Below are 57671 nucleotides of genomic sequence, written 5' to 3'. Positions count from 1 at the left end.
GGGGTGGCTGAAACGCGGCGCACAAAGGTGCGCCGGGTTCGGCCGCTCCCTTTGTGCATCACGAGCAAAACAGGAAAGGGAAATCGATACACATGGCATTGGAACGCATTCAGAAAGTCATGGCCGAACAGGGCCTTTGCAGCCGGCGCGCTGCCGAGCAGATCATTCTGGAAGGCCGGGTCAAGATCAACGGCCACCCGGCCCGCTTGGGCGACAAGATGGACGTGAACCGCGACACGATGATGATCGACGGCGAGCGCATCCGTCTGGTCAAAAAGCAGGAGTATCACTACCTGATGCTCCACAAGCCCCGGGGCTTCGTCACCACCACCAGCGATGAGCGGGGCCGCAAAACGGTGATGGACCTGCTGGCGGACTATCCCGTGCGGGTGTTCCCGGTGGGCCGCCTGGATAAGGACAGCGAGGGCCTCTTGCTGCTCACCAACGACGGGGCCTTTGCCAACCTGATGATGCACCCCTCCCATGGGGTGAGCAAGCTCTACCGGGTCACGGTGCACCCCCGCGCGGACGAGGGCCAGGTGGTGGCCCTGAGCAAGGGCGTCACCCTGGACGACGGCACCACCACCCAGCCCGCCGTGGTGAACGTGGTGGTGGACGAGCCGGGCCGCACCGTGCTGGAAATGACCATCAAGGAGGGCAAGAACCGCCAGATCCGCCGCATGTGCGAGGCGGTGGGCCTGGAAGTGGTGCGCCTGCGCCGCAGCGCCATGGGCGCGGTGAAGCTGGGCATGCTCCAGCCCGGCCAGTACCGGAAGCTGACCAAGAGCGAGGTGGCCGCCCTGCGGGCCGCCGCCCAGAAGGGCAAGGCCCGGGCCCGCACCCAGGCCAGCCAGGAGGCCGCCGCCCGCCGCGCGGCCCGCGCCGAAGGCCCCCTCAAAGCATCTGCGGGCCGGCGCCGTCTGGCAAAGAGCGAGTGAGTTTGTCTCATTTGCCAATTTTGTTGTACTATGCTGGCGGCGGGCGAAAAGATGTTGTTATCCTTTTGTCAAAGTAGTATAATAAATCCAAATTTGTGAATAAAAAGCGAAGGCGGCAACCGCGTTTTCGTTGCAATGAAACAGGAGGGTCAATTATGGCGAAAGAAAAGCTGGGCACAGGCGAGATCTTATCGGCGTTCTTCGACGACGGCGTCTACACCCCGCTGCTGGCATCCGGCACGGTGGAGGTGGCCCACGGCTGCGCCGGCGGGCAGCCGGTGTACGCGGTGTGCCAGAACGGCGGCGCGCTCACCGTGAAGGATGTGGAAAAGCAGATCAAGGCCCTTGAGATGGCCTGCCTCACCGGCAACCCGGTGGTCACCTTCTACGACGCTGCGGGCGCGAAGCTGGACGAAGGCCTGGACGTGCTCACCGCCGCCTCCCGGCTGAACGCCGCCATCGCCAAGGCCTCCGGCGTGGTGCCTCAGGTGGCCGTTGTGGTGGGCGTCTGCGGCGCCACCGCAGCCCTGGCCGCCGCCAGCGCCGACGTGTGCATCATGGCCGAAGGGGCCGAGCTGTTCTTCACCGCCCCCTTCACCAGCGCCGCCCACGGCGACAAGCTGCCCGGCGCGGGCAGCGCTGAGTTCGCCGCCAAGGCGGGCGTTGCGGCCCTCACCGCGAAGGATGCCGCCGAGGCTGCCGCCCTGGCCGCCCGGGTAGTCACCCTGCTGCCCGGCAACAATCTGGCCGGCCCCTCCGTGTTCGAGTTCGAGGCGCCTTCCGCCGCGCCCGACTTCGCCAAATACGACGCCGAAAAGGCCGTGGCCGCCCTTGTGGACGAGGGCAGCGCCATCGAGCTGTTCAGCGCCTTCGGCAAAAACGTATACACCGCTCTCGCCACCGTGAACGGCAACGCCGTGGGCGTGGTGGCCACCAAGCCCGAGGGCCTGTGCCGCGTCTGCGTGGACAAGGCCGCCCGTCTGGTGCGCCTGTGCGACGCCTTCAGCATCCCCGTGGTGACCGTGGTCAACAGTGAGGGCTTCGTGCCCAGCGCCAGCGAGGACGAAGCCGGCGGCATCCGCGCCGCGGCCCGTCTGGCCGGTACTTACGCCGACGCCACCACCGCCAAGGTGGCCCTGCTGGCGGGCAAGGCCGTGGGCCCTGTCTACACCGCCCTGGCCAATGCCGACCTGCGGCTGGCCGTCACCGGCTGCACCGTGTCCGCTCTGGACCCGATGGCCGCCGCCCGCGTGCTGTATAAAGAGGAACTGGAGGCCAGCGACAATCTGGCCGCCGCCACCGCCGCCAAGGCCGCCCAGTACGCCGCCAATGAGTGCAGCGCCCAGGCCGCCGTGGCCGCCGGTGCCGCGGACCTCGCGGTGGACGCCGCCGGCGCCCGCGCCGCGCTGGTGAACGCGCTGGACATCCTGGCCAGCAAGCGGGCCCAGCGCCTGCCCAAGAAGCACGGCAACATGGCCCTGTGATGCAAAGAACGACACGTCATATCGACTGATATAGGAGGAACACGGACTATGAAACACTACACCATCACCGTCAACGGCACCCCGTACAATGTGACCGTGGAGGAGACCGCCGCCGGCGCTGCTCCCGCCCCTGTGGCCGCCCCCGCGCCCAAGGCTGCTCCCGCCCCCGCGCCCAAGGCCGCCGCTCCGGCTGCCGCTGGCTCCGTGGCTGTGAACGCCCCCATGCCCGGCACCATCCTGGACGTGAAAGTGGCCCCCGGCGTCGCTGTGAAGGCGGGCGACGTGCTGGTCATCCTGGAGGCCATGAAGATGGAGAACGAGATCGTGGCCCCGCAGGACGGCACCGTGGCCGCGGTGAACGTGAAGAAGGGCGACAGCGTGAACTCCGGCGACGTGCTGGCTTCGCTGAACTGAGAAACGGGAGGGGAACGAGATGGCAAAACCCGTAAAGATCACAGAAGTGGTCCTGCGCGACGCCCACCAGTCGCTGCTGGCCACCCGCATGACCATGGATGAGATGCGTCCCATCCTGCCCGCCATGGACGAAGTGGGCTACTACTCGGTGGAATGCTGGGGCGGCGCCACCTTCGACGCCTGCATCCGTTTCCTGGACGAGGACCCCTGGGACCGCCTGCGCATCCTGCGCAAGGAGATGCCCAACACCAAGCTGCAGATGCTGTTCCGCGGCCAGAACATGCTGGGCTACCGCCACTACGCCGACGACGCGGTGGAGTACTTCGTGCAGAAGTCCGTTGCCAACGGCATCGACATCCTGCGCATCTTTGACGCGCTGAACGACCCCCGCAACCTGGAGACCGCCATCAAGGCGGCCATCAAGGAAAAGGCCCATGTGCAGGGCTGCATCAGCTACACCCTCAGCCCCGTGCACAACAACGAGTACTTCGCGAACTACGCCAAGACTCTGGAAGAGATGGGCGCCCACAGCATCTGCATCAAGGACATGGCCGGCCTCTTGACCCCCACCGCCACCTATGAGCTGGTGAAGGCCCTGAAAGAGACCATCTCCATCCCTGTGGACATCCACAGCCACTACACCTCCGGCCTTGCCTCCATGTCCATCCTGAAGGGCATCGAGGCCGGCGCGGACATCGTGGACACCGCCATGAGCCCCCTGGCCCTGGGCACCAGCCACATGCCCACCGAGAGCCTTGTGGCCGCTTTGAAGGGCACCGAGTACGACACCGGCCTGGACCTCAAGAAGCTGAACGTGGTGCGCGCCCACTTCGCCAAACTCCGCGAGAAGTACATCGCCAACGGCCAGATCAGCCCCAAGATGCTGGGCGTGGACGCCAACACCCTGCTGTATCAGGTGCCCGGCGGCATGCTCTCCAACCTGCTCAAGCAGCTGAAGGATGCCGGCAAGGAGGACCAGCTGGACGCCGTTCTGCAGGAGATCCCCCGCGTGCGCGAGGACTCCGGCTATCCGCCGCTGGTCACTCCCACCAGCCAGATCGTGGGCACCCAGGCGGTGTTCAACGTCATCATGGGCGAGCGCTACAAGATGGTCACCAAGGAGTTCAAGGGCTTGGTCCACGGCGACTACGGCCGCACTCCCGCGCCCATCAGCCCCGAGTTCACCAAGAAAATCCTGGGTGACGAGGCGCCCATCACCTGCCGCCCGGCCGACCTGCTGGAGCCGGAGGTGGAGAAGATGAAGGCCGAGGCCGCCAAGTACGCCATCCAGGAGGAGGACGTGCTCACCTACGCCATGTTCCCCCAGGTGGCCCCGGGGTTCTTCGAGAAGCGCGCCGAGAAGGCCGCCGGCGTGGACGGCGACCATGTGGACTACGCTTCCAAGAGCCATCCCGTATGATTTTTTGATGCGCATATCCCCCTGTTCCGCCGGAACGGGGGGATATTTTTGTGCCGCCCTGCCCATGCTGAAAAGCGGGGGAGCGGCCGCGTGCGGGCCAGAAAATGGAAGCAAAACCTTGAAAAAGCGAGCCAAAGAGAGTAAGATAGCAATATGTATATTTTAAGATTGGGGCACTGGGCCCTCGCGGAAAAAATATACACCGAAACGCAAGACGAAATGTGAAAGAGGTTGGTTTGAATGGCCCTGAGCATGACCGGCTACGGCCGGGCCGAGGCGCTGGTGAACGGCCGTGACATCACGGTGGAGATCAAAAGCGTCAATTCCCGCTATTTCGAGTATTCCTCCCGCATCCCCCGCAGCTGCGCCTATATGGACGACAAGCTGAAAAAGCTGCTCAGCGCGGCGGTCAGCCGGGGCAAGGTTGAGCTGAGCCTGCAGATGCAGACGGTCAGCGCCCCGGACGTGACGGTGCAGGTGAACATGCCCCTGGCCAAAAGCTACGCCGCGGCGCTGGAAGCCATCCGCACCGAGACGGGCGCGGCGGGAGACGTGACCGCCGGTCTGCTGGCCCGCTTCCCCGACGTGCTGGCCGTGCGCCACGCCGACGTGGACGAGGACGCCCTCTGGCAGGACGTGGCCGGCGTGTGCGAGGCCGCGCTCAAGAACTTCATCGCCATGCGTGCGGTGGAGGGCGAGAAGCTGAAGGCCGACGTGATGGACCGCCTTGCCACCATCGAGGAGACGGTGGGCAAAATCGAAGAGGGCAGCGCCCAGCGGGTGGAAAACTACACCCAGAAGCTCTACGCCCGCCTCGAGACCATTTTGCAGGACCAGAACATCGACCAGGCGCGCATCCTCACCGAGGCCGCCATCTTTGCGGACAAGACCGCCGTGGACGAGGAGACCGTGCGCCTGCGCAGCCACATCGCCCAGTATCGGGAGATCTTGAGCACCGACGGCCCCGTGGGCCGCAAGCTGGACTTTTTGACCCAGGAGCTGAACCGGGAGACCAACACCATCGGCTCCAAGTGCCAGGACCTGGCCATCACCCGCATGGTGGTGGACACCAAGGCCGAAATCGAAAAGATCCGCGAGCAGATCCAGAACATCGAGTAAGGGGGAGAGGAAGGTATGAAACTCATCAACATCGGCTTCGGCAACATGGTCAGCGCCAGCCGGCTCATCGCCATCGTCAGCCCCGAGAGCGCCCCCATCAAGCGCATCGTGCAGGAGGCGCGGGACAAGGGCGCCCTTATCGACGCCACCTACGGCCGCCGCACCCGCGCGGTCATTATCATGGATTCCGACCACGTCATCCTCAGCGCCGTGCAGCCTGAGACGGTGGCCAACCGCCTGGCGGTGGACGATGTGGAAGACGACGAGGAGATGGACAATGAATAACGAACAGTATCTTGTGGTGGTCTCCGGGCCCTCCGGCTCCGGCAAGGACACGGTGGTCTCCCGCCTGATGGCGCAGCACCCGGAAATCGAAATTTCCGTCTCCGCCACCACCCGCGACAAGCGCCCCGGCGAACAGGAGGGCGTCAACTACTACTACCTCACCGTGCCCGCCTTTGAGCAGAAAATCGCCGACGGCGAGATTCTGGAGTACACCCAGTACTGCGGCAACTACTACGGCACCCCCAAGTCCGAGGTGGACAGGCGCATCGCCGCCCACACCACCGTCATCCTGGTCATCGAGGTGGTGGGCGCCACCAACATCAAGCGCCTGTACCCCGGGGCCACCACCATCTTCATCCAGCCCCCCAGCTACGCCGAACTGGAAGAGCGTCTGCGGGGCCGCGGCACCGAGAGCGAGCAGGCCATCCAGAGCCGCCTCGCCCGGGCGGCGGAGGAGATGAGCTACGCCACCGACTACGACGAAGTGGTGGTCAACGACGACGTGGACCGCTGCGCCGATGAAATTTACCGCCTCATCCGGGAGCATCAGCATACATAAATAAAGAAAAGGAGGAACGTGGCTTTGTTGCAGACCGTTCAAGTGGCAGTCAGCGGGGCCACCTTCCACTTTGACAAGCTCTATACCTACCTGCTGCCGCCCCGGCTGGAAGGGGCGGTGTTCGTGGGCAGCATGGTGCTGGTGCCCTTCGGGCGGGGCAACAAGCCCCGCACCGGCGTGGTGCTGGCCCTGGGCCAGCAGGAGGAAGCGGGCCGCTGCAAGGAGCTGTTCGACGCCGCCCCCGAGGAAGCCCGCCTCACCGACGAACTGCTGGGCCTTGTGCACTTTTTGAAGGAGCGCACCTTCTGCACCTGGTACGAGGCGGTGCGGGCTATCATCCCCTACGGGGCGCAGTACCGCCCGGCGAGCACCGAGAACGGCCCCCGGCTGCAAAAGCAGCTGCAGCGCCACACCGAGCCCTTGTATGAGCTGGCCGGCCCGCTGCCCGAAAAGCCCAAGCCCACCGAAAAGCAGAAAGCCGCCGCCGCCGCGCTGGCAAACGGCCCGCTGCCTGCCTCGGCCCTCGCGGAGATGGGCCTTTCCCGCGCCGTGCTGGATAACCTCTGCGAAAAGGGCGTGTTGCGCAAAGGGCAGGTGGACAAGACCGTGGACCTCTACGCGGGCATCCCCCGCTCGGAGGAGCCGGTGGTCTTAAGCGACGACCAGCAGCGTGTGTTCGAGGGCCTTGCCGCCCAAATGGCCCAGCAAAAGCCTGCGGCGGCGCTGCTCCACGGCGTCACCGCCAGCGGCAAAACGCTGGTGTTCCTGAAGCTCATCCAGCGCTGCCTGGAACTGGGGCGCACCGCTCTTGTTCTGGTGCCGGAGATAAGCCTCACCCCCCAGATGATACGCCGCCTCAAAGCCAGCTTCGGCGAGCGGGTGGCGGTGCAGCACTCCGCCCTCAGCCACACCGAGCGCCTTTTGCAGTGGCGGATGATACAGACCGGCGGGGCGGACATCGTGGTGGGCACCCGCAGCGCGGTGTTCGCGCCATTGGCGAACATCGGCCTCATCGTGGTGGACGAGGAACAGGAGCACACCTATCAGTCGGAGAACGCACCCCGCTTTGACGCGCGGCAGGTGGCCAAGCGCCGCGCCGCCGACCATAACGCGCTGGTGCTCTTCGCCAGCGCCACCCCCAGCGTGGAGAGCTATCAGGCCGCGTTGGACGGGCGCTACACCCTTTACAAACTCACCAAACGCTACGCCAGCCAGCCGCTTCCCACCGTGGAACTGGTGGACATGCGGGCGGAGCTGGCGGCGGGCAACCCCGCCAGCATCAGCGCCCCGCTGGCCGAGCACATCCGCCAGACGCTTGCGGCAAAGCGGCAGACCATCCTGCTGCTCAACCGCCGGGGCTACCGCACCGTGGGCATGTGCACCGAGTGCGGCAAGGCGGTGAAATGCGGCAGCTGCAGCGTGCCCATGGTCTACCACAAGGCCGAGCAGAAGCTGCTCTGCCACTACTGCGGCCACACCATCTCGCCGGTGCCCACCAGATGCCCCGAGTGCGGCGGCAAGCTGCGCTACACAGGATTTGGCACCCAGCGGGTGGAGGAGGAGCTGGCCGAGCTGTTCCCGGACGCCCGCGTCCTGCGCATGGACCAGGACTCCACCGGCCAGAAGAACGCCCACGACCGCATGCTGGCCCGCTTCGCCGCCGGCGACTACGACATCATGCTGGGCACCCAGATGGTGGCCAAGGGCCTGGACTTTGAAAAGGTCACCCTGGTGGGGGTGCTTGGGGTGGACAGCCTGCTCTTCTCCCAGGGCTTTCGGGCCTATGAGAACGTGTTCAGTCTGGTCACCCAGGTCATCGGCCGGGGCGGCCGGGCCAGCGAGCCGGGCCACGCGGTCATCCAGACGGTGGACCCGCAGAACCCGGTGCTGAATCTGGCGGCATCCCAAAACTACGAGGCCTTCTTTGCCCAGGAGATAGCCTTCCGCAAGCTGTGCCTCTATCCGCCCTTCTGCTCGGTGTGCATCGCCGCCTTCAGCGGCGAAAAGGACGGCGAGACCCTTGCCGCCGCGGCCCGCTTCGGCGCGCTGCTCACCGCCCGGGCAAAGCAGCAGCCGAACATGCCGCTGCGCCTTTTGGGCCCTGCGCCCATGAACGTGGTCCTCATCAAGGACCGCTACCGCTACAAACTCACCATCAAATGCCGCAACGACAAAGCCTTCCGGGCGATGCTGGCGGACGTGATGCAGGACTATTCCGCCGAAGGGCTGCCCGGCAAGGCCGCCGTGACGCTGGATTTCAATTCCGACGGGGACTGAAACGCCCCGCCACTACAGATAAAGGAGCAACGAATTATGGCACTTCGCACCATCGTGCAGGACGGCGACCCCATTCTGAAGAAGGTCTGCCGCCCGGTCACCAATTTTGACGACCGTCTGGCCACCCTGCTGGACGACATGAAAGAGACTCTGCTGGACGCCGGCGGCCTCGGCCTTGCCGGGCCCCAGGTGGGCGTGATGCGCCGCCTGTTCATCGCGCTGGACGAGCGGGACCTGCCGGAGGACGGCACCGTGCCCGAGGGGTACGAGCCCAAGTTCATCGAGTGCGTCAACCCCGAAATTCTGGAAGAATCCGAGGACACCGTCACCCTTTATGAGGGGTGCCTTTCCTTCCCGGGCCACAACGGTGCCATCGAGCGCCCCCGCAAGGTGAAGATCCGTGCCCAGGACCGCCACGGCGAGACCTTCGAGATGGAGGCCGAGGAGATGCTGGCCCGGTGCTTCTGCCACGAGACCAACCATCTGGACGGCATCACCATCATGGACCTGGCCGACCATTTCTATGAGGACGACTACCCCGACGAGGCGGAGGAAGACTGATGCGCATTCTTTTCATGGGCACGCCGGACATCGCGGCGGCCAGCCTTGCGGCCATCCTGGAGGCAGGGCACGAGGTCTGCGGCGTGTTCACCCGGCAGGATAAGCCGGTGGGCCGCAAGCAGGTGCTCACCGCGCCCCCGGTGAAGGTGCTGGCCGAGAGCAAGGGCATTCCCGTCTACCAGCCCCGCACCCTGCGGGACGAGGCGGTGCAGGCGGACATCCGCGCTTTGGCCCCCGAGCTGATCGTGGTGGTGGCCTACGGGCGCATCCTGCCCCCCGAGGTGCTGGAAGTGCCGCCTCTCGGGTGCATCAACCTGCATGTGTCGCTGCTGCCCAAGTATCGGGGCGCGGCGCCGGTGCAGTGGTCGGTCATCAACGGCGACACCGAGACCGGCGTTTCCATCATGTTCCTGGACGAGGGCCTGGACACCGGCGATATCCTGAACGTGGCCCCGGTGACCATCGGCCCCGAGGAGACCAGCGGCGAACTGTTCGAGCGCATCACCGACCAGGGGGCAAAGACCCTGGTGGAGACCATCGCCGCCATCGGCAGGGGCGAGGTGACCCGCACGCCTCAGGACCACAGCAAAGCCACCCTCGCGCCGCCTCTCACCAAGGAGATGGCACGCTTTGACTTCACCCGCCCTGCAAAGGAACTGCATGATCTCGTGCGGGGCATGAACCCCTGGCCGGTGGCCTACTTTGAAGAGAGCGGCAAGAAGATGAAGGTCCTCAAAAGCCGCGTCGCCGCCGGCAGCGGCGCGCCGGGCCAGGTGCTGGCCCTCTCGCCTTTGACCGTCGCCTGCGGCGAGGGCGCGCTGGAACTGACCGAAGTGGTGCCGGAGGGCAAAAAGCCCATGGCGGGCACCGCCTGGGCGGCGGGCCGCCGCCTCAAGCCCGGCGACACTCTCTAAACTCACCAAAGGAGCATTGACCATGACGAACGCCCGCCGCACGGCGGCCCTGGCTCTTGTGAAGCAGGAGCAGAACGGCTATTCCAATCTGGTGCTGGCCGCCGCGCTGGAGCGGGAGGCACTTTCGCCCAAGGACAAAGCCTTCGTCAGCGCCCTGTTCTACGGCGTCACCGAGCGGCTGCTCACCCTGGACTGGGCGCTGAGCCGGTGCCTTTCAAAGCCGCTGCAAAAGCTGGACGCCCCGGTGCGGGCGGTGCTGCGCTGCGGCCTCTATGAGGCGAAATATATGAACACCCCGGTGCCGGCGGCGGTGAACGAGGCGGTGGGCCTCTGCCGCCAGCTGAAAAAGAGCAGCGCGGCGGGCCTTGTGAACGCGGTGCTGCGCAAAGCCGTGGGGCTGGACCCTGCCTCCGCTCATTTCAAAAACCGTGCGGAAGAACTCTCGGTGCGGTATTCGGTGGGCCTGCCCGTCGTGGAGCTGCTGCTTGCGCAGTACCCGGACAAGGCCGAGCGGATGCTGGCCTCCTTCTTCGAAAAGCCGCCGGTCACCCTGCGCTGCAACACTCTGCGCTGCACACCGCAGCAGCTCTGCGCAAAGCTGGCGGAAGAGGGCGTGAAAGCCCGCCCGCTGGATGTGCCCGGCGCGGTGGAAGCGGGATTTTCCGGCAGCCCCGCCGCCACAAAAGCCTTCCGGGAGGGCCTTTATCACGTCCAGGGCCTTGCCAGCCAGACGGCGGCCCTCTGCCTGGAAGCGCAGCCCGGCGAAACGGTGCTGGACCTCTGCGCCGCCCCCGGCGGCAAGACCCTGCTGCTGGCCCAGCAGATGGGGGATAAAGGACGGCTTTTGAGCTTCGACGCGGCACAAAACCGCCTGCCCCTCATCGAAACGGCGGCGCGCCGCTGCGGCCTTTCCTGCGTCACGGTGGGGCAGGGGGACGCCTCGGTCTATGACCCGGCGCTGGCCGGGGCGGACCGGGTGCTGTGCGATGTGCCCTGTTCCGGCCTTGGCGTCATCGCCAAAAAGCCGGACATCCGCTATAAGTCCCTGGAGGGTAGCGAAGAACTGCATGCCCTCCAGTTGAAAATTCTCACCAACGCCGCCCGTTATGTAAAGGAAGGCGGCCGCCTTGTCTACTCCACCTGCACGGTGGATGTGCGGGAGAACGGGCAGGTGGTCCGCGCCTTTTTGGAAAAAACGCCGGGCTTTCGCCTCCTGCCGCCGCCGGTGGTGCTGGAGGGCGCGCTCATCGAGGACAATATGCAGACCATGCTGCCCGGCTTTGCCGGGCCGGACGGATTTTTCGCGGCAGTGCTGGAACGGGTGTGAACGCCCGGGTATGGAAACGAACGAGGGTTTGTGATACAATGAGCAAGAACTGTATATCCTCCTATACGCTCGAAGGGCTGACCGCTCTGATGAAGGAGCTGGGCCAGCCCGCCTTCCGGGCCAAACAGATATTCCACTGGCTGCATCAGAAGCTGGTCACGGAGTTTTCCGCCATGACCGACCAGCCCAAGGCCCTTCTGGCAAAGCTGGAAGAGGGATATTACATCGCCGCCCCCGCCATCGTGCGGCGGCAGCAGTCCAAGGACGGCACGGTGAAGTACCTCTTCGCCCTTGCCGACGGCAACTGCATCGAGACGGTCATCATGCGCTACCACTACGGCGTCACCGCATGCGTGTCCAGCCAGGTGGGCTGCCGCATGGGCTGCCGCTTCTGCGCCTCCACCCAGGCGGGCCGGGTGCGCAACCTGGAAGCAGGGGAGATAGCAGGGCAAATTTACGCCGCCCAGAAGGACATCGGCGAGCGCATCAGCCACATCGTGCTCATGGGCATCGGCGAGCCGCTGGACAACTTCGACAACGTGATGGATTTCCTCTCCATCATTTCAAGCCCCGACGGGGTGAACATCGGCATGCGCAACATCAGCCTGTCCACCTGTGGCATCGTGCCCATGATCGACAAGCTGGCGGAGAAAAAGCTGCAGCTCACCCTCTCCATCTCGCTGCACGCGCCAAACGACGCGATGCGCAGCGGGATGATGCCGGTGAACGACGCCTACCCGGTGGCCCAGCTCATCGCGGCCTGCCGCCGCTACCAGCAGACCACCGGCCGCCGCGTGAGCTTTGAGTACTCCATGGTGCGGGGCGTCAACGACAGCCCCGCCACCGCAAAGGAACTGGCGGCGCTCATCCGGGGCATGGGGGCCCATGTGAACCTCATCCCCATCAACCCGGTGGACGGCAGCCCCTATTCCGCCACCGACGCCGAAAACGTCAAGCGCTTTCAAACGCTGCTCACAGACTTAGGGGTGAACGCCACCGTGCGCCGCCGCCTGGGCAGCGACATCAGCGCCGCCTGCGGCCAGCTGCGCCGCGAAGAGGCGGCAAGGGAGGGAAGGAAATGAAACTGGCGGGCAAGACCGACAAGGGCGGTTACCGCTCCGAAAATCAGGATAACTACCGCGCCGCGCGCCTTCCCGACGACACGGTCTGGGCCGTCGTGTGCGACGGCATGGGCGGCGCCGCCGCCGGGCAGCTTGCCAGCCAGGTGGCCACCGACGCCCTGGAGGACTGCTTTGCCGAGGGCCTGAAAAACCTGCCCGAGGGCGGCGAACAGGCCCTGCTGGCCCGGTGCATCGCCCAGGCCAACCGTGCGGTCTGGGCCGAGTCGCTGAAAGACCCCGCCCACCGGGGCATGGGCACCACCGCGGTGTGCGTGCTGGTGCGCCGGGGCACGGTGCACGTGGCCCACGTGGGCGACTCCCGGGCGTATTTGTGCCGTCCGGGCGAGCTTGTGCAGCTCACGGTGGACCACACCATGGTGCAGCAGATGGTCGAGAGCGGGCAGATCACCCGCCAGCAGGCCGCCTGCCACCCCCACAAGAATCTCATCACCAAGGCCCTGGGCGTGGAGCCCGAGGTGGAAGGGGACTACACCAGCGCCCCGGTCAAAACCGGCGACGTGCTGCTGCTCTGCTCCGACGGCCTTTCCGGCGCGGTGCCCGCAGAGCAATTGCAGGACATTCTGGAGCACACCCCCTTCTTCATCACACCCCGCAAGCTGGTGGAGCGGGCCCTGGCTGCCGGCAGCCAGGACAATGTGACCGCTGTGCTGGTAGGGGTGGAACCCACGGAGGATTGAAATGGACGAACTGATCGGCAAAAAACTGGAAGGCCGCTACCTGCTGGAAAGTCTGGTGGGCGTGGGCGGCATGGCCAACGTCTACAAAGGACGTGACCTCAAGACCGACGCCGTTGTGGCGGTGAAGATCTTGCGGGAGGAGTTCAGCCAGAACACCGAACTGGTGCGGCGCTTCAAGAACGAATCCAAGGCCATCTCCATTCTGGACCACCCCAACATCGTCAAGGTCTACGACGTCTCGGTCACCGACCGGCTCCAGTTCATCGTGATGGAGTACATCGACGGCATCACCCTGAAGGAATACATGAACCGCCGGGGCGGCCCCCTCACCTGGAAAGAGGTGGTCCACTTCTGCCAGCAGGTGCTGGACGCGCTGGACCATGCCCACCAGAAGGGCGTCGTCCACCGGGACATCAAGCCCCAGAACATCATGCTTCTGGCGGACGGCCGGGTCAAGATCATGGACTTCGGCATCGCCCGCTTCTCCCGCGCGGAGTATCAGGACACCAGCGAAAAGGCCATCGGCTCGGTGCACTACATCAGCCCCGAGCAGGCCAAGGGCGACGTCACCGACGCCAAGGCGGACATCTACTCCATGGGCGTGATGATGTACGAGATGCTCTCGGGCAAGCTGCCCTTCGAGTCGGACAGCGCCGTGTCCGTTGCCATCAAGCAGATCGCCGACACCGCCGCGCCCTTGAGCGAGGTGGCGCCGGATGTGCCCAAAGCATTGCAGGACATCACCGCCCGGGCCATGGCGAAGGACCCGGCGCGGCGCTATCCCAGCGCGCGGGCCATGCTCAACGACCTGGAGGAGTTCAAAAAGAACCCCAGCATCCGGTTCGAGTACGAATATATGACCGAAGATTCGCCAGCGAGGTATATCGACAAGGTGGTTAAACAGTCAAGCGGCGGCCCCTCGGGCCGCAAGGGCCCCTCTTCCCAGGGCAGCCGCAAGGCGCCGGCCCCTTCTTCCGGCAGCAAAAACACCCAGCACCAGCGCAAATCCCGCCGCAAGGTGGGCGTTCTGCCCATCCTGGCGGGCATGGCCGCGGCCTTCGCCCTGGGCAGCGCCATTCTGTGCTATCTCATCTTTGCCAACTCCACCAACCCCCTGTTCAGCAACAAGGCGGACGTGGAACTGCCCGATTTCACCGGCATGCAGTGGGAGACGGTGAAGGAGCAGTACTCCGGCCAGCTGACCCTGGTGGCCGAGCAGGAATACAACGCCCAGTATGAAGAGGGCGTCATCTACTACCAGTCGCCCCGCGGGCCCCGAACCGTCAAGGAGGGCCAGAAGGTCACCGTCAAGGTGAGCCTTGGCACCCTGTATGTGAACGTGCCCGACGTGACCCAGTGGAAGATCGCCGACGCCGAAGAGGAGCTGAAGGACTTGGGCCTGCAGGTGCGCCGCATGATCGTGGAGGACGACTCCCTCGCCGAGGGCACCGTCATCCGCACCGAGCCGGCGGCGGGCGAGAGCATCGCCAGCGGCGAGACCATCTCGGTCTACGTCAGCCAGAAGAAGATCGAGACCGAGACCACCGTTCCCCCGGTGAAGGGCATCTCTCTGGAGGACGCCCAGAAGGCCCTGACCAACAACAATCTGGTCACCGGCGTCGTCACCGAGGCTTACAGCAGCGAGTACGCGGCGGGCGTGGTCATCGATTCCACCCCCACCGAAGGCTCCACCGTCAAAATTTACTCCCAGGTGGGTCTGGTGGTTTCCAAGGGGCCGGAGCCCACTCCCGAACCCACCCCGGAACCCACGCCCAAGCCCACCCCCAGCCCCACTCCCGCGCCCTCTGCCACTCCGGCTCCCACCCCGGCGCCTACCCCGGTCCCCACGCCGGTAACGCCGACCGAGGTGCCTGACACGGGCGACCAGGGCACCACCTGAGGGAGCGCACAGCAAGAGGAACTTTATGCCAGAGGGATATATCACAAAGGGCATCGGCGGCTTTTATTACGTAAAAGCCGGTGACCGCATGCTGGAATGCAAAGCCAAGGGCATCTTCCGCAAACGGAACATCACCCCCGTGGCGGGGGACAAGGTGGTCGTGGAGGAAGAGGCGGGCAGCTGGGTCATTGCCGAGATACTGCCCCGCAAAAACGTCTTTGTGCGCCCGCCCATCGCCAACCTGGATGTGCTGTTCATCGTGGCCAGCACCACCCAGCCCACCCCCAGCACCCTGGTTCTGGACAAACTCTCCGCCATCGCGGCGGACAAGGGCGTCCAGCCGGTGCTCATCATCACCAAATCCGATCTGGCCGGGGCCGAAAAGCTGAAAAACGCCTACGCCCTGTCGCCCTTGCCGGTCATCGTGGCGGACCACGTCTCCGGCGAGGGCCTGGACGACATCCGCGGCTGGATCGAGGGCCGGCTGTGCGCCTTCTGCGGCAACTCCGGCGTGGGCAAGAGCACCCTGCTCAACGCCCTGCTGCCCGACCTCTCCCGCGAGACCGGCTCCATCAGCCAGAAGCTGGGCCGCGGCCGGCACACCACCCGGGAGGTGGAGATATTCGAGGCCTTCGGGGGCCTTGTGGCCGACACGCCCGGCTTTGCCAGCCTGGACACCGGCCGCGCCTGCTACATCCCCAAGGAAAACCTGCAGTATGCCTTCCCGGAGTTCGAGGACTACATCCCCCGGTGCCGCTTCACCGGCTGCTCCCATCGCAGCGAGGCGGGCTGCGCCGTGCGCGAAGCAGTGGAGGCGGGCGAGATAAGCCCCACCCGCTACGAAAGCTACCTTGCCATGTACGACGAGGTGAAGGACATCAAGGACTGGGAAGTGCGCTGAACGACGCACCCAAAAGGCCGGGGCTTGAACCCCGGCCTTTTTAAAGAAAAAGGAGGAAGCGCCCATGCCGCGCTGTGTCATCATTGGAGCCGGGCCGGTGGACCCGGAGCAGAAGGAACTGCTTTTGCCCGGCGACTATGTCATCGCCTGCGACGCGGGCTACCGCAACGCCGCGGCGCTGGGCGTGACCCCGGACCTCATCGTGGGCGACTTTGACTCCGCGCCCCGCCCCGAGGCGGAAAATCTGGTGGTGCTGCCTGCCGAAAAGGACGACACCGACACCCATTACGCCGCCCGCCTCGCCGTGGAGAAGGGCTTTGACGAGGCGCTCATCCTGGGCGTGCTGGGCGGCGCGCGGCTGGACCACAGCCTTGCCGCCATCGCCGCCGGGCTCTGGCTGGCAAAACAGGGGCCGAAAGTCACCATTGCGGGCCGGGGCGCGGTGCTGCGCTATGTGCTGCCCGGCCGCCCGGCGCGGGTGCCCCACGACCCGGAAGCCTATTTCTCCCTCTTTCCGCTGGAAGGCGCGGCGGGGGGCGTGTGCATCACAGGGGCCAAGTACCCGCTGCAAAACGCCCGCCTTGTGCCGGACGCCACCCTGGGCGCCAGCAACGAGACCCGGCCCGGCGGGGCCGAAGTGCGGGTGGCCGACGGCAGCCTGCTGCTGGTCTGCGCCCCGAAATGAGCCTTTGAAAGGCCAAAGCCTGCACATTTTTCTCCCCCGGGGGATATAATGGCGTATCCAGACAAAGAACCATGGAAAAGGGGGATGCGCCATGCAGGTGGTCGTGGTCAAAAGTCCGAAGTGTCTCGCAGGGTTCCTGCGCGCCTTGTTCAAGATCAAAAAAGAGGGGTAACGCCCCGCAGAAAAACAGCGCCCGCGGGCCGGTCTTTGCACCGGCCCGCGGGCGCTGCCTTGTTTGTCCCGTTTTGCGGCATATGCCCCCGGCGGCGTGAATATACATGTGTCAGAACACGCGAAAGGGGCGAAACAATGGAACTCAAGGTGTTTAGAGATACCTTATCCACCATGGGCAGCCTGTGGGAGACCAAAGCCGAGCTGCCCATCGAGACCGAACTTCTCATCCCGGACTATCTGCCGCAGGTCTTCAAGATCGTCAAGTGCTTTGTCTATCCCGTCACGCTGCAAAAGCAGGTGACGCCCGGCCGCCTCACGGTGGAGGGCTATCTGCGGTGCGTCGTCTACTATCAGGCGGAGGACGACCAGAGCCTTTGCCAGATCGAGCAGAAAATTCCCTTCACCCGCGCCATGGACCTGCCGGAGGGCCAGCACCAGGGCTATTCCGTCACGGTGAGCGGCGAGGTGGAGTACCTTAACTGCCGGGCGGTGAACCAGCGCCGGGTGGACGTGCGGGGGGCCTACGCCCTGTCGGCACAGGTGTGCGCCCAGAGCGAGCAGGAGGTCATCACCGCCCTGGCGGACTGCGGCGCAGAGCAGAAGCTCATCCCGGTGAACGGGCTTCGCACGGTGGCAAACCTGGATAAGCTGCTCACCGCCGAGGAAGAGGTGACCCTGCCCGGCCAGGTGCAGGCGGTCATCGACATTTCCGGCGTGGGCCAGGTGGACGAGGTCAAGGTCATCACCGGCAAGGCGGTGGTCAAGGGCCGCATCCAGGTGGCGCTGACCTACCGCAGCCAGCCGGGCTATCAGCTGGAGACGGTGGAGCAGGCGGTGCCCTTCAACCAGATCATCGACCTGGACAACGCCCCCGAGGATGCCGTCGCCTTTGCCGAGGCCGAGATGATCGGCTGCACCCTCACCGCCGCGGCGGGGCAGGAGGGAGCGGCCACCCTCACCGTCACCGCCATGCTCCATCTGCGCATGGTGCGCCAGGTGGAGTGCTATGTGGTGGCCGACGCCTTCTCCACCCAGTACAGCGCCGACGTCACCTACAAGACGGTCACCGCCGAGCAGCTGGCCGAAACGCTGAACCGCACCGCGGAGGCCGCCGCCTCCGGCCCGCTGCCCGACGAGAACGCTCAGATCATCGGCTGTCTGGTCACGCTGCACCCCCTGGAATGGGTGGCCGCGGAGGGCGGCGGGGTCAGCCTGGGCGGCCGGGCGAGCGCCCATGTGCTGTGCATGAATTCCTTGGGCGAGATCGAATGCTATGACAAATCCTTCGATTACCAGCTGCCCGACGTCTGGCCCGGCGCCGCCGACCAGTACCGCGCCGAGTGCTGGCCGGTGGTCACCTCGGCCCAGCCGGTGGCGGCGGGGGGCGAGGTCACCGTGCGGGTCTCCATCCGGGTGCGGGGCCTTGTGTTCCGCCGCACCAAAGAGACGGTGGTGGACTCCATCGCCTGCGAGACCGCGCTGGAAAACACCGAGCCGGACGTGGCCCTGCGCATCTGCTACGCCCAGGGGGGCGAGAACATCTTCGACATCGCAAAGCATTACCATGTGCCCCCGGCGGCCATGATGAAGCTGAACCACCTGGAGGACCTGCAGCTGACCGCGCCCGCCCGGCTGCTGGTGCCTATGACTGTTTGAAAGGAGGCCGGCGTATGGAAAGCAGCAGCGTATACAAGGACATTGCCGCCCGCACCGGCGGCGACATCTACATCGGCGTGGTGGGCCCGGTGCGCACCGGCAAGAGCACTTTTGTGAAGAAATTCATGGAGGAGCTCATCCTGCCCCGGCTCACCGTGCCCTCGGTCAAGACCCGCGCCCGGGACGAACTGCCCCAGTCGGCGGCGGGGCGCACCATCATGACCACCGAGCCCAAGTTCATCCCCGAAACGGCGGTGACGGTGGAACTGGAGGGCGGCGGCAGCTTCAACGCCCGCCTCATCGACTGCGTGGGCTACATGGTGGAAGGAGCCATGGGCCACGAGGAAAACGAGAAGCCCCGCATGGTCAAGAGCCCCTGGTTCGAGGAGGAAGTGCCCTTCGACGTGGCCGCCGAGACCGGCACCCGCAAGGTCATCCGGGACCACTCCACCATCGGCCTCGTCATCACCACCGACGGCTCCATCAGCGACATCCCCCGGGAAAAATACAAGGAGGCCGAGGAGCGGGTCATCGCGGAGCTCTGCCAGATCCACAAGCCCTTCGTCATCCTGCTCAACTGCGTGGACCCGGCGGGGGAGCCTGCCCGCCGGCTGGCGCGGCAGATGGAGGAGGAATACGGCCACACCGTTCTGCCGGTGAGCTGTGTGGACCTGGACGCGGCGGCCATCGACCGCATCCTGCAAAGCGTCCTCTATGAGTTTGACGTCAAGGAGATCGCCTTCGCCATGCCCCGGTGGATCACCATGCTGGAGCCGGACCACTGGCTGCAAAGCGCGGTGTACGCCGCCGCCCAGGACTACGCCGCCTCCATCACCCAGATGAAGGATGTGGCCGAGGGCGCCGCCGCCCTGGAGTGCGAGTATCTCAAGAGCGCCCGGGTGCGCAGCATGCAGCTGGCCACCGGCAAGGTCATCCTGGAGCTGGAACTGGAGCCGGACATCTTCTACAAGGTCCTGGGCGAGACCACCGGCCTGGAGATTTGCGACGAGGCCAGCCTGATGCCCTGCATCATCGGCCTTGCCAAGGCAAAGCGGGAGTACGAGAAGATTCGCAGCGCCATCGAGCAGGTGGAGGCCACCGGCTACGGCATCGTGATGCCCACTTTGAACGAACTGCATCTGGAAGAGCCGGAGATCGTGCGCCAGGGCGGGCGCTACGGGGTGCGCCTGCGGGCCAGCGCCCCCTCCATCCATCTGCTCAAGGCCACCATCAACACCGAAATTTCGCCCATCGTGGGCTCCGAGCGCCAGAGCGAGGAGCTGGTGATGAGCCTTTTGCAGGACTTCGAGCAGGACCCCATCAAGATATGGGAGTCCAACATTTTCGGCAAGAGCCTGCACGAGCTGGTGAACGAGGGGTTGCAGAACAAGCTGCTCCACATGCCCCAGGAGGCCCGCGCCCGCCTGCAGGAAACGCTGGAACGGGTCATCAACGAGGGCTGCTCCGGCCTCATCTGCATCATCCTGTAACGCCCTTTTTCCGAGACCGCCGTGGCACGCCACGGCGGTTTTTGCGCGCGGCGGCGGGCAAACTATAAAATGTGGATTGATTAAATAGCGCGGATGTTGTAAAATATAACAAAACAGTAAAGAAAAAGCGTGTTCCGCCGGTTCACTCCGGCGCTTTTGGCCTGCCTTGCGGCTGCGGACCGATGCTAAAGAATTGGTGATGGTTTTGAGCAAAACCTTTTCCCGGCTGCTCAGCCGGTTCCGAAAACAAATATTGATCGCCTTCGACATTCTGGTGATCTCCCTGGCCTACATCGCGCCCTGGGTCATCATCAATGGCCGGGCCGATTACCAGCGATATTCCAGCCTGCTTGTAGCCAGCTGGTTTTTGTTTGTCAGCTGCTTTGAGATCGTCTATGCCCTCATGGGCGTCTACGACAGCCTCTGGCGCTATGCTGAGATCGTGGAGTTCTTCCGCCTGTGCGTTGCCTCCATCATCGCGGTGGCGCTGTTCGGCGTGACCTCCTTTTTCATCTTCAGCGAGACCCGCGTGCCCATTTCGGTCTATTTCCTCAGCGCGCTGTTCGCGGTGGCCCTCACCCTCTACTCACGTTTGACATACCGAATGTACCGGAACGTCAAGCTGGGCAGGCAGGGCAAGCGGCTGGCGCGGCGCACCCTGCTCATCGGCGCGGGCGATGCCGCCAGCACCCTGCTCCACGAGCAGTATAAGGCGGCCAACCCCGATATGAACATCATCTGCTGCGTGGACGACGCGCCGGAAAAGCAGGGCCGCTACATCATGGGCGTGCAGATCATGGGCACCACCGAGGACATCCCCGAGCTGGTGGAGCGCTGCGAAATTGAGACCATCCTGCTGGCCATCCCCACCATGGATGAGGAGAACCGCCGCCGGGTGCTGTCCATCTGCAACCGCACCAAGTGCAACGTGAAAATTTTGCCGGACATCGTGAAGATGATCACCGACGGCGAGGACCTTGCCAGCCGTATCCGCGACGTGAAGGTGGAAGACCTTCTGGGCCGGGACGAGGTGCAGCTTTCCAGCCTCATCACCCAGCTCGTGGGTGGCAAGCGCATCATGGTCACCGGCGGCGGCGGGTCCATCGGCTCCGAGTTGTGCCGCCAGATCGCCAGCTGCAAGCCCGCGATGCTTATCATCGTGGACATCTACGAGAACAACGCCTACGCCATCCAGCAGGAGCTGCGCCGCAAATACGGCGACGAGCTGAACCTGGAAGTGCTCATCGCCTCGGTGCGCGACTCCAAGAAGATGGACGCTCTGTTCAGCCGCCTGCGCCCCCAGGTGATATTCCACGCGGCGGCCCACAAGCATGTGCCCCTGATGGAGGACAGTCCCGAAGAAGCGGTGAAGAACAACGTCTTCGGCACCTACAACGTGGCCGTCAGCGCCGACAAATACGGCGCCGAGCGGTTCGTGCTCATCTCCACCGACAAAGCGGTGAACCCCACCAACGTGATGGGCGCCACCAAGCGCGTGTGCGAGATGGTGGTGCAGGCCATGGCCCAGCGCAGCAAGACCCGCTTCGCCGCCGTGCGCTTCGGCAACGTGCTGGGGTCCAACGGGTCGGTCATCCCCCTGTTCAAGGACCAGATCGCCGCGGGCGGCCCGGTCACCGTCACTCACCCGGACATCGTGCGCTATTTCATGACCATCTCCGAGGCGGTGAGCCTTGTGCTGGAGGCCGGCGCCATGGCCAGCGGCGGCGAGATATTCGTCCTGGACATGGGCAAGCCCATGCGCATCCTGGATCTGGCCGAGAACCTCATCAAGCTCTCCGGCTTCATCCCCTACAAGGACATCCAGATCGTGTTCACCGGCCTGCGCCCCGGCGAAAAGCTCTATGAGGAGATGCTGATGGACGAGGAGGGCCTGCGCAAGACCGACAACCGCAAGATATACATCGGCGCGCCGCTGCGGCTGAACAACCAGACCTTCTTCGACCACCTGATGGCCCTCAAGCAGATCGCTTACAGCAACAACAGCGAGAATCTGGTGCAGGCGCTCACCGATATGGTGCCTACCTTCCACCATCATCGCGACGAGATCGGCATGGGGGAGGGCTGAGAAAATGTATAAACGTTTTTTTAAACGCGCGCTGGACTTTTTGTGCAGCGGTCTGGCCATCCTGTGCCTGTCCCCGGTGCTGGCGGTCATCGCGGTGTGGGTCAAGGCCTCGTCCCCGGGGCCGGTGCTCTTCACCCAGAAGCGGGTGGGCAAGGGCAAGACCTTCTTTAAAATTTATAAATTCCGCACCATGCGCACCGACACCCCCCACGACATGCCCACCCACATGCTGGAAAACCCCGACGCCTTCATCACCAGCGCCGGGCGCTTTCTGCGCCGCACCAGCCTGGACGAGCTGCCCCAGATCTTCAACATCTTCATGGGCCAGATGAGCATCGTGGGGCCCCGGCCCGCCCTCTGGAACCAGGACGATCTGGTGGCCGAGCGGGACAAATACGGCGCCAACGACTGCGTGCCCGGCCTCACCGGCTACGCCCAGGTCCACGGGCGGGACGAACTGCCCATCCCCGTGAAGGCGGAGCTGGACGGCTATTATGCCAAAAACCTCTCCTTTGCCCTGGACGTGAAAATTTTCTTCCGCACTATCGGCAGCGTTTTGCACCACGAGGGCGTGGTGGAAGGCAAACAGGACCCCTGAAAACAGAAAAAGAGCCGTGCACGCAGCACGGCTCTTTTTGTTTGGTCAGTCTTTTTCATCCGGCGTGGCCAACGCACCCAAAACCAGGGCGTAGATGTCGCTGCCATGTTCGATGAAGGCGTTTTTTGCCATCTCGGCGGTCATGGCGTCGGGCAGAAGCACTTCCAGCCCGAACAGCTTGCTGCCCATCTCGGAGATGGAGCAGCGCACCGCGTAGCCGTCGCCGGTCTTTTCCACCTCGGCCTTGTGCTGGGCGGCCTTGCGCGCCCACTGCTGGGCCCGCACCGCCGCGCGCACCGCCGCCTCCCGCACCGTGCGGGGCAGCAGGTCGATGCTCAGCTCATCCGCCACCGCAAGGCCCTTGGGGGTGATGCGCCAGCCGCCCGCTTCGTCCACGGTGGCAAGGCCGTTCTCCTCCAGGTCCGCAAGGCCCGCGCTCAGCTCAAAATAGTTCACCAGCTGCTCGCCCAGCAACGCCTGCTCGATCTCCGCGCGGGTGAGGGGCGCCATGGGGGCCACCGTCTTGATGAGATAGCACAGCAGGATGCGGACTTCGGTGTTCTCGGTCAGCCCGCCCGGTTTCACGCCAAAGGTAAAAGCACTTCCGGCCATCTTCTCACTTCCTCCTCGGGGTATTTTCAGGAATTATTATAGTGAAAATCTCCCGCTTTTACAAGGCCGCCGGGCCAAAATCCGTCTCGATGCGTTTTTTGCTGCCCGGCGTGGAGTAGACCCAGCGCTCCAGCCGCCCCTCGGTGATGAAGTAGCGGGGGGCGAAGAACAGCGGCCCCGCCAGCTCCCGGTTCACGATGACCAGTTTTATCTTCATCTTTTCGGGCAGAATACTCTTGATGAAAACGCTCACCGGCTGGCCCGGGCGCAGGCCCTCGCACCGCTCCGCAAGGCCGGCCAGGTTCGGGGCCAGCTCGATGAACACGCCGTAGCTCTCTACGCTGCGCACCAGCCCCACCACCGTCTCGCCGGCATGAAAGCGGTCGGCGTTTTCCTGCCAGGTGCCCAGCAGTTCCCGCAACGTCAGCACAAGGCGGCCCCTGTCGTCCCGGCTCTTCACCGCGCAGATGAGTTGCTGGCTCACACTTACCCGGTCCGCCGGGCTCTGGATGCGGGAGACGGACATGCAGTCGATGGGCAGAAGGGCGCTGATGCCGCAGCCCACGTCGCAAAAAGCCCCGAAGCTTTCCAGATGGGTCACCACGCACGTCACCAGCTCGCCGGGCAAAAGCGCGTCCAGATAGTCCCTCTGGCAGGCTTCCTGAGCCAGCCGGCGGGAGAGCAGATACGCGCCGCCTGCATCCTCGGGCAGAGCGGTGACGCGAAAACAGGTGGGCCTGCCCACCCGCGTCAGCAGCGCCACGTCCCGCACCGCGCCCTCGGCCGCGCCGGCGGCGCATTCGTCGTGGGGCATGCGGGCGGGGCGGCCCGCCAGCTCGAACACCAGCTGCCGCTCCCGGTCATAGGCCAGCGCCGTGCTCTCCAGGATGCTGCCATCCGCAAACGCCTCGGCCAGCTGGGCCTCGCTCAGATGCCGCGCGTCCCGGCCCTTGCCTTCGGGGGTATATTCCACCATCGTTTCCATCCTCACTTTAACTGGTTTTGTCCGCGCCGCACCGGGAACAGACCCCCGGCGCGCGTTTTTAAAAAATATATGCGGGCGGGGCGGGGGATATTTGCAAAACCGGCGCAAAGGTATATAATATTAAATTGTCCCCGTCTGCAACGGCGGGGCGGACAAAATGCAAGGGAGGGCCGGTCTGTGGACGTGCGTGTGGGCGACCAGATACTGACGAAAAAGCCGCATCCCTGCGGCGCGGCCTGTTTCGACGTGCTGCGTGTGGGCATGGATTTCAAAATTCGCTGCACCGGCTGCGGGCGGGAGGTCATGCTCCCCCGGGCCAAAATCGAGAAAAACATCAAAAAGATCATCCGCCCCGGCGAGGAGTAGCGCTCCGTTTTGCTTTTAAAACGCAAAACGGAAAGGAGCAGACCCCATGCTGGAACAGCTGCGCAGGGTGCGCCGCCGCTACGACGAGGTGAACCTCTCGCTGCAGGACCCGGTCATCCTGGCCGACGGCGGGTGCTACGCCGCGCTGATGAAGGAATATAAGCGCCTCACCCCGCTGATGGAGGCGCTGGACGAGTACGAGCGGGTCTGCGCGGAATGCGCCGAGGCCCGCGCCCTGCTGGACGAAGGGGGGCTGGAACCGGATTTCCGGGAGATGGTCCAGACCGAGTACAGCGAGGGCAGGCAGAAACAGGAAGAGCTGGAACAGACCCTGCGCGTCCTGCTGCTGCCCCGGGACGAAAACGACGACCGCAGCGTCATCCTGGAGATACGCAGCGGCGCCGGCGGCGAGGAAGCCGCCCTTTTTGCCGCCAGCCTCTGGCGGATGTACGGCATGTACGCCGCCTCCAAAGGCTGGAAGTGCGAGGTGCTGAACCTCAACGAGACCGAACTGGGCGGCGTGAAGGAGATAAGCGTGTCGGTGCAGGGCGAGGGAGCTTACAGCCGCCTCAAGTACGAGAGCGGCGTCCACCGGGTGCAGCGGGTGCCCGAGACCGAGACTCAAGGGCGCATCCACACCTCCACCGTCACGGTGGCGGTGATGCCCGAGGCCGAAGAGGTGGACGTGCAGCTGGACCCCGCCGATTTGAAGATAGACACCTTCCGCTCCTCCGGCGCGGGCGGCCAGCACGTCAACAAGACTTCCAGCGCCATCCGGGTGACCCACCTGCCCACCGGCATGGTGGTGGAATGCCAGGACGAGCGAAGCCAGTACAAAAACAAGGATAAGGCCCTCAAGGTGCTGCGCAGCCGCCTGCTGGCGGAAAAACAGCAGGCCCAGAAGGACGCCATCGACGCCGACCGGCGCAGCCAGGTGGGTACGGGCGACCGCTCCGAGCGCATCCGCACCTACAATTTCCCCCAGGGGCGGGTCACCGACCACCGCATCGGCCTCACCCTCTACAAACTCGACAGCGTGATGGACGGCGCGCTGGATGAGCTGCTGAACGCGCTCATCACCGCCGACCAGACCCGGCGGCTGCAGGCCGCCCAGGAAAAGGAAGCAACACTATGAAAACCATTCTGACAAAGGCCGACGAGGCCTCGGTGAACAAAGCCGCCGAACTGCTGCAGGCAGGGGAAATTGTGGCCATCCCCACCGAGACCGTCTACGGCATCGCCGCCAGCGCCTTCAACGGCGCGGCGGTCAAAAAGATATTCGAGGCCAAGGGCCGCCCTCAGGACAATCCCCTCATCGTCCACATCGACCGGCTGGAAATGCTGGAGGGGCTCGTGGCCTGTGTGCCTGAGGGCGCCAAGGCGCTGGCCCAGGCCTTCTGGCCCGGCCCCCTCACCATCATCATGCCCCGGGGCCCCAAGGTGGCGGACGAAGTCTGCGCCGGGCTGGACACCGTGGCCATCCGCATGCCCAGCCACCCGGTGGCCCGGGCGGTCATCGCCGCCAGCGGCCTGCCTCTGGCGGCACCCTCGGCAAACCGCTCCGGCGGGCCCAGCCCCACCATCGCCCAGGATGTGATGGCGGACATGGACGGCCGCCTGCCCCTCATCCTGGATGGCGGCGCCTGCGGCGTGGGGGTGGAGTCCACCGTCATCACCCTGGCGGGGGAGCAGCCCATGCTGCTGCGCCCCGGCTTCGTCACCAAGGAGCAGCTGGAAGGGGTGCTGGGCTGCGAAGTGCAGCTGGCGGGCGCGGTGCTCCACAAGCTGAAGGAAGGGGAGACCGCCCGCAGCCCTGGCATGAAGTACAAGCACTACGCCCCCAAGGCCCATGTGACCATTCTGCGGGGGGATTTCGACGCCTACCGCAAGTATGTCTGCGACCACGCCGGCCCCGGCGTGTGGGCCCTCTGCTTTGACGGCGAGGGCGAGCAGCTGCCGGTGCCCTTCATCAGCTACGGCGCCAAAGAGAACGACGCGGCCCAGGCCCGGGAGCTGTTCAGCGCCCTGCGCCGCCTGGACGAAAAGGGCGCCGAAACAGTCTACGCCCGCTGCCCCCATGTGGGCGGCGTGGGCCTCGCGGTCTACAACCGGCTGGTGCGGGCGGCTGCCTTCGAGGTGGTGGAGCTGTGAAGATCATCGGCATCACCGGCCGCTCGGGCAGCGGCAAAAGCGCTGTATCCGCCCTCTACCGCCGGCTGGGCTACACCGTGGCGGACGCCGACCTGGTGGCCCGGCAGGTGCTGGAGCCCGGCTCGCCCTGCCTTGCAAAACTGGCGGAGGCCTTCGGTGATGATTTGCTCACCCCCCAGGGCACAGTAAACCGGCAGCTGCTGGCGGACCGGGCCTTCCGGGACGAAGAAAGCACCCAAAAGCTGGTGAGCATCACCCACCCGGAGATCATCGCCCGCCTGCTGGCCGCCGCCGACGAGGCGAAAAGCAGGGGAGAGGCGCTCTTCTTCGTGGACGGCGCGGTCATCGTGGGCGCGCCCTTTGAAAAACACTGCGACGCCATCTGGCTGGTGAGCGCGCCCTACGAACAAAGCGTGGCGCGCATCCGCAAGCGGGACGGCCTCACCCGGCGGCAGGCCCGGGCGCGCCTCGCGGCCCAGCTGCCGGTGCGCACGCTGCGCAAAGCCGCGGCGCGGGAGATACGCAACGACAAGGACTTGGAACATCTTCACCGTCAGGCACTGGCGGCATTGGAGCAGGAGAAAGGCGGTGCATGAGTGGCAAAAAAGCTCACAAAACGAATTTTATGGCTCGTGGTGCTCGCGGCGGTGGTCGTGCTGGCCGTGAGAGGGCTGCGGGAAGGCCTGCACAGGCTTGACCTGGCGCGCTACCCTTTGAAATATACGGAATACGTGGAGAAGGAAGCCGTGGCGAACGGCGTGGACCCTCTCCTTATCTATGCGGTGATACGCACCGAGAGCGGCTTTGACCCCGGCGCTGAATCCAGCGTGGGGGCCCGGGGCCTGATGCAGATCACCGAGGTCACCTTCGACTGGATCAAGAGCAAAATTGCCCCCGGCGAGGACCTCACCTTCGACGACCTCTACGACCCGGCGGTGAACATCCGCTTCGGCGTCTACTATATTTCCGCCTGCCTTGAGCGGTACCACGGCGACGTGTCCACCGCGGCGGCGGCCTACCACAGCGGGTGGGGCACGGTGGACGGCCTGCTGGAAAGCAGCGACTACTCCGCCGACGGCGAAGTGCTCCACACCTTCCCTTATCAGCAAATGGGCCTGTATGTCACCAAGATAAACCGGGCCTATGAACGTTATCAGGCTCTTTACGGAGCCTGAAGAAAGCGAGGATCAGTTATGAGCAAAGAAATGACCGAAGGCCAGAAGCTGGCCGAACAGCTGCTGTACACCCGGCCCCACGCGGCCGAGGCCAGCGAGGAGCTGAACAAGGCGGCGGACGAATTCTGCGAGGGCTACAAGGCCTTCCTGGACAACGGCAAGACCGAGCGGGACGTGACCACCTACACCGTGAAGCTGCTGGAGGAGAACGGCTACGTTCCCTTCGTGCCCGGCACCAATTACGCCCCCGGCGCAAAAGTGTATCTGAACAACCGGGGCAAGAGCGTCATCGCCGCCACCATGGGCCAGAAGCCCCTGAGCGAGGGCGTACATATGAACATCGCCCATACCGACGCTCCCCGTCTGGACATCAAACCCAACCCCCTGTATGAGAACAGCGAGCTGGCCCTGCTCAAGACCCACTACTACGGCGGCATCCGCAAGTATCAGTGGGTGGCCATGCCTCTGGCGCTGCACGGCGTCATCTACAAGGCGGACGGCACCCAGGTGAACGTCTGCATCGGTGAGAACGAGGGCGACCCCGTCTTCTGCATCACCGACCTGCTGCCCCACCTGAGCGCCGACCAGAACGAGCGCAAGCTGAACGAGGGCGTGAAGGGCGAAGAGCTGAACATCGTGGTGGGCAGCCTGCCCTATGCCGACAAAGAGGTCAAGAACCGGGTCAAGCTGCTGGCGCTGAAGCTGCTGAACGACAAGTACGGCATCACCGAGCGGGACTTCATCACTGCCGAGCTGGAGGCCGTGCCCGCCTTCAAGGCGAAGGACGTGGGCCTTGACCGGGGCCTCATCGGCGCCTACGGCCACGACGACCGTGTGGACGCTTACCCCGCCCTCATCGCCGAGATGGAGACCAAGCTCCCTGTTTACACCACCGTCTGCGTGCTCACTGACAAGGAGGAAATCGGCTCCGAGGGCGTCACCGGCCTGAACAGCATGTATGTGTTCCACTTTGTGCAGCAGCTGTGCAAAGCCCAGGGCGCGGACGACATCCTCTGCTTCCAGAACTCCAAGTGCCTGTCCGCGGACGTGACCGCCGCCTTCGACCCCACCTTCCCCTCCGCCTTTGAGGCACAGAACAGCACCTTCGCGGGCAAGGGCGTGGCCATCGCCAAGTACACCGGCTCCCGCGGCAAGGGCGGCGCCAACGACGCCTCCGCCGAGCTGGTGAGCTACTTCACCCGCATCTTCGACGCCGCCGGCGCCGTGTGGCAGATCGGCGAGCTGGGCAAGGTGGACCAGGGCGGCGGCGGCACCGTCGCCAAGTACGTGGCCTCCCACAACATCGACACCATGGACGTGGGCGTGCCCGTGCTGAGCATGCACTCGCCCTTCGAGCTGGTGGCCAAGATCGACGTCTACATGGCCTACAAGGCTTTCAAGGCCTTCAACGACAGCGCCGAGTAAGCCGCAAAAAAATCTTCTGATTTTCTCGAAAAAGAGGGTTGACATTCCCTGCAGGGTTTGCTATAATAGCAAAGCAGTCGCGAGACGGCAAGCCCGTGGGGGTGTAGCTCACTTGGGAGAGCGCTTGAATGGCATTCAAGAGGTAAGGGGTTCGATCCCCCTCATCTCCACCACAAAGCACCAATCGAAAGATTGGTGCTTTTTCTTTTATTTCTGCGGTTTTCGGCGGACCATTGACTTGCCGGTGCGCCCCCGGCCCGGCCGTCGAGCTGGTGTTCGGCGACTGTTTGGCGGGTGCCGTGTTTGCAGCCGGCTGCCGGGTGTGCTATGATAAAACCAGAAGCGCCGTCTTGGCACTGGGAAAGGGGCCGTGCAAAATGGAAGAAAAACGTCTGCAAGAACGGCTTCGCCGCGCAGTGGTGCTCATCGTGGCCGCAGGACTGCTGCTGCTTGCCGCCGGGGAAGGGGTGGCGGCGTTTTTGGCCCGTTCCATGGTCGAGGTCACCAAAGACCAGATGCGCGCAGAGACCGATGAATACAAAAACCGGCTGGAAAAGCAGATGAGTTCGGACTATCAGATCCTGACCACCATGTCCGGCTTTCTCGAGTTCAGCAATGTGGACGAGGCCGAAAACTTTGACGAGATCCTGAACGAGGCAAACCTGCGGAACGATTTCGTGTCCATGGCCTATTTCCCGCTGAACGGGTCTGGCGTTGTGGCCGTTTTGGGTCAGCCGGTGCGCAGCGACGTGGAACTGGCGGAGATGCAGCCGGAGGTGCAGGAAGTCGTGGCCCAGGCCTGGCAGGGAGAGATGGCGCTGTCCGACCTGGTCCAAAGCGAACTGACGCAGGAGAAAATTTTCATTTACGCCATCCCGGTGAGCCGGAACGGCGATACAGTGGGCGCATTGATCGCCAGCGATCAGGTGGAGATATTCTCGGACATCCTGAGCGGCGACACCGTGCTTTCCGGCAACGGCCACATCCATCTGCTCAACTCCAAGGGCGAACTGCTGATCCATTCCCAGAATTCCGTTGTGGAAGAATCGGTGGCTTCCATCTATGAAGAACCCTATTTCAGCGGTCAGAAAGCGGAAGAAATTCGGACAGCCCTGGCCGCCGGGGAAAGCGTCTATTCCTCCTTCCGCTGCGAGGGCCGCAGCTATCAGGCGCTGTTGGAGCCGGTGGGCATCAAGGATTGGTATATGCTCTGTGTCAGCCGGGTGCAGGAAGCAAGCGGGCTTTATCGGATCGTGACGGTCATTGCGGTCACCTTTGCGGCGCTGCTGCTGTTGATGATCATACTGCTTGTGTACGGCTATCGCCTGACCCGCCGAAACGACCGGGAGCTTCGCGATCTGGCTTTCCACGACGCCCTCACCGGCGGCGACAATCTGCGCGGCTTCACTTTGAAGCTGCAAGAGGCCCTGAGCCAGCGGCAGGATGTGAATTTGGCGGCGCTGGACGTCCGTCAGTTCAAGTTCATCAACGAGATCTTTGGCCGCGAGCGGGCCGACAAGCTTCTCCGCCACATCCATCAGCAGCTGCAGGCACGGCTGGAGGAGGGGGAATTCTGCTGCCGTGACAACGCCGACCTGTTCTATGCCGTGTTGCTGAACACCGACCCGGAGCAGGCTGCCGCCCGGCTGCGGAGCATCATGGACGAGGCTTGTGCCGCCGCCCTGCAGGACGCGAACAGTGACTACCATGTCCTGCTTTATGCCGGAATGGTGGCGGCGCCGCAGTGCGCCGCGTCCGGGAAGGTGGACGATGTGCTCACCCATGCGATGTTCGCGCTGGAGCGGGCCAAGGGCGCCAGCTGCAACTCGGTGTGGACCTACGACACAGAACTGCATAAAAAAGAAGAAGTGGCGAACTTTGTGGAAAGCCACATGCACCAGGCGCTGCAAAACGGGGAGTTCCGCATGTACCTGCAGCCAAAGATAGATTTGACCAGCGGCAGGCTGGGCGGCGCCGAGGCGCTGGTGCGCTGGACCACCGGGACCGGCCGGATGCTTTATCCCGACCAGTTCATTCCGCTGTTTGAACAGAACGGATTCAGCGTTTCGCTGGACCTGTATATGGTGGAGTGCGCCTGCAAGCAGCTGCGCGCCTGGCTGGATCAGGGCATCCAGCCGCCGCCCTTGTCGGTGAATCAGTCAAAATTGCTGTTTTTCGAGGCGGATTATATCCAGAACCTGGAACGGCTGATCGAACGTTATCAGATCCCCGCCTCCTGGATCACGCTGGAGATCCTGGAGGGCCTGGCGCTGGAAAACGCCGGGGAGCTGAACGCCCGCATCAGCCAGCTGCAAGCCATCGGATTCCGCATCTCCATGGACGATTTCGGCAGCGGATACTCGTCGCTGAACACCCTGAACAGCCTGCAGATCGACGAGCTCAAGCTGGACCGGGGCTTCCTCATGGAGGCGGCGGACAAAAACGATCCCCGCTCCAGAATCATCATGGAGCAGGTGGTGCGGATGGCCAAACAGCTGGGGATCTCGGTGGTGGTGGAAGGCGTGGAGACCCGGGAGAACGAGGCCCTCATCCAATCGCTGGGCTGCGATTTCGGCCAGGGATACTACTACAGTCGCCCCATCACGGTGGAAGAATTCACCGCCCGCTATTGGGGCGAGCCAAAGGAAGCCCCGCACGGCCCGGCCCTGTGACAGCCCGCGCCCGGGCCGCTGCGAGAATGCGGCGCCCGGGTCTTCGGAAGCCGGGGCAGGTGAAGGTTTGGTGACATCTTCGCCGTGCCTCTTGCATAACGGCGGGAAAAAGGGTATTATAATAGTTACCACATGGGCCCGTAAAGGTTTCGACGGGGAGTGTGAAGTGCGAGCAGCGGGTAGTGGATGGGGGCCACACTATAAACGCCTCCAAAAAAATAGCTAACAACAACAAATTAGCTGTCGCTGCCTAATTAAGGCAGCTGTCCTGCCCACTCAAGCGTCGTGTGGGGCCAGGGCATCATTTAGACGCTGAACGTGAGCCGCCTCAAGCTTTGCGGGCGGCCATGACCTCATGAAGCTACCAATGCGGCGGCCTGTTTGCCGGCCTGCCGCTGCGGGAATGTTGTAGACAAACTGCACCCGGAGATACTCTCGCGGATCGCTTTTCGGACACGGGTTCGATTCCCGTCGGGTCCACCACAAAAAAGAGCTCAGCCGTTCGGCTGGGCTCTTTCTCGTTCTGCTCAAAAGTTCAGCCGCCCGGCTGGGCTTTTTTGTTTTCCCCCCTTGACTTCTTCGCGAAAATCCATATAATGAAATTAGAATAATTCTAAAAAATGGTGCTGATAACTGTGACGAAGTATGCGAAGAAGATTTTGGAGATCGTGGAGCAGTCCCGCAGCCACATGACGGCGGAGCAGATCTTTATGGAGCTGCGCCGCACCTATCCCACGGTGGTGCTGGCCACTGTATACAACAATCTGAACCGTCTGTGGCAGGATGACCTCATCCGCAAGGTGTCGGTGGAAGGCACGCCCGACCGTTACGACCGCATCCAGCGGCACGACCATCTGGTGTGCAAGGAGTGCGGCAAGCTGCTGGACGTGGACCTGGGCGATTTGACCGCCCAGCTGGAACAGAAGGCGGGCACCGCCATCCTCTCCTATGATTTGAAGCTGGTATATCTGTGCGACGAGTGCAGAAAAAAGAAAGGAATGTGAGGAAACTGAAACATCTTCCCTTATCCGTCCGGGTGGCCATCGAGCCGGACAACCCCAGCATCCTCCGCTGGGAGGACAAGTGCATCCGCTGCGGCATGTGCAAAACGGCCTGCACCGACCTGATGGGGGTGCACGGCACCTACACCCTGGAGCAGACAGGGGACAGGGCCGTCTGCATCTACTGCGGCCAGTGCGCCAATGTCTGCCCGGTGGACAGCATCACCGAGCGGGATGAGAGCCCGGCGGTGCGGCAGGCAGTGGCCGACCCGGAAAAGGTCGTGGTGGTCAGCACCTCGCCCGCCGTGCGCGCGGCGCTGGGCGAGGAGTTCGGCATGGAGCCCGGCGCTTTTGTGGAGGGCAAAATGGTGGCCCTTCTCCGCGCGCTGGGCGTGGACTATGTGCTGGACACCAACTTCGCCGCGGACCTGACCATCGTGGAGGAGGCCAGCGAGCTCATCCGCCGCCTGACGGAGAAGGACCGGCCGCTGCCCCAGTTCACCAGCTGCTGCCCCGGCTGGGTGCACTTCGCGGAGATGTACGCCCCGGAATTGCTGCCCCATCTCTCCACCGCCAAAAGCCCCATCGGCATGCAGGGCCCCACGGTCAAGACCTACTTTGCAAAAAAGATGGGTCTGGACCCGGAGAAGATCGTCCATGTGGCCCTGACGCCCTGCACCGCCAAGAAGTTCGAGATACGCAGGGAGGAGATGCACGCCGCCGCCGACTACCACGGCGTGGAAGGCATGCGGGACACCGACCAGGTCATCACCACCCGGGAACTGGCCCGCTGGGCCAAGGCCGAAGGGGTGGACTGGAACGCCCTGCAGGACTCTGCCTACGACTCCCTGATGGGCAAAGCCTCGGGCGCGGGCGTCATCTTCGGCAACACCGGCGGCGTGATGGAGGCCGCCCTGCGCACCGCCTATGAGTACGTCACCGGTGAGACCGCGCCCCAGGCGCTGCTTCGGCTGGAGCCGGTGCGGGGCTACGAAGGGGTGCGGGAGGCCCAGGTGCAGGTGGGGGAACTGACCCTGCGGGTGGCCGTGGTCTACGGCACCGCCAACGCCCGGCGCTTTTTGGAGCGCATGAAGGCGGAGGGCAGGGAATACCACTTCGTGGAAGTCATGGCCTGCCCGGGCGGCTGCATCGGCGGCGGCGGGCAGCCCAAGGACCTGATGAAGGACGCTGACGAGACCCGCAAGAGCCGCATCGCCGCCCTTTACCGGCGGGACGAGGCCATGACCCTGCGCACCAGCCACGAGAACCCCGAGATAAAAGAAGTTTACGCCGCATTTTACGGCCAGCCCCTGAGCGAGATGGCGGAAAAAATGCTTCACACCAGCTACCGGGACCAGAGCGGCCTTCTGCACAAGCAGGCCGGCCCCGACAACGACAAAACAACAAAAGGAGAAGTGAAAACAATGAGCAAATGGAAATGCAAAGTGTGCGGTTACATCTATGAGGGCGACACCCTGCCCGAGGGCTTCACCTGCCCGCTGTGCAAGCAGCCCGCCTCTTCCTTCGAGAAGATCGAGGAGGCCCCCGCCAAGGGCGCGAACAAGTACGCCGGCACCCAGACCGAGAAGAACCTGCAGGCCGCCTTTGCCGGCGAGTCGCAGGCCCGCAACAAGTACACCTACTTCTCCTCTGTGGCCCAGAACGAGGGCTTTGAGCAGATCGCGGCCCTGTTCCAGCTGACCGCCCAGAACGAGATGGCCCACGCCAAGCTCTGGTTCGAGGAGCTGAACGGCCTGGGCGACACGGCGCAGAACCTGCTCCACGCCGCTGAGGGCGAGAACTACGAGTGGACCGACATGTACGACGGCTTTGCCAAGACCGCCGAGGAGGAAGGCTTCCCCGAGCTGGCCGCCAAGTTCCGTCTGGTGGCCGCCATCGAGAAGCGTCACGAGGAGCGCTACCGTGCCCTGCTGCACAACGTGGAGACCGCTCAGGTCTTTGAAAAGAGCGAGGTCAAGGTGTGGGAGTGCCGCAACTGCGGCCACATCGTGGTGGGCACCGCCGCCCCGGAAGTCTGCCCCACCTGCAACTACTCCAAGAGCTTCTTTGAGATCCACAGCGACAACTTCTGATGCCCTGAAACAGAAAAGACATCCCAGACTGAGAAGGCCGGCCCGCGCAGTGCCGGCCTTTTTGCGCGGAAAAATGCGCCAAATTGCATCCGCAGGGGTTCCGTGCTATGATAAAGCCAGTGAAAAGGCCCGGAAAGCGAAAGAACGTCCGGGCCCAAGCAAAGCCACCACGGAACGGGGGATACCATGCTTCGCACCGACGATTTGACGGCCATCCTGAAAGACAAGCACGCGGATATTGACCAATACTTTGAGCGGTATGAAGGGGAGCTTCTGGAGGCGGACCTGGGGAAATACCTGTGCGCCCTGCTGGAAAAGCACGGCCTGCAAAAAAAGGACCTGATTTTTGCCTCCGGCCGGGAGCGCAGCTACTGCTATCAGCTGCTGAACGGCACGCGGCGCAACCCCTCGCGGGACATGCTGCTGGCCATTGCGCTGGGGCTTCACTTCACCTGCGACGAGACCCAGACCATGCTGCGCATCGCGGGGCTCTCGCCGCTGTATCCCCGCATCCGGCGGGACGCGGTCATCCTGCAGCAGCTGGCGGCGGGGAAAAGCCTCTATGAATGCAACGACCGCCTTGCCGCCTGCGGCGAGGTGATGATCGGGTGAGCGGCATGGAGCAGGAGGATTTTGTCTTTCTGGAAGCGCTGAACCAGCGGGGAACGGTCTTTCTGGCGCGCCAGCGGTCCAGCGGGCGCATCCTGGTGGCGCGGCAGGTGCCCGGCGGCCAGACGGAGATATTTGAGACGCTGCGGGCGATGAGCCCCAAGCATGTGCCCACGGTCCGGGCCATCGAAGCCCGGCAGGACGGCACGGCCTTTGTCTATGAGGACTACATCCAGGGCGTGACCCTGCGCCAGCGGATGGAAGAAGGCCCGCCGCTGACCAGGGAGGACGCGGTGTGGCTCGGCCGGCAGCTGTGCCAGGCGCTGGCCCCTCTGCACAGAGAGAACATCGTCCACCGGGACATCAAGCCGGAGAACATCGTGCTCGGCGCCGATTCGCAGGTGTACCTCATCGACTTCGGCATCGCCCGCTTTGAAAAGGCGGGCCGCAGCGCGGACACCACCCTGCTGGGCACCCACGGATATGCCGCGCCGGAGCAGTTCGGCTTTTGCCAGAGCGACGCCCGCGCGGACATCTACTCCCTCGGGGTGGTGCTGAATCAGGTGGTGACCGGCGCGTTCCCCAATGCGGCGCGGGCCGACGGCCTGCTGGGGGAGGTCATTGCCAGGTGCACGAATCTCGACCCGCAGCAGCGCTATTCCAACGTGCGGGAGCTGGACGCCGCGCTGGCGGCATTGCCGTGCAGGCGGGCCGCGCCGCCGCGGCCCGCCGCCCGGACAGGCTACCCCTACCCGCTGTGCCTTGTGCCGGGCTTTCGGTCCGGGTCCGGCCAGAAGGCGCTGGCAGCGGTGGCGGCGGCATTCTGGTTCTTTGTGTTTGCGGCGGCGGGATATTCCACCGCCGCGGGCGACCCGGTGGAATGTCTGATCGTGACAGGGGTGCTGGCGATCCCGGTGGGGAGCTATGTGCTGGTGTTTGACCTCTTCGGCATACAGCGGCACATCCCCATTTTGAACAAGGCGCAGGGCAGGGGAATGCGCATCGCCGCCACGGCGGCGGCCGTCCTGCTCTGGGCCGCCGCGGCTTTTTTGATCACGGTGCTCGCGTCGGCGGCCCTCAAAGCGGTCCTTCAATGATTTTTTGCCCAGTCTGCTGGCAGCCCACCAAATGCATCCAAACCCGGTATATACTGTGAGAAGCATACCGCGATTTGGTCGCAGGAGGAGGCTTTTTAAATGAAAAAGGCAGTATCTTTTTTTCTGGCATTGCTGCTGGCTCTCGGCTGTGCGGGCTGTTCCGGCGCGCAGACCTCGGAGCCGGCAGAGACGCCGTCCGGGCCGGCGTCTCTGCCGCAGTCGGAGGCACAGACCGCCCCGCAGGCAGTCACTTTGCCCCAAACCGTTCTCTACGATGAGGCGGGGATAAAAATCACCGCCACGGGGCTCAGCGAGGGCTCTCTGTTCGGCCCGCAAATTGACCTGGTCATCGAAAACAACTCGGACGCGGGGGTGGTCGTCCAGTCCGGCGTGTGCACCGTGAACGGATGGGTGATCGAAAGCACCCTTTCCCAGGAAGTGCTGCCGGGCAAAAAGGCCGAGACGGGCCTGACTCTGTTGCAGACGGACCTGGACAACGCCCGGGTGGAGACCATCGCCCAGATCGAGTGCGAACTGCGGCTGATCGACCCCGACAACTTCCAGACGCTGGCACAAAGCGGCCCCATCGTCCTTTCCACCGACGCCGCCCTGCCGGACCCGTATCAGCCGGAGGGCACGGAACTGTATGCCGACGAGGGAGTCCGCATCGTGGCGCTGGAACAGGCCGACTCGCTGATGGGCAAAAGCGTGCGGCTCTGCATCGAGAACAACAGCGAACAGCGGCGCGTGTTCACCGCCTCCGATGTTTCGGTGGACGGCTACATGACGGACGGCAGCCTTTACGTCGAGATCCCCGCCGGGCGCAGGGCGATGTGCGATCTTCTTCTGCTGGACAGCGAAGAAAACAGCGATCGGCTGGAGCAGATGTCCTCCCTTGAATTCACTCTGAACAGCACCGACCCGGACGATTTCACCGACCGCACAGCGCTGGGGCCGTTCACGCTGACGTTCTGAAGAAAGGGAGGAAAGAAACAATGAAAACCGGAAAACTGGTCATCGGCATCCTGAGCATTGTGCTCTTTCTGCTGGTCAGCCTGCAGTCCTGCGCCGCCGGCCTGGCAAACACCCTCGCGGAGAACGGCGAAGTGAGCGGCAGCGCGGGTTTTGTGCTGGCGCTGGGGCTGCTTGTGGCGGGCATCGTCAACATCTGCACCCGCAAAGGGGGCAAAGGCGGCTATGTGGCCGCGGGATTCCACATCCTGCCCGCGCTGTTTGCCCTGCCGAGCGCAGGCAGCTACTCCGATCTGTACATCTGGGCCGCGCTCAGCATCGCCTTCGGCGTGTTCACCATCATCGCGACCAAAAAAACGAACCGCCTGTGATATTTCAGCAGCAGTGGGCTCCCGGCCTTGGCCGGGAGCCCTTTTTTTGCAGCGCCGGGCCGGAGGAAAAAAGTCCGCCCTATGGGACGCATCCTCTGCTATACTGGGCACAGAAGGGCAAAGGTGAGCTCCGCACCCGCAAACGCCGGCCTCTTTGCGGAAAAAGAAACAATATATTGACTTTTTGCCTCGCAAGAACTACTATATATGGTGTATCCTGCAAACAACGTTGGGAGGGACCAAAAATGAATGTACGCAAGCGCAGCGGCAAAGTCGTGCCCTTTGACGCTGAATTCATACGCCGCGCCGTCACGCTGGCGGCGGCCGCCGCCGGGGAGCATGAGCCCCAGCGGGTGGACGACGTCACCGCCGCGGTGGAAGAGAGGCTGGCCGCCGCAGGCCAGGACATCGTGGACATCGAGCGCATCCAGGACGCGGTGGAGGAGACCCTGTTTGAAAAGCAGCTCTACCGCACCGCCAAGACCTACATCCTCTACCGGGTGCAGAAGGAGAAAGAGCGCACCAGCGGCGAGTGGAAAGAGGGCATCCTGACCCGCGAATTCCTCAGCCCCTACAAGCACGCGCCCAACCCCATGGAGCAGCTGGGCGCCTTCGTCTACACCCGCACCTACTCCCGCTATCTGCCCCAGCAGGGCCGCCGGGAGTTCTGGTGGGAGACGGTGCGCCGCGCGGTGGAATACAACGCCTCGCTGGCCCCCACGCCCCGGGAAGAGGCGGAAAAACTCTACGATAACATCTACAATCTGCGGCAGTTCTTGTCCGGCCGCACCCTGTGGGTGGGCGGCACGCCGGTGGCGGAAAAGTACCCCATGGCCAACTACAACTGCGCCTTCACCGTCATCAACGACTTCGTGGCCTACCACGACCTGTTCTATCTGCTGATGGTGGGCAGCGGCGTGGGTGTGCGGGTGCTCAAATCCGACGCGGACCAGCTGCCGCCGGTGCGCACCGATTTGAAAATTCTGCACAAGTCCTACGACCCGGTGCCCGCGGGCGAGCGGCTGGAATACACCAACCTCACCTTCCAGCGGGACACCGCGACCCTTGCCATCGGCGACTCCAAGGAGGGCTGGGCCCAGGCGCTGACCCGCTACTTCGAGCTCATCACCAACCGGGAGTATGAGGGCGTGACCACCCTGGTGGTGAATTACGACTCCATCCGCCCGAAGGGCGAGCGACTCAAGACCTTCGGCGGCACCGCCAGCGGCTCCGGCTCCATGATGACCATGCTGGACAAAATCCACAAGGTGGTCACCGCCGCCGGCGCCCGGGACGGCGCTGTGCGCACCCAGCTGCGCCCCATCGACCTTTTGGACATCGCCAACATCATCGGTGAGAACGTGGTCTCCGGCGGCGTGCGCCGCACCTCGGAAATTGGCCTGGTGGACGCGGACGACGAGACCTGCATCCAGGCCAAGTCCAACCTCTACCGCCAGGTGAACGGCCACTGGGAGATCGACAAGTCCATCGCTCACCGCCAGATGAGCAACAACTCCATCTTCTACCGCGAAAAGCCCACCCGCGAAAAGCTGCACTGGCACATCCAGCAGATGCGCTATTCCGGCGAGCCGGGCTGGATCAACGAGGAGGCGGGTCTCAAGCGCCGCCCCAACTTCTGCGGCTGCAACCCCTGCGGCGAGATTTTGCTGGATTCCAACGGCCTGTGCAACCTGACCACCGTGAACGTGATGGCCTTTGTGGGCGAGGACGGCACCCTGGACAAGGCCGGCCTGCTGGAGGCCCAGCGCCTGTCCGCCCGGGCGGGCTATCGCATGACCTGCCGCGAGCTGGAGATGTACCGCTGGGACCGGGTGCAGAAGCGCGACCGGCTGCTGGGCTGCTCCCTCACCGGCTGGCAGGACATGGTCAACGCCACCGGCATGGACCGTGCCCGGCAGGCCGAACTGCTGGATGCCCTGCGGGCTGAGGCCCGCAAAGCCGCGGACGAGATGGCGGCCCAGCTGGGCGGCAACCGTCCGCTGCTGGTGACCACCCTGAAGCCGGAGGGCACCCTGTCCCTGCTGCCCACCGTGTCCAGCGGCGTGCACTACTCTCATTCGCCTTACTACATCCGCCGCGTGCGCATCACCGCCACCGACCCCCTGTGCCGCGTCTGCGAGGAACTGGGCTACCCGGTGCTGCCGGAGGTGGGCCAGGACCCGGAGGACCCCACCACCAAGGTGCTGGAGTTCCCGGTGAAGGCCCCCGCCGGGCGGGTGAAGGGCGACGTGACCGCCATCGAGCAGCTGGAAAACTACAAGATGTTCATGGAACACTATGTGGACCACAACTGCTCCATCACCGTGCATGTGCGGGACAACGAGTGGGACGACGTGGAGCAGTGGGTCTGGGACCACTGGGACGATGTGGTGGCCCTTTCCTTCCTGAGCTACGACGACAGCTTCTACGATCTGCTGCCCTATGAGGCGATCGACAAAGAGGAGTACGAGCGCCGCAAGGCGGAGATGCGTCCCTTCAACCCGGCGCTGCTCTGCCGCTATGAGCACGAGGAGACCGAGCTGGACATCGGCGCTTCCGACTGCGTGAACGGCGTGTGCCCCATCCGCTGATTTGACTGCAAAAAACCGCCTGCCCCGCGAAAGGGGCAGGCGGTTTTTGTATGAGAAATTCAGCGCCCGGCGGGCAGTTCCAGGCAGAAGGCGGCCCCGCCGCCGGGAGCGTCCTCCACCCAGAGGCGGCCGCCGTGCAGCGCCGCCAGTTCGGCGGCCACCGCAAGGCCCAGCCCGTGGTGGCGGGGGTCCTCGCCGGCGGCCTGGCCGCGGTAAAAACGTTCGAAAATGCGCTTTTTGTCGCAGTCCGCCACGCCGGGGCCGCGGTCCGCCACCCAAAAGCGCACCCGCCCGCCCCGTTCGGCAAGGCCCAGTTCTATCTCGGTGCCCTCCGGGGCAAAGCGCAGGGCATTGTCCACCAGAATGGCCAGCAGCTGCCGCAGGCGGTAGGCGTCCGCCTCCACCGGGGGCAGGGCCTTTTCGGGCAGGCGCACGGCCAGCCGCCGCTCCCGCTTCTTCGCCAGCGGTTCCATGCCCTCGGCAAAGTCCAGCAGAAAGGTGTCGGGCGCGAGGCTCTCCCGGCGCAGCCGGGCGCGGGCGCTGGCCCCGGCGCTGAGCAGCAGCAGCTCGTCCACCAGCGCACCCATCCGCTTCGCCTCGCCGTCGATGACCGCAAGGTACCGCTGCGCCTGGTCCGGCTGGCGGGCGGCGGCCCCGGCATTGGCCCGTATCACCGCCAGCGGGGTGCGCAGTTCGTGGCCGGCGGCGCTCAAAAACTGCTGCTGCTGGTCCATGGCCCGGGCCACCGGGCGCACCGCCCGGCCCGCGATGAACCAGCCTGCCAACCCAAGGCCGGCCCACCCGGCGGCGGCCACCAGCGCGAACAGGGCGGCCATCCGCAGGGCGTGGGCCCGCTCGGGGCCAAGGTCCTGCACCGCCACAAGGCTCGTCCACCGGCTGCCGGCGCCGCCGTCCAGCCGCACTTCGCCCCGCCAGCTGCCGCCCTGGGCCGAAAAGGTGAAGCTGGCGCTCTGGCTGCCCGCCAGGGGCGGCGCGTCGGCCAGAAGACCCTGCTGTTCTTCGGCGGCCCGCTTTGCCGCCTCCAGCAGGGCCCGCTCCTCTTCGCCCAGGCGCAGGCTGTGGAGCAGGGGAGCCCCGTTCTCGGTCAGCAGCACCTTCATGCCGTTCTGGGCCTCCAGCCGCGCCAGCCAGTCGCCGTCCAGCTGGTCGTAGCGGTCCCACTGGTATTGCAGCTGGGTCACCGCAGTCTCAAAGGCGGAGCGGCGGCTGTCCGAGTACTGGCGGCAGGTCACGCCGAAGGCGAACAGCAGCGCCCCGGTGAGCACCGCGCCGGTGAGCGCTGCCGCCAGCAGGGTGATGCGCGCCCGCAGCCGCCTCAGCATGGGTCTGCCTCCAGCCGGTAGCCCGCGCCCCGCCGGGTGACCAGCTCCATCCGGCTGCCCACCAGCCGCAGGCGGCGGCGCACCAGATGGATGTAGTTGTCGATGTTGCCGCTCTCCACGTCGCTGTCCGGCCCCCACACGTTCAGCAGGATGCGCTCCCGGGGCAGGGTGACGCCGGGGTTGCGGAGAAAAAGCTCCAGCAGGGCGCATTCCCGCTGGGAGAGGGTGTGGGCCCCCGCAGGCCCGGTGAGCAGACGGTCCTGCACCCGCAGCTCCACATCGCCCCGGCGCAGGGCGGTGCCGCCCTCCCACTCGGCGGGGCGGCGGCCCAGCGCCCGCACACGGGCCAGCAGTTCCTCGGCGGCAAAGGGCTTGGCCAGATAATCGTCCGCTCCCGCGTCCAGGCCCGCCACCCGGTCGCCCACCGCGTCCAGGGCGGTGAGCATCAGCACCGGTGTGCGCACGCCCGCCCCGCGGGCCTGCCGCAGCACATCCAACCCGTCCATCCCCGGCAGCATCCGGTCCAGCAGCGCCAGATCGCAGCCACCGGAACAAAGAGCATCCAGCCCGTCGGGGCCGTTGGCGCAGCATTCCACGGTGTAGCCGCAGGCGGCGAGGGTGTCCCGCAGCGCCTCCCGCAGATCTTTTTCATCTTCCACCAGTAAAATTCTCACAACGCCACCCGGCCTTTCCTCGAGAGTGATACAATTATACTACCACGCTTTGCCTCTAAACAATCTCTAAAAAAACTTAGAGGCAGCTTAGAGAGTTCCCTGCTACAATGACGGCAAACAAGCACCCAAAGGAGGAACTGGCATGAAAAAACTTTGCAGGATCGTTTCCGGGGCCCTTGCCGCCCTGTTTGCCGCCGCATTGCTGGCAGGCTGCTCGGAAGAGGGAGCCTCCGGCTCGTCCGATGCGCCCTCCGCTGCGCCCACTGGCGGCTATGTGGAGGAGGACGTCAGCCCCGACCACAACTACAACGTGGGCCTTTTTGTGGTGGACGGCGTTCTGAACGCCTTCACGGTGGAAAACCCCGCCACGCCCCTCTCCCGGCAGACGGCCCACTGGTACGCCCTGGGCCAGGACGGCCAGTGGAAGGAGCAGACGGGCAGCGGCTTTGAACAGCTGGCCGCCCAGGTGGGGGATGGCGTCGCTTATCCCACCGCCTACCTCACGCAAGGAGGCAAGCTCTACTGGTCGGTGACCGTCATCACCGAGGACGCTGAAAAAACCAGCGAGACCAGTTACTTTTCGGTGGAAAACGGCACGGCTCAAAAGCTGGACGCGCTGCCTGCCGGCGAGGCGGGCCTGGCCTTTGATCCGAGCATCGCGTCGGTGGCCGCCTGCGGCGATACTCTGATCACGACCAGCACCTCCATGGAGCTGGCCGCCTGCGATCTGACCGGCGCGCCGGTGCAGATGGAGCTGCCCGAACTGGAGATGGGCAGCCGCCTGCTCTGCGGCAGCGCCAACGGCTATTATCTGATGGACGACCAGAACAAGGTCTGGCACTACACCCTGGGCGGCACCACCGCCGAGCTGGCGCTGGACGGCGGCCGCTTCTCCATCTCCGACCCCGGCCTGTTCGTGCAGTCGGCGGTGGTGGGGCCGGAGGAGACCCTCTACTTCCAGATGAGCGACGGCAACATGGCCAGCGGCAACAGCCGGCTGCTGCGCTACCGCTGGGACTCTGAACTGGCCGCTTCCGCCGGGGGCGAATTGACCATCTTCAGCCTTTACCGTTCCGACACGGTGGAAGCGGCGGTGAACGCCTGGCAGAAGGCCACCGGCGGCACCGCCACTTACAGCTGGGCCCTTGAGGAGGGCTCGGAGGACGGCCTTTTCACCGTGACCGGCAGCCGGGAGGACGCGCTGACCCAGCTGAACACCCAGCTGCTGGCGGGCGCGGGGCCGGACGTGCTCATCCTGGACGATATGCCGGTGGACAGCTTCATCGAAAAGGCCCTGCTGATGGACCTTTCCGGCAAGGTGGACACCAGCGGCATGCTGCAAAATCTGGCCGGTGTGTGGCAGACGGAACAGGGCCTCTTCGCCCTGCCCGCCCGGGCGTTCCCGCTGCTGGCGGGGGCGGACGGAGCCACTTTGGCCACCATCAAGGACGCCGAGACGCTGGCGGGGCTGCTGGCCGCCGAACCCAACATCGTTGACGACGGGCGCAACGAGGCCATGCCGCTGCTGGCCTACTATAACACCGTGCAGCTGTTCGACACCTTCTACCCCCTCTACGCGGGGGACATCTGGCAGGGCGGGCAGCTGAACGAGGACGCCTGCCGCCGGTTCTATGAACTGCTGGGCCAGATTCGGGCAGGCGGCGGCGCGGGCCTTTCCAACACCGCCCCCTTCGACCGGCCCGACGGCACCTACTACCACCCCCAGAACAGCACCCAGGGCAACTTTGCCAACTGCATCTGCCGGGCCTTCTGCTCGCCGGTCTATTCCCTGAACGGCCTGGGCGGCGATTTCTACTATGCCTCCCGCGTCAGCGGCACAAGCACCGGCGAGGTGAAGGCTCTGGCCACCGCCTCCGGCGCCACCAGCATCCAGCCCGTATGCGCGGCGGGGGTGAACGTCAGCGCCCAGAACCCCGAGGGCGCGGTGCAGTTCATCCAAACCCTCCTGAACGAGGAGGTGCAGAGCCAGACCACCTACGACGGCGTGCCGGTGCTGAAGAGCGCCGTGCTCAGCCAGTGGGAGGAGGGCTTTGCCCAGTACGACGCCTCCTCCGGCACCGACATTGTGGCCGTGCTGGAAGGCATGGACCCGAACGTTCCCTCCACCGTGCTGCGCAGCGCGGTGGGCGCGGGCGCGCAGCAGTACTTTGACGGAGCCGGCCTGGACGAGGCGGTGGAGACCGCCCGGCAGGAGTCGGCCCTCTGGCTGGCGGAACAGGGTTGACGCGGAAAAAGGCCCCGCCGGCGAAAAACCGGCGGGGCCTGCAGCGATAACATTCAGCGCCCGGCGGGCAGCTGCAAAAAGAACACCGCGCCGCCGCCCGGCGCGTCCTCCACCCAGAGACGGCCACCGTGGAGAGCGGCGATCTGCCGCGCGATGGAAAGGCCCAGGCCAAAGTGCTCCTTGCCGGTGCGGCATTCCTCGCCCCGGGCAAAGCGGCGGAAGATGCGCTGGCGGTCCTTTTCCGGCACGCCGGGGCCGTGGTCCCGCACCGAGAAGATAACCCCCGCGCCTTTGCGCCCAGCCGCAAGCTCGATGGCCGTGCCCGGCGGCGTGTATTCCATGGCGTTGTGCAAAAGGATGGTGAAAAGCTGCTCCATCCGGGCCTTGTCCGCCCGGATGGGGGAGAAGGGCTCGTCCGACAGTTCCAGCGTCAGCTCGTGGCCGCTCTGGCGCAGGGGCGCGCGCCATGCCTCCCACACCTCCAGAAGAAAGGTGTCCGGTTCCAGCTCTTCGGGGCAAAGGCGCAGGATGTGGGCGTCCTGCCCGGCCAAAAACAGCAGTTCCTCGGTGAGGCGCTGCAAGCGCGCCACCTCCGCGCTCGCGATGCCCAGCAGTTTGTCCCGGCGGTCCGGCTCCGAGGCGGCGGCCTGCAAACTGCTCTTGATGACGGTGAGCGGGGCGCGAAGCTCATGGCTTGCGGCGGCGACGAACTCATTCTGCTGGCGCAGGGCGGCGGCGGTGGGCCGCAGGGCGATGTGGGCCAGCAGCGCGCCCGCCGCGGCCAGCAGCGCCGTGCCGCCCGCCCACAAAAGGGCGTATTTGACCGCCACCCCCGCCAGCTGGGCGTGCAGAGGCGCGGTGCTTCGCAGCGCCAGCAGCAGCCGGGGGCCGTGGCGCAGATTGGCTGGGGCAAGCGCCAGGGCGGCGCAGCGCCAGACCTCGCCGTCCGCGGCTTCAAAGCCGAACACGGCGCTCTGGCCCGCGCCCAATGCGGCGCAGCGGTCCAGCGCTTCGCAGGTGAGCAGTGCCGCCGAGCCGTTCTTTTCGGTGTGTTCCAGCGGCACGCCGTTGTCTTCCAGATAGTAAAGGCACTCATATGCCTGCTCCTGCTCGGCCAGCCAGCTGTCCGCCAGCGTGGTGGCCCCTGCAAGACGGTCCGCCACCGCGGCGGCAGCGTCCAGAAGACTCTCGTCGCCGGCCTGGCGCAGGTCGCGGGCTTCCAAAAGAGCGCCCGCCACAAGGGCCGCGGCCAGCACCAGCGCCGACAGCAGGGCATACAGCCCCGTCAGCCGCAGACGGAGGGAACGCATCATGGCGCGTCACCTCCCGCTTCCAGGCAGTAGCCCATGCCACGCACGGTGCGGATGACCGCTCGGCTGCCCACAGTGCGCAGGCGGCGGCGCACAAAGTGGATGTAGCTGTCCAGGTTGCCCTCCTCCACAAAGTCCTCCGCGCCCCACACGGCGCAGAACAGCACCTCGCGGTTCACCAGCTGGCCCGCCCGGCGCAGAAGGGCTTCCAGCAGGGCGTTCTCGTTTTTGGAAAGACGGGCCGTGCCCGCGGGCCCGGTCAGGGTCAGCGCCGCCGCGTCCAGACTCACGTCGCCAAAGCGCAGAAGGGCGCTTTCCAGCGTGTGGGCCGGGCGGCGGCCCAGCGCCTGCAGCCGGGCGATGAGCTCCCGGTTGTCGAAGGGCTTCACCAGATAGTCGTCCGCCCCGGCACCCAGGCCTTCCACCCGGTCCTCCACACGGCCCAGCGCCGTGAGCATCAGCACCGGCACGGTGCAGCCCTTCCCCCGGGCGGCGCGCACCAGCTCCAGCCCCGAAAGGGCGGGCAGCATCCGGTCCACCACCGCCGCGTCATAGGGGTTTTGCAAAAGCAGCGCAAGGCCGCTGGCCCCGTCGGCGGCACTGTCGCATCCGAAGCCCGCCTTTTCCAGCACGGGAACCAGCACCGCGCGCAGGGCTTCGTCGTCCTCGATCAGCAAAATGCGCATCCTCGCCCCTCCTTTGTTCGTTCTTTTATTATACACCCCTTTCCTTGAAGAAGTCTTGAAAGGGGCGCATTTGCCTTCAAGGTTTTTTCAAGCCGGCGCCGCTATACTGGAGCCATACCCCGCATTCGGGTGGAAAGGAAGAAGGACAACATGAAAAAACACACCATTGCAAAACGCGCCGCGGCTTTTGCGCTGGCGGCGGTGATGGCCGCCGGGCTCTTCGGCTGCGGTGAAGAGACGGCCTCCGGCTCCGGCTCGGCCGCCTCCGGGGGCGGCAGTTCCGCCTCGGGCACCGGCCGCTGGCGGCAGGAGGAGGTCACCCCCGGCGAAAACGCCCGCAGCTACGAAAAGCCGGTGCTTTTGGAGGACGGTTCCCTTCTGCTGCTGGAAAAAGGGGGTGACAACACCGCCACCCTCTGGACCAGCACCGACAACGGCGCCACCTGGCAGGAACAGCCCACCGACTGGGCACAGCAGACTGGGGCCGATTACTTCGGCGTGACCCGCCTGATGCCGGACGGCGGCTGCTTTATCACCGCCGTGACTGAGACCGACGGCGGCTACGACCAGACCTGGTGGGTGCAGGACGCGGGCAGCAGCGCCCTGCGGCGGCTCGAACTGCCCGAAAGCATCCTGGACGTCTCCGACCTGCAGCCGCTGGGCGGCGGCGAGGCTTTGCTGCTGGGGCGCATCCTGGTCCCCGCCGCCGAGGACGCGCCCTCGGCGCTGGTGGATGAAAACGGCATGATGAGCGCGATGAGCGCCTGGAAGCTGGACCTTGCCACCGGCGAGTGCACCGAGATGACCGAACTGCTGGGCAGCCTTGGGGGCAGCTTTATCTCCGGCATGGCGGCGGACCCCACCGAGCCCGGCGCGTTTTACAGCCTCTCTTATCAGGAGAGCGGCGTGCAGCTGATGCGCACCGGCACAGACGGCGCCATGACCACCGTGTTTGAAAACCTGCCCGACGCCTCTGCCGCGGCCTTTTCCGCCTGCGCCGACAGCGACGGCAACTATTACTATGCATCCCAGAAGGGCATCTACCGGCTGGCCAAGGGGGGCGACCTGGCGGAACTGGTGGTGGACGGCGCGGGCACCGTGCTCTCGGCGGGCTCTGCCAGCCTGATGGGCCTTGCCCGCTGTGCCGACGGCGGCTTTCTGGCGGTGACCCTGGAGAGCACCACCGACGACCAAAACAACACCGCTTACGGCGGCCATGTCTACCGTATCTTCTGGGATGAGACCGCCCCCGCCCGCGGCAGCGGCGACGCGCTGGTGGTGTGGAGCCTGGAAAACAGCGACACCGTCCGGGCGGCCATCAACGAGTACGAGGCGCAGTATCCCGAGCGCACGGTGGACTATCAGATCGCCCTGGAGAGCGGCGGCAGCACCGCAGACGCCATCACCGCGCTGAACACCGCCCTGCTGGCGGGCTCCGGGCCGGACGTGGTCATCCTGGACGGGCTGGACTGGCAGGTCTATCAGGAACAGGGCCTTCTGGAGGACCTCTCCGCCTGGGTGGACACCCAAAGCCTTGTGAGCAACGTCGCCGCCCCCTTCGTCGGGCAGGACGGCTCCGTTTACGCGCTGCCCGCCCGCTTTGCCGTGCCGGTGCTGGTGGGCACCGAGCAGGACCTGGCGGCGGCCTCCAGCCTGGAAAGCCTTTCCGGCTGGCTGCTGGAAAAGGCCGCCCGCCCCGCCTGGGACTGTCAGAGCAATGACTACTACGAGCCGCTGGACGAACCCTACGGCCTTGGCTTCATCAGCATTCAGCAGCTGTTGGACTTCGCGCTGGAGACCAGCGCCCCGGCCCTGACCGAGAACGGGGTGAACGGCGAGGCGGTGGCCCAGGTGCTGGACTTCGTGCAGCAGGTGGGCGACTATTACGGCATGGACAGCTACAAGGACTTTATGACCAACGCGGTGGTGGCGGGGGAGGCCGGCGGCGAGGCCGTGGCCTACGGCGACGGCGGCTATGAGTGCTTCTTCACCCACAACGCCGCCATGGCGTGGGACACCATGACCACCCCGGCCTATGTGGCGGCGGCCCGCAGTGAGGGCGACGACTACACGGTGGCGCTGCGCCCCGGCCTGTGCGAAGGGGCCTTTTTGCCCAAGGCGATGGCGGGCGTTTCCGCCACCAGCGCCAACAAGGACGAGGCGGGCCAGTTCGTGGCGGTGCTCTTCGGGGACGCGGTGCAGTCCACCTGGCAGCAGGACGGCATGCCGGTGCGTGCGGATGCGCTGGAAAGCAGCATCAACGCCTGCTGCAAAAAAGACGAAACGAAACAGAACGTTCGTCAGATCGTGGACGCGCTGAAGACCCCGGTCACCATGCCGGACGAGACGGTCAGCGACGCCCTTTTGAAGAACGCCACGGCCCTCATCGAGGGCAAGACCACACTGGACCAGGCCCAGGCGGGGGTGGAGGATGCGCTCAAGCTTTATCTCGCGGAACAACAATGAATCTTACCGGCCCGGCCTGCGGCAGGAGCGGCGGGCCGCGGCGCTGCTGCTGGGGCCCAGCCTCGCGGGCACCGCGGTGTTCTATCTGCTGCCCTTTCTTGAGGTGGTGCGCCGCAGTTTCACCGACGCCCTGGGCCGGCGGTTCGTGGGCCTTTCCAACTACAAAACGGTGCTGGCCAACAGCGCCTTTCGCACCGCGGCGTCCAATTCTGCCCGCTTTCTGTGCGTGTGCATCCCGGCGCTGCTGGCGCTGAGCCTTGTGATGGCGCTGCTCACCCGGGCGGCGGGGCGGCAGGGCAGGGTGTTCTCCGCCAGCTTTCTGCTGCCGCTGGCGGTGCCGGTGGCCAGCATCGTGCTGCTGTGGAAGGTGCTTTTTGCCCAAAACGGCCTTGCCAACACCCTGCTGGCGGCCCTGGGGGCCCAGCCGGTGGACTTCATGGGCACCGGCGCGGCCTTCTGGGTGCTCATCACCACCTATCTGTGGAAGAACAGCGGCTACGACATGGTCCTCTGGGCCGCGGGGCTGGACCGCATCCCCAAAAGCCAGTATGAGGCGGCCGCGGTGGACGGGGCGAACGCGTGGCAGACCTTTTGGGCCATCACCTGGCCGGGCCTTGGGCCCACCCTGGGCCTCACCGCCCTGCTGAGCCTCATCAACAGCTTCAAGGTGTTCCGGGAGGCCTATCTCGTGGCGGGCAGCTACCCCCACGAAAGCATGTATCTTTTGCAGCATCTGTTCAACAACTGGTTCCTCAGCCTGGAACTGGGGCGCATCACCGCTGCGGCGGTGATCGTGGTGGGCGTGATGCTGGCCGGGGCGGGGGCGCTGTGGGCGCTGCGCCGCCGGCTGCAAAGGAAGGAAAAACGATGCTGAAACGATTCTTTTGCCTGGCCGCCCTCACACTGCTGGCGCTGTTCACCTGGTGGGTGCTGTGGTTCATGGTCATGGGTGCGCTCACCGGCGAAGGGGAGCTGCTGGCCACCATCGGTCCGGCGCTGCAAAGCGAAGAAGAGCAGGGGGCCGTCTGGTGCCTTCTGCCCAGCTGGCCCACCCTGCAGCCGCTGGTGCAGCTTCTGCTGGACACGCCCGTCTTTTTCGCCATGTTCTGGAACGCCTGCAAGCTGGTGTTCCCCCAGGTGGCGGGCCAGATGGCGGTGGCGGCCCCGGCGGCCTGGGCCTTCAGCAAGTTGCGCTTTCCCGGGCGGCGGGCGCTCTATGCCGTCTACCTCGTGCTGATGGTGCTGCCCTTCCAGATCACCATGGTGCCCAACTACCTGGTGCTGGACAAGCTGGGCCTGATGGACACCCCCTTCGCGGTGATTTTGCCGGGGGTGTTTTCCGCCTTCCCGGTGTTCATCATCAAAAAGGGGTTCGACGCGGTGCCCCAAAGCCTGCTGGAGGCCGCCGCGCTGGACGGCGCGGGCCCGCTGCGCTGCTTTTTCTCGGTGGGGCTGCCGCTGGGCCTGCCCGCTATCCTGAGCGCGGCCACCCTGGGCTTCATCGAAGCGTGGAATGCCATCGAGCAGCCGATGATGTTTTTGCAGGATAAATCCAACTGGCCCCTGAGCCTCTATCTTTCCAACATCACGGTGGAGGACCTGGGCCTTGCCATGGTGGCCAGCCTGATGATGCTGGCCCCGCCGCTGCTGCTGTTCATGGTGGGGCGCAAATATCTGGAGGGAGGCATCGGCCTCTCCGCTCAAACCAACGATGGAATGTGATGGGATGAACTGTGTGAACAAAACAAAGGAACTTTTCCCGGCGGCGGCCCGCGGGGCAAAAAAGCTGGCCGCCGCCCTCTCCGGGCAGGCGGCGGGGCGCTGGGCCCTGCGCTTTTTCGCCGCCATGGTGGTGCTCACCCTGGCGGCCCGGGGCACCTCCGGCGCGGCCCTGCCCCGGGTGAGCCTCGCCACGCCTAATCGGGGCACCATCGTCCAGAAAGCCTCCGCCACCGCCGAGATAACGGCGGGGGAGAGCGGGGCGCTGGAACTGCCCGCGGGCGTGACGGTGCGCGCCGTTTACGCCGCCGCGGGCCAGCAGCTGAAAGAGGGGGACGCCATCCTTCTGCTGGACCTGGAGCAGCTGCAGGACGAGCTGGCCTCGGCAAAGGCCACCCGCTCTCAGCAGGAGGCGCAGCTGGCCCGGCTGAGCGCGTCCACCGCGCCGGACGGCAATTCTGTGACTTCGGCCCAGCAGAGCCTGGACCGGGCGAAGGAGGACTACACCCGCACCGATGAGCGCACCGCCGCGGCGGTGGATGAGGCCAAGGCAGCCCTCGTGGCGGCCCAAACGGCCCGGGACGAAGCGGCCAAAACGCTGGAAGAGCTGGAAAGCCGGACCGACCCCGCCCCCACGGAGGAAGAGCTGGCGGCGGCCCGCGGCGCGCTGGAAGAGGCCGAGACCGCCCTTTCCGGGGCAAAACAGGCGGTGGAAAGCGCCGAGACCAGCCGGGAGGACTCGATGCTCTCGGCAAAGCGCAGCGTGGAAAACGCCGAGAGCAGCCTTGCCCAGGCAAACGAGGCCTATTCCCTGGCCCAGGCCAGCGCGTCGCTGACGGCTCAGTCCAACGCCGCCGAGGCCGAAGCCCTGCGGCTGGAAAAGGAAAAGAACGATGAAAAGATCGACCTGCTCACCTCCCTTGTGGAGGCGGGCGGTCTGGTGAGCGCCCCCCGGGACGCTCTGCTCACCGTGTGCACTGTGGAGCAGGGCCAGCCCTGCCCGGAAGGGGAGTGCCTGCAGCTGGCCAAAGAGGACAGCGAGATGCTGGTGCAGTTCACGCTGCCCGCCGAACAGGCGGAGAAGATCACCACCGGGCTGTCGGTCACCGTCACCCAGGGCTCCTCCAGCGCCGAGGCCGCGGTGCGCACGGTGGAGACGGACGAGGAGAAGGAGACGGGCCTCGTCACGGCGGTGCTGGACGAAACGGCGGCGGGCTTCAAGGCGGGCACGGCCCAGGCGGAACTGGTGTTCTCCCGCACCGCCTACGACCTCTGCCTGCCGGTGTCGGCCCTTCGGCAGGACAGCCAGGGCAGCTATGTGCTGGCGGTGGAGGAGACCCAAAACGCCTTCGGCCTCTCCCTCACCGCCCTGCGGGTGCCGGTGACGGTGAAAGAGGTGGACAGCGACGGCCAGTACGCCGCGGTGGAGGGCTCCATCAGCGGCGGGGTCATCGTCTCCTCTGACCGCGCGGTCAGCCCCGGCGCGTCGGTGAGGACGGAAGAATGAGGCGGCTGGTCACGGCCCTCGCGGCGCTGGCTCTGCTGCTGCTCACCGCCGCCGGCATGAAAAGCGCGGACGCCCTGGCCGCCAACTGCCGCAGTGTCAGCCTGCGCTACAGCCAGCCCGTCGCCGCCGAAACGGCCGAGGCCGCCCGGGAAAAACAGCCGGACCTCACCTTCTGGTGTGAGAAGACCGCCACCCTCACCGCCTCCTGGCGGCAGACAGAGGCCGCCGTGCTGTATTACTGGGGGGACGCGTCCCTGGTGTGGGGCGCGGACTGTCTCTCCGGCGGCATGCCGGCCCCGCTGGACGCCGGCGGCTGCGCGGTGTCCACCGCCCTCGCGTGGCAGTTGTTCGGCAGCGAGGACGCGGTGGGGCTGACCCTTTCCCGGGAAAATACGGAGTACACTGTGCGGGGCGTGTTCGAGAGCGAGGAGCCCGTCGCCCTTCTGCCAAAGGCGGACGCTGCCTTCACGGCGGCGGAGCTGCCCGCGGAGGGGGACGCGGGTGAAGACCCGGCGGCCCGGGTGGACGCCTGCCTTGTGAAAAGCGGCCTGCCGGAGCCGGACTGGCGGCTCTACACCGCCCTGCCCGCCGTGCTGGCGCGGGGGCTGGCGTGGCTGCCGCTGGTCTTCGGGGCGGCGGTGCTGGCGGCGGCACTGGTGCGCCGGGCGGCGCGCCTTTCCTTCCCCGCAAGGGACGCGGTGTTCTTCGCCCTGCTGGGCGCGGCGGCGCTGGCGCTGCCTGCCTTCTTTTCGGTCTGGCCTTCCTGGCTCACCCCCAGCCGCTGGAGCGATTTCTCCTGGTGGAGCCAGACCGCCGGCCAGCTTTCGGAGATGGGCGAGGCCTTCCTCACCGCCCCGTGCGCGGGGCGGGACCTGGCCGTTAAAACAGGGCTTTTGGCCCAGGCGGGGCTGGCCCTGCTGCAATGCGCCCTGTGCGAAGTGCTGCGCTGCCGGTTTCGGGCGGCGGAAATGCGGCTGCCCCGAACGGTTGCCCCCGCGCAGGCGGTCTGTTATAATGAAACAGACGAAGAGGCGGCGTGCTGACCGTCTTCAATAAAACCGAATACAAGGGGGCAACGCAATGAAGCGTTTGTTGTGCATCCTGATGGCGCTGGCCATGTCGGCCAGCCTGTTCACCGCCTGCGGCGGCGATGAGACCACCACTTCCGGCGGCGAAAAAGAGCCCGCTGTGCAGGCCACGCCGGAACCCACGCCGGAACCTTACGAGGCCAACGTTCTCACCGGCTACGAAAAGGACGCGGACTATCCCGAAGGCCAGCGCATCACCGCGGTGATGGTGAACAACATCACCCAGTGCCGGCCCCAGCGGGGCCTGTCCGCGGCGGACATGCTCTTTGAGATCAAGGTGGAGGGCGGCATCACCCGCTTCATGGCCCTCTTCACCGACTACAACGCCATCCCCGACATCGGGCCCATCCGCTCCGCCCGCGACCAGTTCTTCCGGCTGGTGCTGCCCTGGCAGCCGCTCTATGTCCACGTCGGCCAGAGCGTGGTGCAAACGGAGTACATCACCAACTACAACTACGACGAGTGGAACCTGGAAGGCAAGTACGACAGCAACCTCATCTACCGTGACCGCGACCGTGTGAACTGGGCGGGCAACAGCGTGGCCACCGAGCACACCGCCTACACCAACGGCCAGCTCATCGCGGATTATGTGGAGCGCCACGATGTGGACGACCGCCGCATGTACAACTCCACCTTCTTCGACTTTGTAGACTACCGCGAGCCGGCGAAGGAGCTCACCGGCGAGCATCTGGAGGGCGGCGCCAGCCCCGACGCGGGCCGTGTGACCATCCGCCACTCCCAGGCCTACCGCACCCAGTTCGACTATGATTCCAGCCTCGGCCAGTACGCCATGGCCCAGTATTACTCCACCAAGGGCAGTTATATGGACACGGTGGACGAGAACAACGGCCAGCAGCTGATGTTCGACAATCTGGTCATCCTCTTCACCGACCTTCATGCCTATCCCGGCCACACCACCGACCTGCAGTACGCCGAGTACAGCTGGGGCGGCGTGGGCTACTACTGCTACGGCGGCAAAATCGAGCGCATCCGCTGGCAGAAGGGCACCCCGCTGGACACCTTGCGCCTTGTGGACTTCGAGACCGAAGAGCCTTTTGAGATCAACTGCGGCAAGACCTATGTGACCGTGGTGGACGAGGACGAGATCCCCGGCTTCAGCTGGGAGTCTCTGGCGACCGCCCAGGACGTGCAGGAGGCCCCCACCAGCGAGACCTTTGTGGAGACCGAAGATTAAAACAGCCTTCGCGCTTGCATCAAAAACGGCGGCAGACCCGAAAGGGCCTGCCGCCGTTTGTTTTGTCATTGCTTGGGTCAGAAAAGGGGAAAAGAACTCACCGCCCGCCGGCGGCGAATTGGCCCATGTGCACATCCAGCACCGGGCGGGGCGGCTGGATAAGCGATTCTTCCAGCTGGCATTTCCACTGCACGTTCCGGCTGATGGCGCCGTTCTCCACGCCGTCCACGTCTCGCCGCTCTGGATGGGGCAGTCGTTCTCCAGAATGTAGGAGGCAACGTTGTAGGCGTGGTTCACCACCCAGTTGGGGTCCATATCGTGAAAATGATACTGCAGGTCCGGCAGATACAGGGTGCTCATGCCCACGGTGTCCACCACCATGTCGCCGGTGCCCTCCACGTTGAAAAAGCGGGCGTTCACGCCAAAGCGGATGAAGCGGTCCAGCCCCTCGATGGGGCAGTCGCGCACCTCCTGCGCCAAAAGCAGCTTGCCGCAGTTCTGAAAGTAGAACGCCTCACAGGCGGGATAAAGCTCCGCCAGCGCCGCCAGAAAATCCATGTCCAGGTTGGCCCGGGCGTGAGCGTTCAGCGCCGCCGCCAGCATGTCCACGGCCACCACCTGCCAGCGACACTCCGCCAGCACCCGCTCCCGGTCGGGGCAGTCCCACATCTGGCTCTTCACAAAGGCGTCGATGCCCTTGCCGGTGAACTCGTTGCAGGCCATCACCATCAGCTGCACCGGGGCTTTGCTTTCTTTGAACACCGCCATGTATTCCAGGGCCTCAAAGCCCGTCATCTTGTCGTCGCGGGAATAGCAATTCACGGCCCCAACGTGCTTTTCCAGCACGGCGGTCATCACCGCCTGGTCCGGCATGGCCGGCGGCTCCTTGAACAGCAGCTGCATCAGGAACGGCCCGCCGGGCACCGGTCCCTTGTTGCCTTTCAGGTCCTGCTTGAACGCTTCGCTCATGCGCTTTTTCCCTCCGTTCGGTGTTTTGGGTCAATAGTCCATCAGGATGGGCACCTGCTGCTTTTCCACAAACAGCAGGGCCTGCCAGAAGATGGAGAAGGCGAATTTCGCCAGCGACTGGGTGTCATATTCGGTGTGCTCCTGCATGCCGGCCGCGTCGATTTTTCCGTCCGGGCCGTACACGCCGTCCGTGGGATAGCCCTCGGTCTCGCTCCAGCCAAGGATGGTGTCCTCATCGGCCTGCCAGGCCAGCGCGTTCAGCTGCTCCAGTTCCTTGCGCAGCCCGCCCGCCGTGCCGATGGCCGCCGTGTCGCCAACGGGCAGCGGCGCCTGGAACATGAAAGCGTCCGGCAGCGGCAGCCACCAGGTCGCGCCCCGGAACAGCGACCAGAAACGCTCCTGGTCGTTGGAGAGCCGTGCGATGAGGGGGTGCTCCATGAAGTCCCAGCCTTTTTTCACCGTGGGGGGCACCGGCTCGCCGTAGGTGAGGCAGGCCGCCACCAGCAGCATCGCGCCCAGCGCGTCCCAGTCGGGCTTGTCGGTGAAGTAGGGCGTTTCGTTGTCCTCCGGCCAGGGGGCATAGGGCGGCTCCTTCTTTTGGCTGATGGCCTCCAGAATGTAGTCACGCCAGCGCTCCACCGCGCTCTGGGTGTCGCAGACTTCCTCGGGGGTCAGCTCCTGTTCTGGCAGTTCCTCGCCCTCCGGGGTGATTTTGTGAAAAGCGTAGCCGTTGGCCTCCGCCCACTTCTGCACGGCGGTCTTCCAGTTGTGGCAGTAGTACCGGGTCAGCGTCCCGGCGTAGATGTCCAGTCCCATGGTCGTTCCTCCTTTTTGTTTCTCATGTCATCGGTGCCGCTCAATCCCACCAGAAATACCACACGGTGGACCGGCGCAGTTCGTCCGCCAGCGTGCCCACGGTCCACCCGCCGCCCTGGTCCACATCGGGGCAGAAAGCGCAGTGCTGTGCCGCCAGCTCCATGGCCTTTTCCGCGGGCGCGGGGGCGGCAAGCTCGAACTCCAGCGTGTCGTGGGTCAGCACCGCCGGCACCGCGCCGTATTCTTCGAACCAATGCTTTGCCGCCGCCATCAGCTGCGGCGTGTCGGGGCAGTCGTTCCAGCCGCCGAAGGGCAGGTACGCAAAGACCTCCCAGGGATTTTTCACCGGCATCTTTGCCAAAATGAGGGGCGAGGTCTTGCGGCTGAACGGGTCCCAATAGCCGCGGAAAAGGTCGTTCGCTTCGGCCTCTTCGCCATCGTCCGGCGCGCCGCTGTCCCGGTCCGGCCCGTCCTCCGCGTCCTCTTGCCTGCGCTGAGCGAGCATCTCTTCCAGCACCGCCCGGCCGTCCGCAAGGGGGGCGGCAAGGGCGTCCCGGCGGTATTGAGCCGCTTTTTCCGGGTCAAAGTCCAAATCGTCCCGGCTGCCGTGCCCCGGCCAGGTGTTCATCACAAGGCACTCCCACAGGATGTCGTCCACCTTCACCAGCATGGGCACAAAGCCCTCGCGGGCGCCTTCCTTTCTGGCCTGATGGTAGGCGTCCACGATGGGGTCGTCGTTCTCCATGGGGGCAAAGAAGGCGCACTCGCAGCCCAGATAGTCCATCATGGCCCGGGCGAGGGCTGAGGGCGGCTCGTCATTGCTGTCCGGCCTGCCGTGCCGTCCGGCCGCCTCCCGGCACTGCCGCATCACTGCGGGAGCCTCCTCGTCTCCGGGGTCCAGCTGGGCCCAGCGCTCGGCAAAGGGG

Annotated in this window: 49 protein-coding genes, 1 tRNA gene, 1 other RNA gene and 2 pseudogenes (1 of these 53 only partly in view); 44 read left to right on the top strand and 9 right to left on the bottom strand. The window is 65.1% G+C overall.

From position 1 onward, the window contains the following. The first annotated feature begins 92 nt into the window (after positions 1-92). The 21 genes from ACMI1Q_RS02880 (at position 93) to ACMI1Q_RS02780 (ending at position 22607) form a co-directional block, all read left to right on the top strand. Positions 93-938 (top strand): pseudouridine synthase, encoded by an 846-nt coding sequence (locus tag ACMI1Q_RS02880; protein ID WP_419502744.1) that lies wholly within the window; start codon positions 93-95, stop codon positions 936-938. 155 nt (positions 939-1093) lie between these two features. After that, a complete protein-coding gene (locus ACMI1Q_RS02875) occupies positions 1094-2422 on the top strand; it encodes a carboxyl transferase domain-containing protein (protein WP_419502743.1) in 1329 nt (442 codons plus the stop codon). A 48-nt stretch (positions 2423-2470) separates the two neighbouring features. Continuing rightward, a complete protein-coding gene (locus tag ACMI1Q_RS02870) occupies positions 2471-2836 on the top strand; it encodes a biotin/lipoyl-containing protein (RefSeq protein WP_177521582.1) in 366 nt (121 codons plus the stop codon). 19 nt (positions 2837-2855) lie between these two features. Beyond that, the gene (locus ACMI1Q_RS02865; RefSeq protein ID WP_419502742.1) at positions 2856-4256 is read left to right on the top strand and encodes an oxaloacetate decarboxylase subunit alpha; all 1401 of its coding nucleotides are present in this window, start codon (positions 2856-2858) and stop codon (positions 4254-4256) included. Between the two features lie 240 nt (positions 4257-4496). Then, entirely contained in the window at positions 4497-5375 is an 879-nt protein-coding gene (locus ACMI1Q_RS02860) for a YicC/YloC family endoribonuclease (protein ID WP_419502741.1), read from the top strand. 15 nt (positions 5376-5390) lie between these two features. Beyond that, complete coding sequence (remA, locus tag ACMI1Q_RS02855) at positions 5391-5660, top strand: extracellular matrix/biofilm regulator RemA (protein ID WP_177521579.1); 270 nt, start codon at positions 5391-5393, stop codon at positions 5658-5660. Beyond that, entirely contained in the window at positions 5653-6219 is a 567-nt protein-coding gene (gene gmk / locus ACMI1Q_RS02850) for a guanylate kinase (protein WP_419502740.1), read from the top strand. The genes remA and gmk overlap by 8 nt, the downstream gene beginning before the upstream one ends. An 18-nt stretch (positions 6220-6237) precedes the next feature. Then, positions 6238-8496, top strand: coding sequence for a replication restart helicase PriA (priA, locus tag ACMI1Q_RS02845; RefSeq protein ID WP_394979614.1), 2259 nt, complete (start codon positions 6238-6240; stop codon positions 8494-8496). A gap of 36 nt (positions 8497-8532) precedes the next feature. Beyond that, positions 8533-9057 carry a peptide deformylase gene (gene def / locus ACMI1Q_RS02840; RefSeq protein ID WP_177521576.1) on the top strand — a complete coding sequence of 175 codons (525 nt, stop codon included), beginning with the start codon at positions 8533-8535 and terminating at the stop codon, positions 9055-9057. After that, positions 9057-9971, top strand: a complete 915-nt coding sequence (fmt, locus tag ACMI1Q_RS02835; RefSeq protein WP_419502739.1) for a methionyl-tRNA formyltransferase — start codon at positions 9057-9059, stop codon at positions 9969-9971. Before def ends, fmt begins: the two co-directional genes overlap by 1 nt. Positions 9972-9993: 22 nt before the next feature. Continuing rightward, positions 9994-11298 carry a 16S rRNA (cytosine(967)-C(5))-methyltransferase RsmB gene (rsmB, locus tag ACMI1Q_RS02830; RefSeq protein ID WP_419502738.1) on the top strand — a complete coding sequence of 435 codons (1305 nt, stop codon included), beginning with the start codon at positions 9994-9996 and terminating at the stop codon, positions 11296-11298. Positions 11299-11336: 38 nt separating this feature from the next. After that, positions 11337-12380, top strand: a complete 1044-nt coding sequence (rlmN, locus tag ACMI1Q_RS02825; protein ID WP_330056841.1) for a 23S rRNA (adenine(2503)-C(2))-methyltransferase RlmN — start codon at positions 11337-11339, stop codon at positions 12378-12380. Further along, positions 12377-13117 (top strand): Stp1/IreP family PP2C-type Ser/Thr phosphatase, encoded by a 741-nt coding sequence (locus ACMI1Q_RS02820; RefSeq protein WP_394979620.1) that lies wholly within the window; start codon positions 12377-12379, stop codon positions 13115-13117. Before rlmN ends, ACMI1Q_RS02820 begins: the two co-directional genes overlap by 4 nt. A gap of 1 nt (position 13118) precedes the next feature. Further along, positions 13119-15017 carry a Stk1 family PASTA domain-containing Ser/Thr kinase gene (gene pknB, locus ACMI1Q_RS02815; RefSeq protein WP_419502737.1) on the top strand — a complete coding sequence of 633 codons (1899 nt, stop codon included), beginning with the start codon at positions 13119-13121 and terminating at the stop codon, positions 15015-15017. A gap of 25 nt (positions 15018-15042) precedes the next feature. Continuing rightward, complete coding sequence (gene rsgA / locus ACMI1Q_RS02810) at positions 15043-15918, top strand: ribosome small subunit-dependent GTPase A (RefSeq protein WP_417026062.1); 876 nt, start codon at positions 15043-15045, stop codon at positions 15916-15918. 64 nt (positions 15919-15982) lie between these two features. After that, the gene (locus tag ACMI1Q_RS02805; RefSeq protein ID WP_419502736.1) at positions 15983-16603 is read left to right on the top strand and encodes a thiamine diphosphokinase; all 621 of its coding nucleotides are present in this window, start codon (positions 15983-15985) and stop codon (positions 16601-16603) included. Positions 16604-16694: 91 nt separating this feature from the next. Then, complete coding sequence (gene spoVM / locus ACMI1Q_RS02800) at positions 16695-16775, top strand: stage V sporulation protein SpoVM (RefSeq protein ID WP_394964054.1); 81 nt, start codon at positions 16695-16697, stop codon at positions 16773-16775. 137 nt (positions 16776-16912) lie between these two features. Beyond that, positions 16913-18433, top strand: a complete 1521-nt coding sequence (locus ACMI1Q_RS02795; protein ID WP_419502735.1) for an SPOCS domain-containing protein — start codon at positions 16913-16915, stop codon at positions 18431-18433. 14 nt (positions 18434-18447) lie between these two features. Continuing rightward, positions 18448-19923 (top strand): stage IV sporulation protein A, encoded by a 1476-nt coding sequence (spoIVA, locus tag ACMI1Q_RS02790; RefSeq protein ID WP_419502734.1) that lies wholly within the window; start codon positions 18448-18450, stop codon positions 19921-19923. Positions 19924-20122: 199 nt separating this feature from the next. Then, positions 20123-22009: a polysaccharide biosynthesis protein gene (locus ACMI1Q_RS02785; protein WP_417025178.1), complete on the top strand. Its 1887-nt coding sequence runs from the start codon at positions 20123-20125 to the stop codon at positions 22007-22009. 4 nt (positions 22010-22013) lie between these two features. Continuing rightward, positions 22014-22607, top strand: a complete 594-nt coding sequence (locus tag ACMI1Q_RS02780) for a sugar transferase (RefSeq protein ID WP_419502733.1) — start codon at positions 22014-22016, stop codon at positions 22605-22607. Positions 22608-22652: 45 nt separating this feature from the next. On the opposite strand, the gene ACMI1Q_RS02775 is transcribed toward ACMI1Q_RS02780, so the two are convergent. Continuing rightward, entirely contained in the window at positions 22653-23219 is a 567-nt protein-coding gene (locus ACMI1Q_RS02775; RefSeq protein WP_394979633.1) for a DUF4364 family protein, read from the bottom strand. A 58-nt stretch (positions 23220-23277) separates the two neighbouring features. Continuing rightward, positions 23278-24195, bottom strand: a complete 918-nt coding sequence (locus ACMI1Q_RS02770; RefSeq protein ID WP_419502732.1) for a S1 RNA-binding domain-containing protein — start codon at positions 24193-24195, stop codon at positions 23278-23280. 186 nt (positions 24196-24381) lie between these two features. On the opposite strand from ACMI1Q_RS02770, the gene ACMI1Q_RS02765 reads away from it, so the two are divergent. The 16 genes from ACMI1Q_RS02765 (at position 24382) to nrdJ (ending at position 40727) form a co-directional block, all read left to right on the top strand. Further along, positions 24382-24570 (top strand): DUF951 domain-containing protein, encoded by a 189-nt coding sequence (locus ACMI1Q_RS02765; protein ID WP_330056738.1) that lies wholly within the window; start codon positions 24382-24384, stop codon positions 24568-24570. Positions 24571-24616: 46 nt separating this feature from the next. Further along, positions 24617-25705 carry a peptide chain release factor 1 gene (gene prfA, locus ACMI1Q_RS02760; RefSeq protein WP_419502731.1) on the top strand — a complete coding sequence of 363 codons (1089 nt, stop codon included), beginning with the start codon at positions 24617-24619 and terminating at the stop codon, positions 25703-25705. Continuing rightward, a complete protein-coding gene (locus tag ACMI1Q_RS02755) occupies positions 25702-26721 on the top strand; it encodes an L-threonylcarbamoyladenylate synthase (RefSeq protein ID WP_419502730.1) in 1020 nt (339 codons plus the stop codon). The genes prfA and ACMI1Q_RS02755 overlap by 4 nt, the downstream gene beginning before the upstream one ends. Further along, positions 26718-27317: a dephospho-CoA kinase gene (gene coaE / locus ACMI1Q_RS02750; protein ID WP_419502729.1), complete on the top strand. Its 600-nt coding sequence runs from the start codon at positions 26718-26720 to the stop codon at positions 27315-27317. The genes ACMI1Q_RS02755 and coaE overlap by 4 nt, the downstream gene beginning before the upstream one ends. Further along, a complete protein-coding gene (locus ACMI1Q_RS02745) occupies positions 27318-27896 on the top strand; it encodes a lytic transglycosylase domain-containing protein (protein ID WP_419502728.1) in 579 nt (192 codons plus the stop codon). 18 nt (positions 27897-27914) lie between these two features. Continuing rightward, the gene (locus ACMI1Q_RS02740; RefSeq protein WP_419502727.1) at positions 27915-29321 is read left to right on the top strand and encodes an aminopeptidase; all 1407 of its coding nucleotides are present in this window, start codon (positions 27915-27917) and stop codon (positions 29319-29321) included. Positions 29322-29418: 97 nt separating this feature from the next. After that, a tRNA-Ala gene (locus tag ACMI1Q_RS02735) sits at positions 29419-29494 on the top strand. Positions 29495-29698: 204 nt separating this feature from the next. Continuing rightward, positions 29699-31993, top strand: a complete 2295-nt coding sequence (locus ACMI1Q_RS02730; RefSeq protein ID WP_419502726.1) for a putative bifunctional diguanylate cyclase/phosphodiesterase — start codon at positions 29699-29701, stop codon at positions 31991-31993. 134 nt (positions 31994-32127) lie between these two features. After that, positions 32128-32476, top strand: a transfer-messenger RNA (tmRNA) gene (gene ssrA / locus ACMI1Q_RS02725). A gap of 137 nt (positions 32477-32613) precedes the next feature. Next, positions 32614-32997, top strand: coding sequence for a Fur family transcriptional regulator (locus ACMI1Q_RS02720; RefSeq protein WP_394979647.1), 384 nt, complete (start codon positions 32614-32616; stop codon positions 32995-32997). After that, positions 32994-35087: a rubrerythrin gene (rbr, locus tag ACMI1Q_RS02715; RefSeq protein ID WP_419502725.1), complete on the top strand. Its 2094-nt coding sequence runs from the start codon at positions 32994-32996 to the stop codon at positions 35085-35087. The genes ACMI1Q_RS02720 and rbr overlap by 4 nt, the downstream gene beginning before the upstream one ends. Positions 35088-35273: 186 nt before the next feature. After that, the gene (locus tag ACMI1Q_RS02710) at positions 35274-35699 is read left to right on the top strand and encodes a hypothetical protein (RefSeq protein ID WP_394979651.1); all 426 of its coding nucleotides are present in this window, start codon (positions 35274-35276) and stop codon (positions 35697-35699) included. After that, positions 35654-36793: a serine/threonine-protein kinase gene (locus ACMI1Q_RS02705; RefSeq protein WP_419502724.1), complete on the top strand. Its 1140-nt coding sequence runs from the start codon at positions 35654-35656 to the stop codon at positions 36791-36793. Before ACMI1Q_RS02710 ends, ACMI1Q_RS02705 begins: the two co-directional genes overlap by 46 nt. A gap of 99 nt (positions 36794-36892) precedes the next feature. Beyond that, positions 36893-37768, top strand: coding sequence for a hypothetical protein (locus ACMI1Q_RS02700; protein ID WP_419502723.1), 876 nt, complete (start codon positions 36893-36895; stop codon positions 37766-37768). Between the two features lie 20 nt (positions 37769-37788). Next, positions 37789-38136 (top strand): hypothetical protein, encoded by a 348-nt coding sequence (locus tag ACMI1Q_RS02695; protein WP_330056809.1) that lies wholly within the window; start codon positions 37789-37791, stop codon positions 38134-38136. Positions 38137-38381: 245 nt separating this feature from the next. After that, positions 38382-40727, top strand: coding sequence for a ribonucleoside-triphosphate reductase, adenosylcobalamin-dependent (gene nrdJ, locus ACMI1Q_RS02690; protein WP_417026223.1), 2346 nt, complete (start codon positions 38382-38384; stop codon positions 40725-40727). Between the two features lie 59 nt (positions 40728-40786). On the opposite strand, the gene ACMI1Q_RS02685 is transcribed toward nrdJ, so the two are convergent. Next, on the bottom strand, positions 40787-42070 hold the full coding sequence (locus tag ACMI1Q_RS02685; RefSeq protein ID WP_419502722.1) for a sensor histidine kinase: 1284 nt from the start codon (positions 42068-42070) through the stop codon (positions 40787-40789). Further along, positions 42064-42729, bottom strand: coding sequence for a response regulator transcription factor (locus tag ACMI1Q_RS02680; protein WP_419502721.1), 666 nt, complete (start codon positions 42727-42729; stop codon positions 42064-42066). Before ACMI1Q_RS02680 ends, ACMI1Q_RS02685 begins: the two co-directional genes overlap by 7 nt. A 157-nt stretch (positions 42730-42886) precedes the next feature. Between ACMI1Q_RS02680 and ACMI1Q_RS02675 the strand changes: the two genes are divergently transcribed. Beyond that, positions 42887-44989, top strand: coding sequence for a hypothetical protein (locus tag ACMI1Q_RS02675; protein ID WP_419502720.1), 2103 nt, complete (start codon positions 42887-42889; stop codon positions 44987-44989). 53 nt (positions 44990-45042) lie between these two features. On the opposite strand, the gene ACMI1Q_RS02670 is transcribed toward ACMI1Q_RS02675, so the two are convergent. Together ACMI1Q_RS02670 and ACMI1Q_RS02665 are read right to left on the bottom strand one after the other, a co-directional pair. Continuing rightward, positions 45043-46302, bottom strand: coding sequence for a sensor histidine kinase (locus tag ACMI1Q_RS02670; protein WP_419502719.1), 1260 nt, complete (start codon positions 46300-46302; stop codon positions 45043-45045). Continuing rightward, a complete protein-coding gene (locus tag ACMI1Q_RS02665) occupies positions 46299-46985 on the bottom strand; it encodes a response regulator transcription factor (protein ID WP_394979664.1) in 687 nt (228 codons plus the stop codon). The genes ACMI1Q_RS02670 and ACMI1Q_RS02665 overlap by 4 nt, the downstream gene beginning before the upstream one ends. A gap of 150 nt (positions 46986-47135) precedes the next feature. On the opposite strand from ACMI1Q_RS02665, the gene ACMI1Q_RS02660 reads away from it, so the two are divergent. Genes ACMI1Q_RS02660 through ACMI1Q_RS02635 form a run of 6 tightly spaced genes read left to right on the top strand, consistent with a single transcriptional unit; the run spans position 47136 to position 54960 of the window. After that, positions 47136-49451 carry an extracellular solute-binding protein gene (locus tag ACMI1Q_RS02660; RefSeq protein ID WP_419502718.1) on the top strand — a complete coding sequence of 772 codons (2316 nt, stop codon included), beginning with the start codon at positions 47136-47138 and terminating at the stop codon, positions 49449-49451. Continuing rightward, on the top strand, positions 49417-50325 hold the full coding sequence (locus tag ACMI1Q_RS02655; protein ID WP_419502717.1) for a carbohydrate ABC transporter permease: 909 nt from the start codon (positions 49417-49419) through the stop codon (positions 50323-50325). Before ACMI1Q_RS02660 ends, ACMI1Q_RS02655 begins: the two co-directional genes overlap by 35 nt. Then, positions 50319-51173 (top strand): carbohydrate ABC transporter permease, encoded by an 855-nt coding sequence (locus tag ACMI1Q_RS02650; protein ID WP_417026669.1) that lies wholly within the window; start codon positions 50319-50321, stop codon positions 51171-51173. The genes ACMI1Q_RS02655 and ACMI1Q_RS02650 overlap by 7 nt, the downstream gene beginning before the upstream one ends. Positions 51174-51186: 13 nt before the next feature. Further along, positions 51187-52677: a hypothetical protein gene (locus ACMI1Q_RS02645; protein ID WP_419502716.1), complete on the top strand. Its 1491-nt coding sequence runs from the start codon at positions 51187-51189 to the stop codon at positions 52675-52677. Further along, a complete protein-coding gene (locus ACMI1Q_RS02640; protein ID WP_419502715.1) occupies positions 52674-53720 on the top strand; it encodes a hypothetical protein in 1047 nt (348 codons plus the stop codon). Before ACMI1Q_RS02645 ends, ACMI1Q_RS02640 begins: the two co-directional genes overlap by 4 nt. A gap of 37 nt (positions 53721-53757) precedes the next feature. After that, a complete protein-coding gene (locus tag ACMI1Q_RS02635) occupies positions 53758-54960 on the top strand; it encodes a DUF3048 domain-containing protein (protein WP_419502714.1) in 1203 nt (400 codons plus the stop codon). A 97-nt stretch (positions 54961-55057) separates the two neighbouring features. Here the strand turns inward: ACMI1Q_RS02635 and ACMI1Q_RS02630 are convergent. The 3 genes and pseudogenes from ACMI1Q_RS02630 to ACMI1Q_RS02620 all read right to left on the bottom strand — a co-directional run. After that, positions 55058-55929: pseudogene (locus tag ACMI1Q_RS02630) on the bottom strand (DUF4261 domain-containing protein). 30 nt (positions 55930-55959) lie between these two features. Beyond that, positions 55960-56745, bottom strand: coding sequence for a hypothetical protein (locus ACMI1Q_RS02625; RefSeq protein WP_419502713.1), 786 nt, complete (start codon positions 56743-56745; stop codon positions 55960-55962). Between the two features lie 40 nt (positions 56746-56785). Next, positions 56786-57671: pseudogene (locus ACMI1Q_RS02620) on the bottom strand (DUF4253 domain-containing protein) (its annotated part continues 1886 nt past the right edge of the window); the annotation flags it as partial.

Origin of the sequence: Candidatus Allofournierella excrementavium (assembly GCF_048526665.1) — a bacterium.
GTDB lineage: Bacteria > Bacillota > Clostridia > Oscillospirales > Ruminococcaceae > Allofournierella_A > Allofournierella_A excrementavium.
Note: the sequence above shows the minus strand (reverse complement) of the source record. Positions and strands in the feature narration are given on the sequence as shown.

Excerpts from the sequence above, each read along its gene's own strand:
- ACMI1Q_RS02880 (WP_419502744.1), top strand. The coding sequence starts at position 93 with ATGGCATTGGAACGCATTCAGAAAGTCATGGCCGAACAGGGCCTTTGC.
- ACMI1Q_RS02875 (WP_419502743.1), top strand. The coding sequence starts at position 1,094 with ATGGCGAAAGAAAAGCTGGGCACAGGCGAGATCTTATCGGCGTTCTTC.
- ACMI1Q_RS02870 (WP_177521582.1), top strand. The coding sequence starts at position 2,471 with ATGAAACACTACACCATCACCGTCAACGGCACCCCGTACAATGTGACC.
- ACMI1Q_RS02865 (WP_419502742.1), top strand. The coding sequence starts at position 2,856 with ATGGCAAAACCCGTAAAGATCACAGAAGTGGTCCTGCGCGACGCCCAC.
- ACMI1Q_RS02860 (WP_419502741.1), top strand. The coding sequence starts at position 4,497 with ATGGCCCTGAGCATGACCGGCTACGGCCGGGCCGAGGCGCTGGTGAAC.
- remA (WP_177521579.1), top strand. The coding sequence starts at position 5,391 with ATGAAACTCATCAACATCGGCTTCGGCAACATGGTCAGCGCCAGCCGG.
- gmk (WP_419502740.1), top strand. The coding sequence starts at position 5,653 with ATGAATAACGAACAGTATCTTGTGGTGGTCTCCGGGCCCTCCGGCTCC.
- def (WP_177521576.1), top strand. The coding sequence starts at position 8,533 with ATGGCACTTCGCACCATCGTGCAGGACGGCGACCCCATTCTGAAGAAG.
- fmt (WP_419502739.1), top strand. The coding sequence starts at position 9,057 with ATGCGCATTCTTTTCATGGGCACGCCGGACATCGCGGCGGCCAGCCTT.
- rsmB (WP_419502738.1), top strand. The coding sequence starts at position 9,994 with ATGACGAACGCCCGCCGCACGGCGGCCCTGGCTCTTGTGAAGCAGGAG.
- rlmN (WP_330056841.1), top strand. The coding sequence starts at position 11,337 with ATGAGCAAGAACTGTATATCCTCCTATACGCTCGAAGGGCTGACCGCT.
- ACMI1Q_RS02820 (WP_394979620.1), top strand. The coding sequence starts at position 12,377 with ATGAAACTGGCGGGCAAGACCGACAAGGGCGGTTACCGCTCCGAAAAT.
- pknB (WP_419502737.1), top strand. The coding sequence starts at position 13,119 with ATGGACGAACTGATCGGCAAAAAACTGGAAGGCCGCTACCTGCTGGAA.
- rsgA (WP_417026062.1), top strand. The coding sequence starts at position 15,043 with ATGCCAGAGGGATATATCACAAAGGGCATCGGCGGCTTTTATTACGTA.
- ACMI1Q_RS02805 (WP_419502736.1), top strand. The coding sequence starts at position 15,983 with ATGCCGCGCTGTGTCATCATTGGAGCCGGGCCGGTGGACCCGGAGCAG.
- spoVM (WP_394964054.1), top strand. The coding sequence starts at position 16,695 with ATGCAGGTGGTCGTGGTCAAAAGTCCGAAGTGTCTCGCAGGGTTCCTG.
- ACMI1Q_RS02795 (WP_419502735.1), top strand. The coding sequence starts at position 16,913 with ATGGAACTCAAGGTGTTTAGAGATACCTTATCCACCATGGGCAGCCTG.
- spoIVA (WP_419502734.1), top strand. The coding sequence starts at position 18,448 with ATGGAAAGCAGCAGCGTATACAAGGACATTGCCGCCCGCACCGGCGGC.
- ACMI1Q_RS02785 (WP_417025178.1), top strand. The coding sequence starts at position 20,123 with ATGGTTTTGAGCAAAACCTTTTCCCGGCTGCTCAGCCGGTTCCGAAAA.
- ACMI1Q_RS02780 (WP_419502733.1), top strand. The coding sequence starts at position 22,014 with ATGTATAAACGTTTTTTTAAACGCGCGCTGGACTTTTTGTGCAGCGGT.
- ACMI1Q_RS02775 (WP_394979633.1), bottom strand. The coding sequence starts at position 23,219 with ATGGCCGGAAGTGCTTTTACCTTTGGCGTGAAACCGGGCGGGCTGACC.
- ACMI1Q_RS02770 (WP_419502732.1), bottom strand. The coding sequence starts at position 24,195 with ATGGTGGAATATACCCCCGAAGGCAAGGGCCGGGACGCGCGGCATCTG.
- prfA (WP_419502731.1), top strand. The coding sequence starts at position 24,617 with ATGCTGGAACAGCTGCGCAGGGTGCGCCGCCGCTACGACGAGGTGAAC.
- ACMI1Q_RS02755 (WP_419502730.1), top strand. The coding sequence starts at position 25,702 with ATGAAAACCATTCTGACAAAGGCCGACGAGGCCTCGGTGAACAAAGCC.
- ACMI1Q_RS02740 (WP_419502727.1), top strand. The coding sequence starts at position 27,915 with ATGAGCAAAGAAATGACCGAAGGCCAGAAGCTGGCCGAACAGCTGCTG.
- ACMI1Q_RS02730 (WP_419502726.1), top strand. The coding sequence starts at position 29,699 with ATGGAAGAAAAACGTCTGCAAGAACGGCTTCGCCGCGCAGTGGTGCTC.
- ACMI1Q_RS02720 (WP_394979647.1), top strand. The coding sequence starts at position 32,614 with ATGGTGCTGATAACTGTGACGAAGTATGCGAAGAAGATTTTGGAGATC.
- ACMI1Q_RS02710 (WP_394979651.1), top strand. The coding sequence starts at position 35,274 with ATGCTTCGCACCGACGATTTGACGGCCATCCTGAAAGACAAGCACGCG.
- ACMI1Q_RS02705 (WP_419502724.1), top strand. The coding sequence starts at position 35,654 with ATGCAACGACCGCCTTGCCGCCTGCGGCGAGGTGATGATCGGGTGAGC.
- ACMI1Q_RS02700 (WP_419502723.1), top strand. The coding sequence starts at position 36,893 with ATGAAAAAGGCAGTATCTTTTTTTCTGGCATTGCTGCTGGCTCTCGGC.
- ACMI1Q_RS02695 (WP_330056809.1), top strand. The coding sequence starts at position 37,789 with ATGAAAACCGGAAAACTGGTCATCGGCATCCTGAGCATTGTGCTCTTT.
- nrdJ (WP_417026223.1), top strand. The coding sequence starts at position 38,382 with ATGAATGTACGCAAGCGCAGCGGCAAAGTCGTGCCCTTTGACGCTGAA.
- ACMI1Q_RS02685 (WP_419502722.1), bottom strand. The coding sequence starts at position 42,070 with ATGCTGAGGCGGCTGCGGGCGCGCATCACCCTGCTGGCGGCAGCGCTC.
- ACMI1Q_RS02675 (WP_419502720.1), top strand. The coding sequence starts at position 42,887 with ATGAAAAAACTTTGCAGGATCGTTTCCGGGGCCCTTGCCGCCCTGTTT.
- ACMI1Q_RS02670 (WP_419502719.1), bottom strand. The coding sequence starts at position 46,302 with ATGATGCGTTCCCTCCGTCTGCGGCTGACGGGGCTGTATGCCCTGCTG.
- ACMI1Q_RS02665 (WP_394979664.1), bottom strand. The coding sequence starts at position 46,985 with ATGCGCATTTTGCTGATCGAGGACGACGAAGCCCTGCGCGCGGTGCTG.
- ACMI1Q_RS02660 (WP_419502718.1), top strand. The coding sequence starts at position 47,136 with ATGAAAAAACACACCATTGCAAAACGCGCCGCGGCTTTTGCGCTGGCG.
- ACMI1Q_RS02655 (WP_419502717.1), top strand. The coding sequence starts at position 49,417 with ATGCGCTCAAGCTTTATCTCGCGGAACAACAATGAATCTTACCGGCCC.
- ACMI1Q_RS02650 (WP_417026669.1), top strand. The coding sequence starts at position 50,319 with ATGCTGAAACGATTCTTTTGCCTGGCCGCCCTCACACTGCTGGCGCTG.
- ACMI1Q_RS02640 (WP_419502715.1), top strand. The coding sequence starts at position 52,674 with ATGAGGCGGCTGGTCACGGCCCTCGCGGCGCTGGCTCTGCTGCTGCTC.
- ACMI1Q_RS02635 (WP_419502714.1), top strand. The coding sequence starts at position 53,758 with ATGAAGCGTTTGTTGTGCATCCTGATGGCGCTGGCCATGTCGGCCAGC.
- ACMI1Q_RS02625 (WP_419502713.1), bottom strand. The coding sequence starts at position 56,745 with ATGGGACTGGACATCTACGCCGGGACGCTGACCCGGTACTACTGCCAC.